Raw genomic sequence first — 56316 nt, 5'->3', positions numbered from 1 at the left:
GGTAGACGTCGAGCATCTAGAAGCCCAGCCGGTCCAGCTTCTTCGGATCGCGCTGCCACTCGCGCTCGACCGCGACGTGCAGGGCGAGGTGCACCTTCTCGCCCAGCAGCGCCTCGACGCCGCGCCGCGCGGTCGTGCCGATGTGCTTGAGCCGCGACCCCTTGAACCCGATGACGATGCCCTTCTGGCTGTCGCGCTCGAGGTGGATGGTCGCGAAGACCTCCTGCAACCCCGACTCGCGGCGGCGGATCTCGTCGATGGTGACCGCGATCGAGTGCGGGAGCTCGTCGTGCACGCCCTCGAGCGCGGCCTCGCGCACCAGCTCGGCGATGCGGCTCTCGGTGTCGTTGTCGGTGGTGACGTCGTCGGGGTAGAGCAGCGGCCCCTCGGGCAGGTGCCCGGCCAGCACGCCGGCGAGCAGGTCGATCTGGTCGCCGGCCACCGCGGAGACCGGGACGACGTCGGCGAAGCCGCCGTGCTCGTCGCCGAGCCCCGTGACCGCGAGCAGCTGCTCGGCCACCTGCCGCTTGCTCGCGACGTCGGTCTTGGTGACGACGGCGACCACGGGTGCGCGCAGCGCGGCGAGCTCGGCGGCGATGTAGCGGTCGCCGGGGCCGAGCCGCTCGTTCGCCGGCACGCAGAAGCCGACGACGTCGACCTCGGCGAGGGTGGAGCGGACGACGTCGTTCAGGCGCTCGCCGAGCAGCGTGCGGGGCCGGTGCAGGCCCGGGGTGTCGACGAGCACGAGCTGCGCGTCGTCGCGCGTGACGATGCCGCGCACGGCGTGCCGGGTGGTCTGCGGCTTGTCGCTGGTGATGACGATCTTGCTGCCGACGAGGGCGTTCGTCAGGGTCGACTTGCCGGCGTTGGGACGCCCGACGAGCGAGCAGAAGCCGGAGCGGAAGACCATGACGTCCATCCTCCCACCCGGCGATGACACGATTGCCGGCATGCCGACCCGCCGCGCCTTCCTGGGTGCCGCCGCGCTGGGCGCGCTCGCGGGGTGCACGGGCTCGGGTGCCGGCACGCGCCACACGCCGTCGACGGGGCAGGATGCGGGGGTGACCCCGAAGCGGATCGCCTACGGCGACGACCCGTCCCAGTTCGGCGAGCTCACCCTGCCCGGTGGCGCGCCCCGCGGCGTCGTGGTCGTGATCCACGGCGGGTTCTGGCGGGCGCAGTACGACCTGTCGCTGGGCCGGCCACTGGCCACGGACCTGGCCGCGCACGGGTGGGCGACGTGGAACCTCGAGTACCGCCGGGTCGGCGACGGCGGCGGATGGCCGACCACGCTGCGCGACGTCGCGGCGGGCATCGACAGGCTCGGCGACCTCGACCTCGACCTCGATCTCGACACGGCGGCCGTCGTCGCGGTCGGGCACTCCGCGGGCGGCCAGCTCGCCGTGTGGGCGGCGGGGCGCGCCGGGCTGCGCGCGGACGATCCCGGCGCGCGGCCGGCGGTCACGCTCGCGGGTGTCGTCTCGCAGGCCGGCGTGCTCGACCTCGCGACCGCCGCCCGCACCGGCGTCGGCGACGGCGCCCCGCAGCAGTTCGTCGGCGGCGAGCCCACCGCGGTGCCGGAGCGCTACCGGGTCGCCGACCCGATCACGCAGGTGCCGCTCGCCGCCCCGGTCCTGTGCCTGCACGCGAAGGCCGACGCGAACGTGCCCTACGCGCAGAGCAGGGCGTACGTGGCGGCGGCCCGCGACGCGGGCGGCCACGCCGCCCTGCGGACGACCGAGGGCGACCACTTCACCCTTATCGACACCGCGACCACCGCGTGGGCAGCGGCGCGCGACGCGTTGCCGGCACTGGCCGCCGGGCGCCTGCCCGCCTGATTTTGCGCGACTCCGCGCAGAATCAGCGCAGGGTGCCGTCGGGCCCCGCGCGCAGCACCGCAGCGTCGGCCGAGACGTCGCGCACCGCGGCGGTACCGGCGTCGTCGGCCGGATCCTCGCCGAGCACGACCGCCGCCTCGAGCCCCGGCGCCCCGGACGACACCGCCATCGCCACCGCGACCTGCAGCGCCGACAGCTGCAGCGACGTCAGCGCGACCGACGTCGCGACGTAGGTGCGGCCGTCGGCGTCGCGGACCGCCGCGCCCTGCGCGGCGCCGGTGCGGGCGCGGGCCGAACGGGCGAGGGTCACCAGCTTGGCGTCCTCGGGATCGAGCTCGGTCATGGGCGTCCTCGACTGGCAGGGGCGGCGGTCTCGTGTTCGTCGGTGGTCCGGCCGGTGTCGCCGGCACGGTCGGCGTCGCCGGCGCGGCCGGCGTCCCCGGCGGCGACGGCGGCGACGGCGGCGACGGCGTCCCCGCCGGGTTCGACCACCCGGGTGGCCACGATCGAGTCGACTCGGTTGCGACGGCCACCGATCTCGTCGGCACGCAGCTCCAAGCCGTGGACGACGGCGACCGACCCGGCGATGGGCACACGACCGAGCGCCTCGGCCAGCAGGCCACCCACCGTCTCCACGTCGTCGCGGTGGGGGATCTCGATGTCGAAGAGCTCGGCGAGATCCTCGACGGCGAGGCGGGCGGTGACGCGCGCCGCGGCGACCTCGTGCTCGTCCTCGACGAGCTTCTCGATCGGCGGGCGCTCCACGTCGTACTCGTCGGTGATCTCGCCGACGATCTCCTCGAGGATGTCCTCGATCGTGATCAGCCCGGCGGTGCCGCCGTACTCGTCGATGACGACCGCGATGTGCGAGCGCGCTGCCTGCATCTCGCGCAGCAGCGCGTCGACCCGCTTGGACTCCGGCACGTAAGTGACCGCGCGCATGACCTCCTCGACGGTCGTCCCCCTGGCCCGCTCGGTGTCCTGCGCCCGGCGGGCGAGGTCCTTGAGGTAGACGACGCCGACGACGTCGTCGGCGTTCTCGCCGACGACCGGGACACGCGAGAAGCCGCTGCGCAGGGCCAGCGCGAGCGCCTGGCGCACCGACTTGACCTTCTCGATCCACACGACCTCGGTGCGCGGCACCATGACCTCGCGTGCGATCGTGTTGCCGAGCTCGAACACCGACTGGATCATCTGCCGCTCGTCGGCCTCGACGACACCGCGCTCCTCGGCCATGTCGACGAGTTCGCGCAGCTCAACCTCGGAGGCGAACGGCCCGTCCCGCAGCCCGCGGCCGGGGGTGATGGCGTTGCCGAAGAGGGTCAGCAGGGCGGCGAGCGGGTTGAACATCCGGCCGAGCAGCCGCACCGCCGGCGCGGACGTCAGGGCCACCCGGTTGACGTGCTGCAGGCCGAGCGTGCGGGGGCCGACGCCGATCACCGCGTACGAGATCACGATCATCACGACCACGACGAGCAGCGCCACGGGCCAGCGGGTGCCGAACACCGTGCGCGCGGCGATGGCGACGAGCACCGTCGCGGTGAGCTCGCACGCCACCCGCAGCATGAGCAGCAGGTTGGTGTAGCGCGGGCGGTCAGCGACGATCGCCGCGAGCGCCTTGGCGCCGCCGACCTCCTCGCGCACGAACTCGTCCACCCGGGCCTTGGACACCCGGGCCAGCGCGGAGTCGACGCAGGCGAACAGACCGCCGATCGGGACGAGCAGGATGGCGACCACCAGGGCGATCGCCGCGCCGGCGGTCATCCCGTCCCCCGCACCTCTCCGGCCGTGCCGGGCAGGGGGGCGCGGATCGGTCCGACACCGCTCGTCCGCGTCCAGTCGCGCGTCAGCTGCGCCTGCAGGTCGAACATCTCGCGTTCCTCGTCGGCCTCGCCGTGGTCGTACCCGAGCAGGTGCAGGATGCCGTGGGTGCACAGCAGGTGCAGCTCGGCCTGCGTCGAGTGCCCCGCGGACGCGGCCTGGTCGGCGGCCACCGCCGGGCACAGCACGACGTCGCCGAGCATCGTCTCGCGCGGGTTCTCGTCGGTGCCGGGCGGTGCGGACGGATCGACGCGTTCGACGATGCCGCCGGCCCCGCCGTCCGCGGCGTCCATGGGGAACGCCATGACGTCGGTGGGACCGGGGAGGTCCATCCACTGCTGGTGCAGGGCCGCCATGGTGTCGGTGTCGACGAGCAGCACGGACAGGTCCGCGAGCGGGTCGATGCCGAGCGCGTCGAGGACGAAGCGGCCGAGCTCGGCGAGCGCGTGCTCGTCGGCCTCGGCGCCGGACTCGTTGCTGACCTCGACCGACATCAGCGTCGGGAGCTCGGTGCGCTGTTCGACGTGCGGGAGGTGCGCTCGCTGCGCGCGTCGAAGCGCTCGTAGGCGTCGACGATCTCACCCACCAGGCGGTGCCGCACGACGTCGGTAGAGGTCAGGTTGGCGAAGTGGACGTCCTCGACCTCGCCGAGGATGTCGCGCACGACCTTGAGCCCGCTGCGGGTGTTGCCGGGCAGGTCGACCTGCGTGACGTCGCCGGTGACGACGACCTTGGAGCCGAAACCGAGGCGGGTGAGGAACATCTTCATCTGCTCGGGGGTCGTGTTCTGCGCCTCGTCGAGGATGATGAACGCGTCGTTCAACGTCCGGCCCCGCATATAGGCCAGCGGCGCGATCTCGATGGTCCCCGCCTGCATGAGGCGCGGCAGCGAGTCGGGATCGAGCATGTCGTGCAGGGCGTCGAAGAGCGGCCGCAGGTACGGGTCGATCTTGTCGAACAGCGTGCCGGGCAGGAAGCCGAGCCGCTCGCCCGCCTCGACCGCGGGCCGCGTCAGGATGATGCGGGTGACCTCCTTGGCCAGCAGCGCCTGCACCGCCTTGGCCACCGCGAGGTAGGTCTTGCCCGTGCCCGCCGGGCCGATGCCGAAGACGACGGTGTGCTTGTCGATGGCGTCGACGTACCGCTTCTGGTTCAACGTCTTCGGACGGATGTTCTTGCCGCGCCGCGACAGGATGTTGAGGCTGAGCACCTCGGCCGGCCGCTCGGCGGAGTCGGCGGTGAGGATGCCGAAGACGCGCGTGACGGAGTCGGGCGTGAGGTTCTGGCCGGACTTGATCAGCGCGAGCAGCTCCTCGAAGAGCCGGACGGCGTTGGCGTTGTCGGCGGGCGCACCGGTGATGGTGATCTCGTTCCCGCGGACGTGGACGTCGCTGTCGAGCTGCCGCTCGATGACCCGCAACAGTTCGTCCCGCGAGCCGAGGAGGGCCACCATGGCCTGCTCACCCGGCACGACGAGCGTCGTGGACACGCGATCCGCGGTCGGCGCGGCATCGGTTCTGTCGGTCAACGTGAGCTTTCTGGTCGGCGAAGCTGGGCGCCTCCACTGTACCGGCGTCGCCACCCGTTTCGCCCGTCTCGGCCGGGTCAGCCGGGCGGCCACCCCAGGGGGCGGCCGGCGAGCAGGTGCGCGTGCACGTGGAACACGCTCTGCCCGACCTCGGCCCCGGTGTTGAAGACCGTCCGGAAGTGCTCGACCCCGAGTGACGCCGCGGTGCCGCGGATGCCGGCGAGCAGACCCGCGGCGACCGCCGGGTCGGCCCCGGCGGCCACGATGTCGGGCACGTGCGTGCGCGGCACGACGAGCACGTGGGTCGGCGCCTGCGGGTTGACGTCCTCGAACGCGAACGTGTGCTCGTCCTCGTAGACCTTGGCGGACGGGACGTCACCGGCCACGATCGAGCAGAACAGACAGTCCTCGGCCATGGCGCGAGGGTAGCGACCGAACGGAGACCCGGCATGACCCCGCCCGTCGGCAGCCTGCACCACCTCGAGCTGTGGGTCCCGGACGTCGTCCGCGCCACGCGGGAGTGGGGCTGGCTGCTCACCGAGCTCGGCCACGAGCCGTTCCAGGAATGGCCCGACGGGCGCAGCTGGCGCCTCGGCGACACCTACGTCGTGCTCGAACGGTCCCCCGCGCTGGCCGCGGAGCATCACGACCGGCACCGGCCCGGCCTGAACCACGTGGCGTTCCACGCCGGCGACCGGGCCCGCGTCGACGACCTCGCCGCCGCCGCGGCCAAGCATGGCTGGACGCTGCTGTTCGCCGACCGGCACCCGTTCGCCGGTGGCCCGGACCACTACGCCGCCTACCTCGTCAACACCGACGGCTACGAGGTCGAGCTCGTCGCCGCGCCGCTCGCGCCCACCTGACGCCAATGCCCGCGCGGGTTGGCCCCATGCCCGCGCGGTCAGTCGATCTCCGCGACCGCGCGGGCATGGGGCCAACCGGACGCCCGACCGCGCCCGGATGGGGCCGAACCGTCGCGTCGGCGTCAGTCGACGGTGAGCACGAGCTTGCCGCGCACCTGGCCGGCCTCGCCGTGACGGTGCGCCGCGGCGACGTCGGCGAGCGGGAACGTGCGCACCGGGGGCAGTCGGAACGCGCCGGACTCGATCAGCGCGCCGATCCCGGCGAGCGCGTGCAACGCGCGGCCGCTGTCGCCCCGGCTGAAGGTCACGCCGTGCTCCTGCGCCCCCGCGAAGTCGGCGACCGTCACGACGTGCTCGGGGCCGCCCGCGAGCTCGACGAGCTCGGGCAGCACCCCGCTGCCGGCGACGTCGAGCGCCCGGTCGACACCGTCGGGCGCGAGCTCGAGCACGCGGTCGCGCAGCCCCGGCCCGTAGGCGATCGGTCCGGCGCCGAGGGCGCGGACGTAGTCGTGATTGGCGGGGCCGGCGGTGCCGATCACCCGGGCACCGCGCGCGACGGCGAGCTGGACGGCGGCGCTGCCGACGCTGCCGGAGGCGCCGTTGACCAGCAGCGTGCCGCCGTCGACGCCGAGCTGGTCGAGCGCGCGCGTCGCGGTCTCGACGGCGGCCGGCAGCGCCGCCACGTCGGCGAAGTCGAGTGCCGGCGGGATCGGCGCGTAGTGCGACAGCACCGCGAGCTCGGCCTGGGCCGCGCCGTCGGCGGAGAAGCCGAAGACCCGGTCGCCGACGGCCACGTCGGCCACGCCGTCACCGAGCTCGTCGACGACACCCGCCGCCTCGTACCCCAGGGTCTGCGGCAGCTGCTCGTCCATCAGCCCGGCGCGCTTCTTCCAGTCGCTCGCGTTGACCCCGGCCGCGCGGACCGCGATCCGGACCTCGCCGGGACCGGGGTGCGGATCGGGCAGGTCCACGATCTCGAGGACCTCGGGTCCGCCGAACCGGCTGAAACGAGCTGCCCGCATGAGCGTGCCCCTCTCCCGAGGTCGGGTCGCGTGCCTCGGCCCTACGCACGCGCGGTCGGTCGATCCCTACCACCGCGCTCGCGTGGGGCCAACCGTGACGACCGCGTGTCAGCTCCAGCGACCGAGCCGCGGGGACAGCGCCGCCACCGCGGCCGCGCCGGCGGTCGATGTCCGCAGGACGGTCGGCCCGAGCCGGACGGTGCGGGCACCGGCCGCCGCGAACGCGTCGAGCTCCTCGGGGGCGACCCCGCCCTCCGGTCCGACGACGAGCACGAGCTCCCCGACCAGCGGCACCGCCATCGTGGCGACGGCGTCGACGGCGTCCTCGTGCAGGACGGCGGCGCACGCCGCGCGCGCCAGCCGCGCCGCGACGTCGGCCGACGACGCGAGCGCACCGAGGGCCGGGGTGCGCGGCCGGCGGCTCTGCTTGGCGGCCTCGGCCGCGGTGCGTCGCCACCGGGCGAGCGCCTTCTCGCCCCGGGCACCGTGCCACTGCGTGACGCAGCGCGACGCCGCCCACGGCACGATCTCGTCGACGCCGAGCTCGGTCATGATCTCGACCGCGAGCTCGGCGCGCTCCCCCTTCGGCAGCGCCTGGACGACGACCAGGCGCGGCTGCCCCTCGGCGACGAGCTCGCGGCTCGTGACCGCCAGCAGCACGCCGTCGGGCAGCACCGTGCGCACGGTGCAGCGCAGCAGGGTGCCGCGGCCGTCCGCGACCAGCACCGCCTCGCCCGCCCGGACCCGCTTCACCTTCGCCGCGTGATGCCCCTCGTCGCCGCTGAGGTGGACGACACCGCCGTCGGGGATGTCGTCGAGCAGGAACAGCGGCGGCGTCATCGACCCGTCCGCTACTGCCGGAACGCGTCGCGCATCTTGCCGAACAGCCCGGCGTTGCGCGACGAGACCGAGACGTCCTCGGAGCGCAGGTCGGCGAGCTGGCGCAGCAGCCGCTCCTGCTCCTCGTCCAGCCGGGTCGGCGTGCGGACCTCGACGTGCACGTAGAGGTCGCCGCGCACCGAGCTGCGCAGCTTCGGCACGCCCTTCCCGCGCAGGTGCAGGACGGCGCCGCTCTGGCTGCCGGCCCGGATCTCGATCTTCTCCTCGCCGTCCAGCGTGGTCAGCACGAGGTCGCTGCCGAGCGCGGCCGAGGTCATCGGCACGCCGATGGTGCAGTGCAGGTCGGCGCCCTCGCGCGTGAACGTGTCGTGCGGCTGCTCGGAGATCTCGATGTACAGGTCACCGGCGGGGCCACCGCCGGGGCCGACCTCGCCCTGCCCGGCGAGCCGGATGCGCATCCCGTGCTCGATGCCGGCCGGGACGTCGACGGTCTTGGTGCGCCGCGCGCGCACCCGTCCCTCGGTGCCGCAGGTCGGGCACGGCGACGGGATCTGCTCGCCGGTGCCGCCGCAGGCCGAGCAGGCCCGCGTCGTCATGACCTGACCGAGGAAGGAACGCTGCACGCTCTGGATCTCGCCCGCGCCGCCGCAGGTGGCGCAGGTGCGCGGTGACGTCCCGGGCGCGCAGCCCTGGCCGTGGCACGTGTCGCAGAGCACGGCGGTCTCCACCGCGAGCTCGCGTCGGACGCCGAAGGCGGTCTCGTCGAGCGTCAGCGACAGCTGCAGCAGCGCGTCGGCACCCGGTCGCACCCGACTGCGCCGCCCCCGGCCACCGCCCATCGGGCCGCCGTTGCCGAAGAAGGCCTCGAAGACGTCGCCGAACCCACCGAAGCCGCCGAAGCCGCCCGCGGCCCCACCGCCGGCCGCGCCCTGCGAGAGCGGGTCGCCGCCCAGGTCGACGACGCGACGCTTCTCGGGGTCGGAGAGGACCTCGTAGGCGGCGGTGACCTCCTTGAAGCGGTCGGCCGCCGCCGGATCGGGGTTGACGTCCGGGTGCAGCTCGCGGGCGAGCTTGCGGTACGCGCGCTTGAGTTCCTCGGGGGTCGCGTCCTTGCGGACGCCGAGCAGCCCGTAGTAGTCGCGGGGAGCGTCAGCCACCAGTCAGTTTCCGTCCTCGAGAGCGGTCTTGGCACTCGACGATGCCGAGTGCCAGTGTACGGCTCAGCGCTCCTCGAGCAGCGTGCCGACGTAGCGGGCGACCGCCGCCACCCGCGCCATGGTGTACGCGTAGTCCATGCGGCGCGGCCCGAGCACGCCGACCGCGGCCACCGCGGCGCCGTGCAGCCCGTAGCCGCTGGAGACCACCGAGGCCCCGACCAGGCCCTCGTGCTCGTTCTCGTTGCCGATGTGCACGAGCACGTTGGGCGAGGACGAGACCGACTGGTCGAGCAGGCGCAGCAGCACCACCTGCTCCTCCAGCGCCTCGAGCACCGGCCGGATCGCCGGGAAGTCGAGTGTCTGATTGTTCAGGTTGGCCGTGCCGCCCAGCACGATGCGGTCGCTGGAGGGCTCGACCAGCACCTCCAGCAGCACCGACGTGAGCGTGGCGAGCAGGCCCCGCAGCGACGGCTCGACCTGGGTCGGCAGCTCGCCCACGATCTCGGGGGTCTCGGCCAGCGTGCGGTCGCGCAGGCGCGCGTTCAGCGTGGCCCGCAGCTCGTACACCGCGCTCTCGGCGGTCGGTGCGGGCAGGTCGACGAGTCGCTGCTCGACCCGGCCGGTGTCGGTGATCAGCACGAGCATCAGCCGCGTCGTGGAGATCATGACGAGCTCGAGGTGGCGCACCTTGCTGCGCGAGAGCGTCGGGTACTGGACGACGGCGACGTTACGGGTGAGCTGCGCGAGGGCGCGCACCGCCCGGTGCAGGACGTCGTCGAGGTCGACGGCGCCGTCGAGGAACGTCGCGATCGCCCGCCGCTCGGCGCTGGACAGCGGCTTGATCTCGGTCAGCCGGTCGACGAAGAGCCGATACCCCGCGTCGGTGGGGACGCGACCGGCGCTCGTGTGGGGCTGGACGATCAGGCCCTCCTCCTCGAGCGCCGCCATGTCGTTGCGGATCGTGGCCGACGAGACCCCGAGGTTGTGCCGGTCGACCAGGCCCTTGCTGCCGACCGGCTCGCTCGTCGCGATGTAGTCCGCGACGATCGCGCGCAGCACCTCGAGCTTGCGCTCCTCGACTCCCACGCCGCCCAGTCTACGAAGCCGGACCCGGGGACGAGGCGTGACGTAGGGTGCTGTCCGTGATTTTCAAGGCCGTGCGCGAGGGGCGCCCCTACCCCGACCACGGCCTGTCCGCCCGCGACTGGGCCAACGTCGCGCCGCGCACCGTCCGGTTGGACGACCTCACCACGACGAAGCGGCAGCTCGAGCTCGACCACCTGCTCGACGAGGACTCGACGTACTACGGGGACCTGTTCCCCCACGCCGTCCTGTGGCACGGCGAGACCTACCTCGAGGACGGCCTGCACCGCGCGCTGCGCGCCGCCCTGCAGGGCCGCAACACGCTGCACGTGCGGATCCTCGACCTCGACGCGTTCCGCGCCGGCACCCCGCTCGGGCCGCCGTCCCCCTGACGTCGCCGGTCAGGCGACGAGCAGCTCCTTGACCACGGCGTCGGCCATGAGCCGGCCGCGCTGGGTGAGCACGATGCGCCCGCCGTCCATCCCGAACCGGTCGACGAGCCCCCAGCTCGCCAGCTGCGGGACGACCGCGCGGGACCGCTCCGGCAGCGACAGGACGGAGAGCCCCTCGCGGCGTCGCACGCCGAGCATCACGCGTTCGAGCAGCTGCGACTCGTCGTCGAGGGTCTCGCGTCCGGCGGCGGGGCTCTGCCCGGCGTCGATCAGCGCGCTGTAGCGGACCGGGTGCTTGACGTTCCACCACCGCACACCGCCGACGTGGCTGTGCGCGCCGGGGCCGAGGCCCCACCAGTTCGAGCCCGTCCAGTAGAGGTCGTTGTGGCGGCAGCGCGCGTCGTCCCCGCGGGCCCAGTTCGAGATCTCGTACCAGTCGTACCCGGCCGCCCGCAGCGCCTCGTCGGCCATGACGTAGCGGTCGGCGAGGACGTCGTCGTCCGGCGCCGGGACGATCCCCTGGGCCACCTGCCGCGCGAGCGCGGTGCCCTCCTCGACGACCAGGGCGTAGGCGCTGACGTGGTCGGGCCGGGCGGCGACCGCTGCGGCGAGGGAGGCCTGCCAGTCGGCGTCGGTCTCGTGCGGCGCGCCGTAGATGAGGTCCAGGTTGATGTGCTCGAACCCCGCGGCGCGGGCCTCGGCCACCGCCTCCTCGGGGCGCCCCGCGCGGTGCCGACGGTCCAGGACGGCCAGCACGACCGGCACCGCCGACTGCATGCCCAGCGAGATGCGGGTGAACCCCGCCGCGCGCAGCCGCTCGAGGTAGGCGGGCGTCACGGTCTCGGGGTTCGCCTCGGTCGTCACCTCGACGTCGTCGGTGAGCCCGAAGCGCTCGCCGATCTCGTCGAGGATCGCGCCCAGGTGCTCGGCGGGCAGCAGGGTCGGCGTGCCACCGCCGAAGAACACCGTCGACACCGGCGGCAGCCGGTCCCCGAGCGCGTCACCGTCGGTCAGGACGTCGCCGGCCAGCCGCAGCTCGCGCAGCACGGTGTCGGTGTAGCCCAGCCGGCTCACCCCCGGCCCGAGCTCGGTGGCGGTGTAGGTGTTGAAGTCGCAGTAGCCGCACCTCGCCTGGCAGAACGGCACGTGCACGTAGATGCCGAACGGCACGCCGCGCGCCCGGTCCAGGACGGCGCGCGGCAACCGACCGTTCGACGGCGCGGGGTCACCGGTGGGGAGGGCGGGCACGGGTCCCAGTGTGCGCCGTCGGGGCGACGGTCCCGGACACGACGCGCGGTCAGCGCGTCGAGCTCGCTCCCGACGACGGCGCGGGCGGGCGGGACGGCGTGTCGCCCCCTCCCCCGTCGGAGTCCGCGCCCCGCGCGACGTAGCCGACGACCAGCGCCAGGACGAGCGCCACCAGGGCCACGAGCGGACGGCGGACACCACGGCGCACACGTCGACAGTAGGGCGTGTGTTTCCATCGACGGCATGGGGAACTCGCTGCGCGCGGAGACGATCCGCATCGCCGGTCACGACGGGGACGAGATCGAGGCCTACCTCGCCCGGCCCGACGGCGAGACCCGCCGCGGCGGCGTGGTCGTGATCCACCACATGCCCGGTTACGACCGGGCCACGCTGGAGATCGTCCGGCGCCTCGCCGAGCTGGGATACGACGCGATCTGCCCGAACCTGCACTACCGCGAGGCCCCCGGCGCCGCCGCCGACGACGCCGCGGCCGCGAACCGCGCCGCCGGCGGTGTGCCCGACGAACGGCTCACCGGCGACGTCGCCGCCGCCGCAGAGCAGCTGCGCCGGCTGCCGACCGCGAACGGGAAGGTCGGCGCGATCGGCTTCTGCTCCGGTGGCCGGCAGGCCGTCCTCGCCGGGTGCACCGTCGACCTGCAGGCAGCGATCGACTGCTACGGCGCGTTCGTGACCGAGCCCACGCCGGACGACTTCCCCATCTCGGTGGGCAACCTGATCGATCGGGTGCCACAGCTGCGCTGCCCGCTGCTCGGCCTGTTCGGCAACGAGGACAAGCACCCGTCCCCCGCCGCCGTCGACGAGCTGGAGCGGCTGCTGCGCGAGAACGGCAAGACCTCCGAGTTCCACCGCTACGACGACGCCGGTCACGCCTTCTTCGCCGTCGACCGGCCGAGCTACCGCGTCGCCGCCGCCAACGACGGCTGGGAACGGATCTCCGACTTCCTCGTCCGCTACCTCTAGGGGATCTCTCGCATGTGCACCTACGCCACGGTCCGGACCGGCGTCGACGGCAGCGCCAAGGGCCCGAACGGCTCCTGGTTCCACGTCACCGACGCGTGCGTCTACTTCGACCACCCCGTCCACGCGATGGCCGAGCACACCCTCAACATCGACCTGACCTCGGCCACGAAGGGTCCCTCGGCGCGCGTGGCGGTCGAGCTGACCGCGGCGTCGGCGCGCGAGCTCGTCGCCGCCATCTCGGCCGCGCTCGACAGCGCCCCGGCGGACATGACCGGCTGAGCACCCGTCGCTAGGGTCGGCGTCATGCGCGCCGTCTACGCCGAGTCCTTCCACCCCGACGACCCGCTGCAGGGGCTGGTGGTCGGCGAGCGCCCCGACCCGGAGCCGCCGGCGGGCTGGACCCGCGTCGCCGTGCGCGCCGCGAGCCTGAACCATCACGACCTGTGGACGCTGCGGGGCGTGGGCATCAAGGCCGAGCAGCTGCCGATGATCCTCGGGTGCGACGCGGCGGGCGTCGACGAGTCGACCGGTGACGAGGTCGTCGTCCACGCGGTGATCAACGCCGAGGGGTGGACGGGCGACGACACCGTCGACCCGTTGCGCTCCCTGTTGTCGGAGCGGCACCAGGGCTCGCTCGCCGAGTACGTCATCGTGCCGAAGCGCAACGTCGTGCCCAAGCCGGCCGACCTGTCCTTCGCCGAGGCGGCGTGCCTGTCGACGGCGTGGCTGACCGCCTACCGCATGCTGTTCGTGAAGTCCGGCCTGCGCCCCGGTCAGTCCGTGCTAGTGCAGGGCGCCGGCGGCGGCGTCGCCACCGCCTGCATCACGATGGGCCGGGCCGCCGGGTTCCGCGTGTACGCGACGGCGCGCACCGAGGAGAAGCGCCGCAAGGCGGTGGAGCTGGGCGCGCACGAGGCGTTCGAGTCCGGTGCCCGGCTGCCCGAACGCGTCGACGCCGTCATGGAGACCGTGGGCGAGGCCACATACGCGCATTCGGCGAAGTCGCTGAAGCCCGGCGGGCGCATCGTGATCTCCGGCGCGACGTCGGGGCCGAACCCGCCCGCCGACCTCAACCGGTTCTTCTTCCTGCAGCTGCAGCTCGTCGGCTCGACGATGGGCACGAAGGCCGAGCTCGCCGACATGATCGGCTTCCTCGCCGCCTCCGGCCTGCGGCCGCTCGTCGACCGGACGCTGCCGCTGGAGCGGGCCGCCGACGGCCTCGCCGCGATGGCGTCCGGCGACCTCGTCGGCAAGATCGTCCTGGAGGTCTGAGCGCGGGCCGGGGACACCTCCCCATGCGCCCGCCTCGCCCCGCGCGGCCGGATCGGCCAGGATCGGATCATGGGCGGTAGCGGCGAGACCATCATCCCCGAGGCGTTGATCCAGTTGGCGAACCAGCTCGACGACGCGGTCGGCCCCGAGCTGGACCGGGCCAAGGCGTCCTTCGAGGCGGCCGAGATCTCCGGCGACAAGTTCAGTCAGGCCGGCCTGTCGCTGCAGGTGGTGTATCCGGGCACGCGCGAGTGGGCGATCGCGGACGCGCAGTCCAAGCACGACGAGCTCCGCGCGATCACCGACAAGCTCGCCGCGACCGCCACGCTGTGGGCGCGGGCCGAGTCCGACAACACGATCGTCGAGATCTGACGGGAGGACGTCATGGGTGCAGCAGGGTACGTCGCCGACACCATCGTCGACCGCGCCGTGCAGGCCGCGGGACTGATGCTGATCCCGGCCGACGTCTTCCCGCCGGTGTGGGGCATCAACCTGCTCATGCCCGTCGGCAAGGGCGGCCCCGGGACCATCGCCGAGGGCGCGGCCAGCTGGCTGGACGGCGCCGAGGCGCTCGGCCGCGCGCGGGCGCAGGTCGACTCGCTGTGCGCGTCGCTGGGCCGGGACGCGTGGGACGGCGCCGACCGCGAGCTGTTCGACGTGCGGGCTCGCGAGTTCTCCGCGCAGCTGGACACCGCGAGCACCTTCGCCGAGGTCGTCGGCGCCACCCTCGCCGGGCTCGCGGTGCCGCTCGGCGCGTACGGCGGCGTCTGCCTCGGCATCGGCGGCGTCCTGCTCTCCGAGGCGCTGGCGTTCGAGGCGGCGGTGGCGAGCGTCGTCGGCAACCTAGGCCCGTCCGAGGCCGCGTACGCCGCCGGGTGCGCCACCGCGGCCACCTGCCTGGCCGTCCTCGGCGGGGTCGTCGCCGGCTACGCCGCGTTGCTGCAGACCGCCGCCGCCGTCCTCGGCGTCGGCAGCCTCGTCGACGTCCACGAGCAGGCCGAGCACGGTGACACCTCGGCACTGTCCACGTACGGCAAGGCACAGGTCGACGGTCTCGGCGAGGTCGGCAAGAACCTCGAGGGCTTTGCCGCCGGCGTGGCCACCGACGCGATCGCCAGCAAGCTGCCCGGCACCGGCAACGCCTACGTCGACAACCTCGTCGGCGGCGAGTTCTCCTCGCGGCTCGGCGACGTCAACTCCGCGGTGGTCGACGGCGTCTCCGGCGAGGGGCCGGGTCAGGTGCTGAAGGACCTCAGCGGCTACGGCGACGAGATCGACGCGGTCGAGGACCTGTTCGACGGCGACCAGCCCCCGCCCAACGACCACGACGACGTCCACTACGACCTGCCGCCGACGCCACCGACGTCGCCGCCGAACCCCGTGCAGCCGTTGCCGCCGGCCACCGACGACGGTCCGGGCATCGTGCCCATCCCGCCCGCGGACGAGGACGACTACCAGGTCATCCCCGTCGGGTCCGACATCAACGACGGCTCGTCCGGCGCCGGATCGGAGCAGCAGGCATGACCGGCGCAACGGGCGGGCTGGGCGGCGCCGACGCCGTCGAGCGCTTCCAGCGCACCATCGACGGCCTCGAGCAGGAGCTGTCGGACTCCACGCGACGCATGGAGCGCGCCCGCGACATCGGCAGCATCGTCGCCGACGTCGTCGGTGCCGCGCAGACCGAGGACGGCCACGTGCGCGTCGAGTTCACCGCGCAGGGCGTCCACGACCTCGTCCTCGACCCCAGGGCCATGCGGCTGGGCTCGGCCGATCTCGCCGCCGCCATCAAGGCGACCATCGCCGACGCCGCCGCGGACTACCAGCAGCGCACCCTCGACGCCATGCGCGAGGCCGGGCTGGTGCCCTCGGCCGAGGAGCAGCAGCGCCGCCTCGACGAGGCCGTCGCCCAGCTCGGTGACGCGCAGCGGCAGTTCACCACGTCGCTGCGCTCGGCGGCCGAGGTGATGGGCCGGGCCGCGCAGGCCCGCCCGCCTCGGCCCTGAGGCGCGTCTGCCGGGCGGCCACCGTCCCCCGTGGCGTCGAGGTCTTCCGCGAGTGTCACACGGCGCGTATGCGGCCCGTATACGGGGCGTATACGGGCCGTGCGACAACGGCGAGACCACCACAGCGCGGCACGACGACGACCGCCGGACGAGCGCGGCGCGTCACCCCACCAGCACGACGGCCAGGGCGACGAGCACGGCGAGCATCACCGCGCCGCCGACCAGCAGCCCGACGAGCAGGGCACGCTGCGAGCGCGCGGTCGCCGCGGGCACGGCCGCGACGGTCGCGCGCGCCCGCTCGACGACGTACCGCTCGCCGCGGGCGCTCACGACGAGGCAGTCGGCGGGCGTGGCGCGCAGCACCGGCGCGCCCATGTCCCCGGCCACGGCGCCGGCGACGAACACCTCGGCACCTTCTTCGAGGATCCACTCGCGGCGCAGCGTGTAGGTCGTGACGCGAAACTCGCCCTCCGCGCCGTCGACGGGGACGACCGGCGTGTCCACGTCGGCGCGGGCCGGGTCGACGAGCACGGCGCCCCCGCCGCCCACCACCGCGAACGGCTCGCCCGACTCGTGGTCGGTCGCCTCCGCGGCGGGGAAGCCGACGTCGGAACCGACCACCGGCGGGATGGCCGGTGTCGGCACCACGCCCACACCCAGCGTCTGCCAGGCGGGGTGACGGGCCTCGAGTACGCGGAACCACACGCACGGCTGGCCCGAGAGCGGCGCGGTCAGCAGGCCGCCGGGCCCCGCCGCGGCCGTCCCCACGGTCCGGACGACGGTTCCGGGGCGCGCCGCGCCCGGCGCGACGGGGGTCGAACGGCCGAGGGTCGCGAGGACGGCGGCGTGGTCGGGCAGCAGCTGACCGGGGTTGCGCACCCCGGCACGCTATGACACCCCGCCGGCGCGGGGAGTCGCGGTGTCAGTGCAGTGCGACGTCGGCGAGCAGCGCGCGGTGATCGGAGTTGGGCAGGTCCAGGGTGCGGGCCGCGGTACCGGTCGCGTCGCGCAGCAGCACGTGGTCGATGCCGATCACCGGCCCGTACCAGCGGTCGGCCGGGTAGCTCGGCAGGTACCCCTCCCCCGCCTGCTGCGCGGCGTCGCCGTACCCGTCGGCGAGCAACCCACGGAACTGGGCGTGGTCGACGGTGGCGTTGTAGTCCCCCGCCGCGAGCACCGGGCCGTCGACGGGCTGGGCCCGCAGCAGCGTCCGCAGGCGTGGCACCTCGGCCAGCCACCGGCGTTCGGGGAACGGCCACGGCGGGGTCAGGTGCACCGCGAGGAAGGTGAGCGGGCCGCCGGGTGCCGCCACCCGCGCCCGGACGGTCCCCAGCCAGAAGCCGGGGACGTCCTGCGTTCCCGAGAGCGGCCAGCGGCTCCAGATACCCGAGCCGCTGCCGCCGTCGGGCAGCGGCCGCAGGTAGTGGTAGGGCAGCGAACGCGACAGGCCGGCGGCGACCAGTCGCCGGGCCTCGGCCGTCGTCAGCTCCTCGGTCGCGAGCAGGTCGGCGCGCTGCTCGCGGACGAGACGAACCAGCCCGGCGGGGTCGGCGTGCCCGACGCGCAGGTTGGCCTGCAGCACGCGCACCGTCCGCCCCCGTGGTGCCGTGTCGGCGATCGTCGGCGGGAGCTGGACCGTCAGGACCAGCACCGTCGCGAGCACGGCGAGGGCGGTGAGCAGCCACCGGCGGACGAGCACGGCGAGCACCAGGGCGACCGGCGCCGCCCACATCGCGAAGTGGGCGAGCGCGGCGGCGATCAGCAGCCACTGCGGCGTCCAGCCGTAGGCGTGCAGCACCAGCGTGCCCCACGCCACGACGGTCGTCCCGAGCGCGAGCAGGGTGAGCACGACCCGGGCCGGGCCGTCCCCGGCGCGCCGCAGTCGCAGCGCGTCCCGCATCGGGCGCATTCGGGCGGTGCTACTTCTTGGCCGGCTCGGCGTCCGAGGTGGAGAGCGCTGCGATGAAGGCCTCCTGCGGCACCTCGACACGGCCGACCATCTTCATCCGCTTCTTGCCTTCCTTCTGCTTCTCCAGCAGCTTGCGCTTGCGGGTGATGTCACCGCCGTAGCACTTGGCCAGGACGTCCTTGCGGATCGCGCGGATGTTCTCGCGGGCGATGACGCGCGACCCGACCGCGGCCTGGATCGGGACCTCGAACTGCTGGCGCGGGATGAGCTTGCGCAGCTTGACGGTCATCGACGTGCCGTAGCCGTAGGCCTTGTCCTTGTGGACGATGGCGCTGAACGCGTCGACCGGCTCGCCCTGCAGCAGGATGTCGACCTTGACGAGGTCGGAGACCTGCTCGCCGGCGAGCTCGTAGTCGAGGCTGGCGTAACCGCGGGTGCGCGACTTGAGCTGGTCGAAGAAGTCGAAGATGATCTCGGCCAGCGGCAGCGTGTAGCGCAGCTCGACGCGCGTCTCGGACAGGTAGTCCATGCCGCCGAGGGTGCCGCGGCGGTCCTGGCACAGCTCCATGATCGCGCCGATGTACTCGCTCGGGGCGATGATCATCGCCTTGACGATCGGCTCGTGCGTCTCGGCGATCTTCTTGCCCGCCGGCCAGTCGGACGGGTTGGTGACCACGTGCTCGGTGCCGTCCTCGAGCAGGACGCGGTAGACGACGTTGGGCGCGGTGCTGATGAGGTCGAGGTCGAACTCGCGCTCGAGACGGTCGCGGGTGATCTCGAGGTGCAACAGGCCGAGGAAGCCGCAGCGGAAGCCGAAGCCGAGCGCGGCGCTCGACTCGGGCTCGTAGGTGAGCGCGGCGTCGTTGAGGCGCAGCTTGTCGAGCGCGTCGCGTAGCAGCGGGTAGTCCGACCCGTCGATCGGATACAGCCCGGAGTAGACCATCGGCTGCGGGTCGCGGTAGCCGCCGAGGCTGTCCTGCGCCGGCTTCGCCGCGTCGGTGACGGTGTCGCCCACCCGGCTCTGCCGGACGTCCTTCACGCCGGTGATGAGATAGCCGACCTCGCCGACCGACAGGCCGTCCGTCGGCACCGCCTCGGGCGAGATGACCCCGATCTCGAGCAATTCGTGCGTGGCCGCCGTCGACATCATCTTGATGCGCTCGCGGGGCGTGAAGTGACCGTCGACCACGCGGATGTAGGTGATGACGCCGCGGTAGATGTCGTAGACGGAGTCGAAGATCATCGCCCGGCCAGGGACGTCGGGGTCGCCCACGGGGGCGGGGACGTCGCGGCAGATGACGTCGAGGAGCGCCTCGACGCCCTCGCCGGTCTTGGCGCTCACCCGCAGGACGTCGTCGGGCTCGCAGCCGATGATGTGGGCGAGCTCCTCGGCGTAGTAGTCGGGCTGCGCGGCGGGGAGGTCGATCTTGTTCAGGACCGGGACGATCTGCAGGTCGTTCTCGAGCGCGAGGTAGAGGTTGGCGAGCGTCTGCGCCTCGATGCCCTGCGCGGCGTCGACGAGCAGCACCGCGCCCTCGCACGCGGCCAGGCTGCGGCTGACCTCGTAGGTGAAGTCGACGTGGCCGGGGGTGTCGATCATGTGCAGCACGTGCTCGACGCCGGTCTCGCGGCTCGTCCACGGCATCCGGACGTTCTGCGCCTTGATGGTGATGCCGCGCTCGCGCTCGATGTCCATCCGGTCGAGGTACTGCGCGCGGGCCTGCCGCTCGGTGACGACGCCGGTGAGGCCGAGCATGCGGTCGGCGAGCGTCGACTTGCCGTGGTCGATGTGGGCGATGATGCAGAAGTTGCGGATGATCGCCGGGTCGGTGCGTCCGGCCTCAGTCATGCGTCCAGTGTTCCATGGGGGGCGGCGCCCCCTGGGAATGCCCGGGACCGCCAGCACGTTACGGTTGAGACTTCAACTACTACCGAGGGGACCTCAGCATGCGCATCGCGGTGTACGGCGGGACGGGCCAGGCCGGGACGGAGATCGTGGCCGAGGCGGCGCGTCGCGGCCACGAGGTGACGGCACTGAGCCGGCGCGAACCCACCGCCGAGCTGCCCGCCGGCGTCACGTGGCGCCACGGCGAGCTCACCGACACCGCGGACGTCGCGGCGGTCGCCGGCGGTGCCGACGTGGTCGTCACCGCGTTCGGACCGTCGCGCGAGCCGGGCGGGAACCCCGGCGCGTTCGCCTCGCAGCTCGTCCCGTTCCTGCACGCCCTGAACGGCACCCCGGTCCTCGTGGTCGGCGGCGCCGGCAGCCTGGTCGACGCCGACGGCGTGCGTCTCGTCGACGGCCCCGAGTTCCCCGACGCCTACAAGGCCGAGGCACTCGCCGCCGCGGACGCGCTCGCGGCCGTGCGCGACCTCGGCGACGAGGTCGCGTGGACGTTCCTCTCGCCCGCGCCGGTCATCCAGCCCGGCGAGCGCACCGGCTCGTACCGCTCCGGCGCAGACAGCCCGGTGGGGACGTCCATCTCGTTCGCCGACTTCGCCATCGCCGTCGTGGACGAGGTCGAGCGGCCGACGCACCGCCGGCAGCGCTGGACCGTCGCGACCGACTGACCCGCGGCGCGGGGGGATAGCCTGCACCCCATGCGCGAGATCGTGGTGTTCTCGGGAAGCGCCCACGTGCCCCTCGCCCGCAGCATCTGCGACGCGCTGGGCGTGCCGCTGTCCCCGGTCGAGATCCGCCGCTTCAGCAACGACTGCCTGTACGTGCAGCTGCAGGAGAACTGCCGGCAGCGCGACGTGTTCGTGGTGCAGCCGCTCGTGCCTCCCACGCAGGAGCACCTGATGGAGCTGCTGTTGATGCTCGACGCCGCCCGCGGCGCGTCGGCCTCGCAGGTGACCGCGGTGATCCCGCACTACGCGTACGCGCGCTCGGACAAGAAGGACGCGTCGCGCATCTCGATCGCCGGCCGCCTGGTCGCCGACATGCTGACGACCGCGGGCGCCGACCGGGTGCTCACGATGACCCTGCACGCGCCGCAGGTGCACGGCTTCTTCTCGGTGCCCGTCGACCACCTCACCGCGATCGGCGAGCTGGCCGACCACTTCCGCGGCCGCGACCTCAGCGACACCGTCGTGGTGTCCCCCGACCTCGGCAATGCCAAGACCGCGACCCAGTTCGCCCGGCTGCTGGGGCTGCCGGTGGCCGCGGGCTCCAAGCAGCGGGTCGCCGACGACCGCGTGGTCATCGACGCCATCGTCGGCGACGTGCGCGGCAAGCGCGTCATCGTGCTCGACGACGAGATCGCGACCGGCGGCTCGATCGTGGAGCTGCTGGGCAAGCTGACCGAGGAGGGCTGTCCGGACGCCGCGGTCGCGTGCACGCACGGACTGTTCGCGGGCAAGGCGGTGCCCCGGCTGCGCGACCATCCGCTCGTGAGCGAGGTCGTCACCACCGACACGGTGCCGCCGCCGGCCGAGGACTGGCCCGCGCTCACCGTCCGCTCGGTCGCGCCGCTGTTCGCCGAGGCCATCACCCGCATCCACGGCGGGGAGTCGATCAGCAGCCTGTTCGACGGCGTCGACCCCACGCACGGGCCGCCGCAGCCGCAGCTGCCGTTCGCGGTCCCCGGCTGAGGGCCACGCGCCGGGTCTCGTCCCGGGACGCGGCGCGGTCGGGCAGGATGTCGGCCATGACCGACCCACGAGCCGTTGTCGAGATCCGGGTGCCCGCCGTCGAGCTGAAGAAGGGCGACCTGGTGAACACGCAGCCGGGCGAGGACGACTGGCAGGAGGTGCTCGGCGTCTACCGCACCGCCACCGACGCCCGCAGCACCGAGATCCAGTCGCTCGTGAACTCCCTCGGCGGTCGCTACGTCGTCGTGCAGCTGACCGACCTGCTGCCGGTCGACGGCGGGGTGTACTTCGCCGACGACGGCACGCCGATGGTCTACGGCGACGAGGAGGACGGCGACCGGGCCGTGGCCGAGTCGGTCAGCGAGAGCAACGGGGTGCGCACGTACCTGTTCACCCGCTTCGAGCTCGTCAGCGTCCGCGCCACATCCTGATCCCACCGCCCAGGGGGATTTGGGGCACCCGCGTGGCCGCTGATACTCTGGCGCGGTTGTCTGCTCGCCGGAACGAGGTTCGAGACCGCGGGCATCGCCGAGCGAACGATCACCAGAACGAGGCTTTCCTTCCGTGGCAAACATCAAGTCCCAGATCAAGCGCATCCGGACCAACGAGGTCGCGCGCCTGCGCAACAAGAGCGTCAAGTCCGAGCTCAAGACCGCGATCCGGCGTTTCCGCGAGGCCGCCGACGCCGGGAACAAGGACGAGGCGCTCACCGCGCTCGCCAAGGCGTCCCGCGACCTGGACAAGGCCGCCAGCAAGGGCGTCATCCACGCCAACCAGGCCGCGAACAAGAAGTCGGCCATGGCGCAGCGCGCCAACTCGCTGTAACCACCCACCAGCACCGCCGAGCCGCGTGACCCTCCGGGGTGACGCGGCTCGGTGTCGTCACGGACCCGCGTCGAGCGTCGGGCCGCCCGCGTCGCGGAGCCGCGTTGTGGCGTCGTGGAGCCGCGTTGTGGCGTCGTGGAGCCGCGTCGTGGCGTCGTGGAGCCGCGTCGTGGGTCGCCGCGGTGGGCGGCCGTCTCGGAACCGTGCCGGTCAGTGGCCAGCGGTCATCGGTCGGCGCGCGCCGCGCCGATCCGGCGCACGGCGTGCTCCAGCGCGTACGCGGGGTCGACCGCCTGCCCCTTCACGTCGGCGTTCAACGTGGCGACGACACCGAGGGCCTGCCGCAGCCCGGTCTCGGACCAGTCGCGGCCCTGGCTGCGCGCGCGCTTGACCTTCCACGGCGGCATGCCGAGGCGCTTGGCCAGGTCGTACTCGCTGCCGCGGCCCGCCGACCACACGCGCGCCACCGAGCGGACCCCGTCGGCCAGCGCGTCGGCGATGACCACGTACGGCACCCCGATCGCGAGCGCGTGCCGTAGCGCCTCCAACGCCGGCCCGCTGCGGCCGACGACCGCGAGGTCGGAGACGGCGAACCCGCTGACCTCGGCCTTGCCCTTGTGGAACCGGCGGACCAGGTCGAGGCCGACCTCTCCCCCGCCGGCGTCGCTGACGAGCTGACCGGCCACGCCGGCGAGCTCGCGCAGGTCGCTGCCCACGGCGTCCATCAACACGCTCAACGCCTCGCCCCCGATGCGGCCACCTGCCCGGCGTATCTCGTGGCGCACGAAGTCGGCACGGTCGTCGGCGCGGGTGAGCTTGGCGCAGCCGATCTCCAGGGCCTTGGCCTTGCGGGCGGTCTCGAGCAGCGCCTTGCCCTTGGCGCCGCCGGCGTGCTGCAGCACCACGATCGTGCCCTCGGCCGCCTGCTGGACGTAGGGCGTGAGCACGGCCGCGCCCGCTACCCGCACGTCCTGCGCCGCGCGCACGATCAGCAGCCGCGAGTCGCCGAACAGCGACGGACCCAGCAGCTCGTGCAGCTCGGAACCCTCGATCTCGCCGCCGGTGCGCTCGGTGACCACCGTGTCGGCATCGGCGCGGACCGCAGCGGCGGTGATCGCGCCGATGGCGCGGTCGACGAGGAGGTCCTCGTCGCCGACGAGCAGGAGTACCGGCGGCAGCGGCTCGGGCAGATCGTCGGTTCCGACCGGGCGTGCAGGCATGGCGCCATCCTCGCACCGGCCGCCGACGCCGTCAGGGGGCGGTCGGACGGCCTCGGCACCGCGCCGGCCGCCGTCCGCTCACTCGCCGCGATGCCGTGCACGACGGTGCTCACACCCCCGTCGGCCGACACCACGGCGACGTCGCCGTCGCGGTCGGTGCGCAGCAGCGGGACGCCGAGGCGGGCGAGCTCGCCCAGCAGCACCGGGCTGGGGTGGCCGTAGTCGTTGTGCAGGCCGACCGAGACGATCGCCACCCGCGCGTGTGCCGCGGCGAGGAAGGCCGGGTCGGAGTAGGCGCTGCCGTGGTGCGGCACCTTGAGCACGTCGGCGCGCAGGTCGACGCCGGAGCGCTCGAGCGTCCGCTGTGCCTCGATCTCGGCGTCGCCGGGCAGCAGGATGCGCACGCCCGCGACGGTCGCCCGCAGCACCAACGAGGAGTTGTTCGGGTCCGAGCGCGTGCCGTGATAGGCCGCGCGCGGGCCGAGCACCTCGATCGTCACGGCACCCACCCGCAACCGGGTGCCCGGCGCCGGCGTGCGCAGGATGCGGTGGCGCTGCTCGCTCGCCCGCAGCGCCAGCTGCAGGCCGGTGGCCGGATCGGGCAGCGGGCCGGTGAGCACCTGCCCGACCGGCCGCCCGCGCACCGCTCCGGCCAGGCCGCCCACGTGGTCGAGGTGCAGGTGGGTGAGGACGACGAGCGGCAGCGACGTCACCCCGAGCTCGTGCAGGCACCGGTCCACCGGCACCGGATCGGGGCCGGCGTCGACGAGCACGCCGGCGTGACCGCCCGCGTCGAGGACCAACGCGTCGCCCTGGCCGACGTCGCAGGCCGCGAACACCCACCCTGTGGGCGGCCAGCCCGACGTCAGCGCGCGCACCGGCAGCAACACCACGGCCACGGTGACCAGGGCCGCGGCCAGGGCGTAGCGGAACCCGGCGCGCAACGCGAGGACGCCCAGCACGGCCAGCACCCCGAGCAGCGCGAGCGCGCCGGTGCTGCCGCCGAGCCAGGGCAGCGTCGCGCCGGGCAGGCCGCCGAACAGGTCGGCGACCCCGGTGAGCCAGCGGCACGGCCAGCCCGCCAGCCAGGCGAACAGCTGGCCGGCCGCGAGCCAGCCCGGCGCGACCACGGCCGCGGCGAAACCGAGGACGGTCGTCACCGCCACCACGGGCTCGGCCAGCACGTTGGCGACCACCGCCACGACGCTGATGCGCCCGGACAGCCCGGCGACGACGGGTGCGGTGACCAGGTGGGCGGCCGCGGCCACCGCGACCGACTCGGCCAGCCCGGCGGGCACGCCCCGCGCCCGCAGCGCGCGGGCCCACCCCGGCGCCAGGACGAGCAGCCCCGCCGTGGCCAGCACCGACATCGCGAACGACGCGCTCGTGGCGAGCGTCGGATCCCACACGAGCAGGGCGAGCGCCACCGCCGCGAGCGCCGGCAGCGCGGCGCGGGGCCGCCCGGCGGCCAGCGAGACAAGCGCGATCGAGGCCATCGCGGCCGCCCGCAGGACGCTCGGCGACGGTCGCGCGACGACGACGAACGTCAGCAGCACCAGACCGCCGAGGACGGCGCACACCCACGGCCGCACCCGCAGCCGGCGCAGCACGAGCAGCACCGCGCCCACCACGATCGAGCAGTTGGTGCCGCTTACCGCGACCAGGTGGGTGAGACCGGCGGCCCGGAAGTGCTCGGCCAGCACCGGGTCGAGGTTCGCGGTGTCGCCGTCGACCAGCCCGGGCAGCAGGCCGCGTTCCTGGTCCGGCAGCACCACGACCGCCCGGCGCAGCGAGGCCCGCACCGTGCCCGCCGCGCGCTGCCACCACGGCGGCTGCCCGAGCAGCCGTGGCGGGTCGCGGCCGAACAGGGTCACCGACAGCACCCCGCCGTCGAGGTCGGGCTGCAGCGCCCCACGCAGCCGCACCCGCTGGCCGGGCAGCACGTCGCGCCAGTCGTCCGCGTCGCCCAGGACCAGCACGTCGCCGTCGACGACGGCCGGCGGCTGCCGCTCCGACACGCTGACCTCGAGCGCGGCGGTCTCGACCGCGACGCGCGGCGCACCGGCGGGGCCCTTGGCCGCCAGCACCCTGGGGTCGGCGGTCACCGACGCCTCGAGCACCACGGTGGCGTGCTGCCGGGCGAGCTGCTGCAGCGGCGCGGCCCGCGCGTGGGCCAGCCGGGCCGCGAGGGGAAGCAGCACCAGTGCCGTGCAGCAGCACGCGAGCGCGGCCGCCCGCAGCAGGCCGGCCGAACGCATTCCCGCCCCGGACGTCCGGCCGCGGGTCGCGACCAGCAGCAAGGCGGCCACGCCCGCGGTCAGCGCGGTGGTCACGAGTGCCGCCGCGGGGGTAGCGGAGTCCACCAGCAGGAAGGTGGCGAGCCACGCCGCCCCCGCACCCACCGCGAGCCGGGCGTCGAGCGGCTCGACCGCGCGGTCGCGATCCGCCCGAGGTGGTGTCACACCGTCACCAGCGGCTTGAGTCGCGTGAAGGTGACCGTGCCGATGCCCGACACGTCGTCGAGCTGGTCGACGCTTGCGAACGACCCGTGCTCGGTGCGGTAGTCCAGGATGCGCTGCCCCAGCGCGGGGCCGATGCCGGGCAAGGTCTCCAGCTGATCGAGGGTGGCGGTGTTGAGGTCGACGAGCCCGCCCGACGCGCCGCCGCCACTCGACGGCGAGGCACCGGCCGGGGACGGCCCGCCCGGAGCCGGGGCGGCCGCGCCGGGGCGGCCGACCGCGATCTGCTGCCCGTCGACCAGCCTGGCGGCCAGGTTCAGGCTGCTCAGGTCGACGCCGCGACGCGCGCCCCCGGCGGCCTTCAGCGCGTCGTCGACGCGGGCGCCGGCGGGCAAGCGGTACAGGCCTGGCCGGCGCACCTTGCCCGCGACATCGACCACCACGAGCGCCCCGCCGGCCGCGCCGGAGGAGCTCGACACCGCCCCGGAGGGGTGCACCCCGCTCGGCTGCACACCGCTCGGGATGGCTCCGCCGGCCGACGGCACGAGCGCGGACGCGCCCGGCACGGTCGGCTCCGGCTCGGCCACCGGCATGCTGCGCGGCCGGGAGGAGAGCACCCACAGCCCGGTGAGCACCGCCGCCACCACGACGACGACTCCGACGGCCACGACCGAGCGGCGCCCCGGGTCGATCCGCACCCCGAACCGGCTCGGCCGCGGCTCGCCCGGCGTGGCCCGACCCGACACGTCGTCGGTGCCGACGTCGCGCGGCCCGGCTTCGTCGCCGACCACGGCGCGCACCCGCGCGGCGACGCGTTCCGCCTCGCCCCGCAGCCCATGCCGTCCCTCTCGCACGCGCCGAACGCTAGGTCGCGCCACGACCGGTCGGCCGCCGCCGCGACCGGCTGTGGACGGCGTCGAGGGGTGTGTACGAGCGGAGCCGGAATCGTCGTCGCGGTGTGCTAGCGGGGCGGACCCCGACTCAGCCCGTCCGGGCCGGCACCCGGGCGGCTCAGTCGTTCAGCGACGACTCCTCGTACTCGCAGCCGTCGACCGCCTCGTCGCGGTCGAACGGACTCGGCCGCCCGCCGGCGCGGTCGACGAGGGCGCCGCAGTCGAGTCCGGCGGTGTGCGGGTCGTTCGAGCCGTAGGCCTGTTCGAGCACGCGTTCGCCGTAGCGGAACGACGGGTTGTGATCCTCGCTCGCGTTCGCGAACGGCCGCAGCACCAGGTAGGCGCAGCCCACCAGCACTGTCCCCAGCGCGAGGACACCGAGCGCGAGACCGATCAGGAACACCAGCAGTGGTTGCCACCAGCCGCGGCGCGGCGCTACCCGGTCGGTCACGCCCGGCACCGTAGCGAGCCGTGGCTGAAGGACCCCCGTCGGCGACTCAGCGACGCACCAGGACGGTCCCGAGCACCCCCGGCCCGAGATGCGCGCCGATCACCGCCCCCAGCTCGGCGACGTGGCACTCCCGCACGTCGGGGACGGACTCGCGCAGCTGGCCGGCGAGCGCCTCGGCCCGCTGCGCGGCCGCGAGGTGGTGCACCGCGAGGTCGACCGGTCCCCCCGCGGCGGCCCGCGTGGTGAGCTCGACCAGCCGCGCCACCGCCCGCGCCGACGTCCGGACCTTCTCCAGCGGGACGATCTGGCCCTCGACCATCTGCAGCAGCGGCTTCACCGACAGAGACGTCGCGAACAGCGCCGCGGCCGTGCCGACGCGGCCCCCGCGCCGCAGGTACTCCAGCGTGTCGACGTAGAACATCGTGCGGGTGGCGTCGACGGTCTCGATGGCTGCCCCCTGCACGGCGGCCGCGCTGCCACCGGCGGCGGCACACTCGGCCGCGGCGAGCACCGCGAAGCCGAGCCCCATCGCGGTCGCCCGCGAGTCGACGACGCGCACCATGCCGTGCGGGAAGTCCTGGGCGGCCAGCGTGGCCGACTCCCACGTGCCCGACAGCGCCGCCGACAGGTGCACCGAGACGACGTGCGTGGCCCCGGCGTCGAGCACGGCGCGGAACGCCGCGGCGAACTCGGCCGGCGCCGGCCGCGACGTGCGCACCGGGAACTTCTCGCGCAGCGCGCGGGTGACGTCGGCCGGGGTGGCGTCGACCCCGTCGTCGACCGCCGTCCGCTGCCCCAGCGTCACCCGAAGCGGGACGACGGTGACGCCGTGCCGTTCGATCAGCTCGGCGGGCAGGCAGGACGTCGAGTCGGTGACGACACCGACGCGCACCCCCGCCGCCCCGCTCACACCACGAAGTTGACGAGGCGGCCGGGGACGGCGATCACGCGACGGACCTCGCGCCCTTCGAGCTCGGCGGCGATCTTGCCGTCGGCGCGCGCGGCGGCCTCCATCGCGTCGGCGTCGGCGTCGGCCGGCACGGCCACCACCGCGCGGACCTTGCCCTTGATCTGCACCGGGATCTGCACCGTGTCGTCGACCAGCAGCGCCTCGTCGGCGACCGGGAACTGCGCCCACGCCAGCGACGACCCGTGCCCGAGCTTCGCCCACAGCTCCTCGGCGACGTGCGGCGCCAGCGGCGCCGTCATCAGCACCAGCGCCTCGGCCACCGCGCGCGGCGCGCCACCGTCGGGGTAGGCGACGGTGATCGCGTTGTTCAGCTCGGTGATACGCGCGATCGAGGTGTTGAAGCGCAGCGTCTCGTAACCCTCGCGGACGGCACGGATCGTCTTGTGCAGCAGCCGGTCCAGCTCGTCGGGCACCGCGACGTCGGCCACGTGCACCGCACCGGAGTCCTCGTCCACGACGACGCGCCACAACCGCTGCAGCAGCCGGAACGGCCCGACGATCGCCTTGGCGTCCCACGGCCGGGACTGCTCCAACGGGCCCGAGAACATCTCGAACAGCCGGAACGTGTCGGCGCCGTACTCCGCGACGAACTGGTCGGGGTTGACGACGTTCTTCAACGACTTGCCGATCTTGCCGAACTCCTGCCGCACCTCGACGCCGTCGTGGCGGAAGGCGCCGTCCTCCTCGACGACCTCGGCGGCGGGGACGTAGAAGCCGTCGGCGTTGGTGTACGCCGGCAGCTGCAGCATCCCCTGGTTCACCAGGCGGTGGAACGGCTCCGACGAGCTCAGGTGCCCCAGGTCGAAGAGCACCTTGTGCCAGAACCGGGCGTACAGCAGGTGCAGCACCGCGTGCTCCACGCCGCCGACGTACAGGTCGACGCCACCGAGCGGACGGTCGGCGTTGGGCCCCATCCAGTACCGCTCGATGGCGGGGTCGACGAGCCGCTCGGCGTTGGTCGGGTCCAGGTAGCGCAGCTCGTACCAGCACGAGCCGGCCCAGTTGGGCATCGTGTTGGTCTCGCGGCGGTACTTCTTCGGCCCGTCGCCGAGGTCCAGCTCGACCTCGACCCAGTCGGCCAGACGCCCCAGCGGCGGCTCGGGCGTCGACTCCACGTCGTCGGGGGCGAACGCCTTGGGTGAGAAGTCGTCGGTCTCGGGCAGCACGACCGGCAGCATCGAATCCGGGACGGCCACCGGCAGCCCGGTCTCGTCGTAGACGATCGGGAACGGCTCACCCCAGTAGCGCTGCCGGCTGAACAGCCAGTCCCGCAGCCGGTACGTGACCGCGCCGCGGCCGCGCCCCTCGGCCTCGAGCCACGCGATGGTCGTCGCCTTGGCCTCGGCGATGCCCAGGCCGTCCAGCGAGATCGAGTCGTTGGTGGAGTTGATGGCCGGCCCGTCGCCGGTGAAGGCCTTGCCGCCGGCCTCCTCGAAGCCGTCGCTCGGGCGCACCGTGCGCACGATCGGCAGCTCGTAGGCCTCGGCGAACTCCCAGTCGCGCTCGTCCTGACCCGGGACGGCCATGATCGCGCCGGTGCCGTAGCCCATCAGGACGTAGTCGGCGACGAAGACGGGGACCGTCCCGCCGGTGACGGGGTTGACCGCGAACGACCCGGTGAAGACGCCGGTCTTGGCCTTGTCGCCGGCCTGCCGGTCGAGCTCGGACCGGCGCGAGGCGGCGAGCCGGTAGGCGGCGACCGCCTCGGTCGGCGTCGCCGCGCCGCCGGTCCACGCATCGCGCGTGCCCTCGGGCCACGACTCGGTCGTCAGTGCGCCCACCATCGGGTGCTCGGGCGCCAGCACCATGTACGTCGTTCCGAACAGCGTGTCGGGGCGCGTCGTGAAGATCTCGATGTCCCCCGCGTGCGCGGTGGCGAACCGCACGTGCGCGCCGGTGGAGCGACCGATCCAGTTGCGCTGCATGGTGCGCACCTTCTCGGGCCAGTCGATGTGGTCGAGGTCGCGGACGAGCCGGTCGGCGTAGGCGGTGATGCGCATCATCCACTGCGGCAGCGGGCGACGGAAGACGGGGAAGTTCCCGCGCTCGGAGCGGCCGTCGGCGGTGACCTCCTCGTTGGACAGCACGGTGCCGAGCCCCGGTGCCCAGTTGACCATCGACTCGGTGCGGTAGGCCAACCGGTGGTTGTCGACGACCTCGCGTCGCTCGAGCGTGGACAGCTCGGCCCAGTCGCGCCCGAAGGGGTTCGTCCCCTCGTTCGGACGGCGCTCGCCGGCGTCGAGCTCGGCGATCAGGTCGGCGACGGGCCGCGCCTTGTCCTGGTCGACGTCGTACCAGGCGTTGAAGATCTGCAGGAAGATCCACTGCGTCCAGCGGTAGTAGTCGGGGTCGATCGTCGCGAACCGGCGCCGCTCGTCGTGCCCCAGGCCCAGCCGGCGCAGCTGCCGCAGGTAGGTGCGCATGTTGGCCTCGGTCGTGACGCGGGGGTGCTGTCCGGTCTCGACCGCGAACTGCTCGGCGGGCAGGCCGAAGGCGTCGAAGCCCATGGTGTGCAGGACGTTGTCGCCGCGCATGCGGCGGTACCGCGAGTAGACGTCGGTGCCGATGAAGCCGAGTGGGTGGCCGACGTGCAGTCCCGCACCAGAGGGGTAGGGGAACATGTCCATCACGAAGGCCTGCGGCCGGATGGCCACACGGTCGAAGCCCTCGGCGAGCGGCCCGGTCGGGTTCGGGGCGTCGAACGTGCCCTCGTCGGCCCACCGCTGCTGCCACGCGACCTCGATGTCGTTGGCGCGGGCGCCGGTGTAGCGGTGCGGCGGGACGTCGGACTGCTGCGCCCCGGTGCGGGGTGTGTCGCCGTGGTCTGCGGCGGTGGTCATCGTGCGCTCCTTCGGTACGAGGGGGTCGGCGGCCCGGACAGCACAAGAGCCCCTGCCCGCCATGGGCAGAGGCTCGCCGCGCCGCGGATCGGACGATCCGTCAGCGCGGCCCGGTAAGGAGCAGCTGACCCCTACTCATGCAGCGAGCCTACCGCGCGGCCCTCGGCCGTCCCGCGCGATGCCCGGGTGAGAGCCGTCCGCATCGCCGCGGTGGTGGTGCGCGCCCCGCGCCCGCCGTCCGTCGCCGCCGGGCGCGGGGGCACCTGGTGGAGAGACTAGGACCGCGACGGGGTCCGTCCCGCAGCGGCACGCTGTGTCGTCGGTCACCAACGCGTTAGGTGGCCGGACGAACCTGGACCAATACGGGGCAGCCCGACGCATCGGTGTCCGCGATGCACAGCGCGGCCGCGTCGGTCCTGCCACAATTCGCGGGTGGGCCTCCCGGGCGGGACACAGCTGCGCCGGCCGCGCGTGTCGCGGTTGCTGGACGCGCTGGCCGACCGCAGGCTCGTGGCCGTCGTCGCCGACGCGGGGTCCGGCAAGACCGTCGCGGTTCGCGACTGGTTGGCCGAGACGGGTCGGCCCGTCGGCTGGCTGACCCTCACCGCCGAGCACGCCGAGCCGACGCGGCTGCTGGCCGACCTGGTGGCGGTCACGGCGGCGCACTGTCCCGGCCTCGCCGACGGGCTGGCCCCCGAGCTGGCGGCACGGGCGGCCACCGACCGCGCGGCGGCGCTGCCACCGGCCGTCACCCGGGCCGCCGATCCCGGCACGCCGGCCGCCGCCCTCGCCGAGGCGCTCGCCGCGGCGTGGGGCGAGACGCTCGCGACGCCCTTCCGGCTCGTGCTCGACGATCTGCACGCCGTCGCCGGCACGGCCGGCACGACCTTCCTGGCCGACCTCGTCCGCCTCTACCCGCGGGCGGTGCAGCTGACCGTGATCGACCGCACCCCGCCGCCCTTCGGTGTGGAGCGACTGCGCGCGTCGGGCGAGTACGGCGAGCTCGGCCAGCGTGCCCTGCTCTTCGACCCCGCCGAGACTGTCGCGCTGTTCGCGGCGTTCGACGTGCCGATCGACGAGCCCGCGGCCGCCACGGTGACGGCGGCGTGCGCCGGATGGGCGACCGCCGTCCGTCTCGCGGTCGAGTCGGCGCTGAGCGTCGGCACCGACCGGTTGCGCGAGTACGTCGCGTCCCCCGCCGCGGCGGCGGAGCGCCTCACGGCGGCGGTGCTGACGCCGTTGCCGGCCGGGGTGCGCCGGGTGCTGCGGGCGATGGCCGTGCTCGGCGGCGTCCCCCGGGAGGTCGTGGCCGACGAGGCCGGCGAGCTGCGCGACCTGGACGCGCTCGCCGAGCGTGGCCTGCTCGTCACCGCCGTGGACCGGGTCCTCTCGCTCACCGTGCTCGCGCGCTACGCCCTCGACCTGGCCGATCCCGTCGACGAGGTGCAGCGTGCCGACGTGCTGCGGTCCGCGGTCGACGCGGCACGCGCCGTCGGGCTCGCCGACCCCGCGGTGCGGTGGGCGGTCCGCCTCGGCGACGTGGACGTGGTCGCCGACGTGGTGGGCCGGTTCGGCACGCAGCTGCTCGATCGCGGGGTGACCGTCCCGCTGGTCGAGGCGGCCGACCTGCTCGCCGACGCCGCCACCCGCGACGAACGCCTCGACGCGCTGTTCGCGCAGCTGTTCGCGCGACGCGGCGCCGTGCACCGCGCCCTGGACCACCTCGACCGGCTCGATCCGGACGCTGCCCTGCCGAGCCCGGTCGCGTGGCGGGTGGCCGGCGCGCTGTACCTGCAGGGCGAGTCCGCGCACGCGGCGGCCGTGCTCGCCCGCGGCGCGCCGGACGGTGCCGCCGCCGACCAGGCCCTCGTCGCCGCCACCCGCGCCACGCTCGCGTGGGGTCGGGGGGACGGCGCGGCCGGGCAGCGGCACGCGGACGAGGCCCTGCGTCTCGCCGAACGGTCGGGTGACGACACCGCCCTCGCCGGGGCGTGGGTCGCCCAGGCGCTGGTGGCGGTCCTCACCGGCGACATGGACCGCAACCGGCGGGCCTACGAGACCGGGTTGCGGCACGCGCAGGCCGCCGGCGACGTGGTCAGCGAGGTCCGCATCCGCTGCAATGTCGGTTCCCAGCACAACGAGACCGGCCGCTACCGGGAGGCGCTCGTGACGCTCGCCGACGCGGTCCGGCTCGGCGAGGCCACCGGCCAGCGCACGCTCGTCGCGCTCTCGCGCTGCAACCAGGGCGACGCGCGACTCGGCCTGGGTCAGCTCGAGGAGGCGCTGCAGGCCTACGACGACGCGCTGGCCGTTTGGACCGACGTCGACTCGCCGATGGCCGCGCACGCGCACCAGGGGCGCGGCGACTGCCTGGCACGGCGCGGCGACACCGCCCGCGCGGCGGCGGCCTACCGGCGGGCCGTCGCCGTCGGCGAGGCGCACCAGGACGCGCAGGTGCTGGTGCCGGCGCTGGCCGGGCTCGCGCGCGTCGAGCTCGCCGAGGACCCGGCCGTGGCGGCCGACCTCGCCCGGCGGGCGGTCGCCCTGCCCGCCGCCGTGGGCTCGCTGCCGGCCCAGCTCGCCGCGGGCTGGGTCGCCCTGTGCACCGGGGACCGGACCGGCGCCGCGCAGTGGGCCCGGCGCGCGGTCACCGACGCCGGTCGCCGCAACGCCCCGGCCGCGCTCGCCCAGGCGCTGCTGCTCGCAGTGCTCGCCGACCCGCGTGCCCGGGCCGGCGACGGCCGGCTCACCGAGGCCGCCGACCTGCTGCGTGAGCTGGACGACCCGATCGGGTGCTGCGAGATCGCCCTGGCCGAGGCACGCCTCGCCGCCGACGACCGGTCGGCGGCCGCGGCACGGGCCCGGTTGCGCGGCCTCGGGGTCCGCGACAGCGCGGCCCGGACGGCAGGACCGCTGGCGGTGCTGGCCGACGAGCGCGCCGCCGCCGTCGTCGTCCGCACGCTCGGCTCGTTCGTCGTCCTCCGCGCGGGGACGGCCGTCCCGGCGTCGGCGTGGCAGTCGCGCAAGGCCCGCGATCTCGTGAAGATCCTGGCCGCCCGGCGAGGCCGGGCGATCAGCCGCGAGGCCCTCGCCGAGTGGCTGTGGCCGGGCAGCGACGGGACGGGCAACCGCCTCTCGGTCGCGCTGTCGACGGCGCGGACCGTCCTGGACCCCGAGAAGACGTTCCCGCCCGAGCGCTACCTCGTCGCCGACCGCGGCTCGGTCCGGCTCGACCTGACCACCGTCGACCTCGACACCGAGGACTTCGCACGCCGCGCGGAGGTCGCGCTGGCCGCGGCCGACACCGGTCGTGCCGACGCCGTCGCGCTGCTCGAGGCGGCGGTCGCCGCCTACCCCGGCGACTTCTGCGAGGAGGACCCGTACGAGGGCTGGGCGGCCCAGCCCCGCGACGAGCTGCGGGCCCGCCAGCACCGGGTGCTGCGGACGCTGGCCGAGCTGCTCGCGACCTCGCCGCGACCGGACGCCGCCGTCCCGTGGCTCATCACGCTGCTCGGCACCGACCCCTACGACGAGCCGACGCACCTGAGCCTCGTGCGCACCCTCGTGCGGTGCGGACGTCACGGCGAGGCGCGCCGCGCCTACCGCGGTTACACCGAACGGATGGCCGAGATCGAGGTGGAGCCGGCCGCGTTCCCGCAGCCGCGTCCGCGCGACGGCGCCGGGCGACCCTGACGGCCCGCGTCGCCCGGGACCGCTCAGGCGTCGGCGTCGGTGGTGCCGTCGGCGCTCACCGGGTGCGTCGGCAGCGGGACGACCGCCCCGGGCGCGCCGAGGTTGTGCCCGCGTACCCGCCACCGCGGCGGCCGCCCCGCGGGCACCGGCTCGGCGACCAGCTCGGTCCAGTGACAGTTGGCCAGCGGCGCGAGCGGATGCGTGCGCTGCGCGATGCCCAGCAGCGCGTTGGCGGTCGACATCGCCGTCGCCCCGTGGGTCACCACGACGGTGAGGGGCACCTCGGGCAGCTCGGCGAGCGCGGCCAGCGATCGGTGCGCAACCTCGTCGCGGGTCTCGCCGCCGCGCCGCTCGACGTCCTGACCGGCGGCCCACTCGCCGTACTCCTCGGGGTAGGCGGCGGCGACCTCGTCGAGGGTGTGCCCCTCCCAGTGCCCCAGGCCGCGCTCGCGGAAGCGGACGTCGGTCGTGAACGGCAACCCGGCGACGTCGGCGACGATGCCGGCGGTCTGCACGGCGCGCGACAGGGTCGAGCTCACCATGAGGTCGGGTCGCATGGCGGCGACGAGCGCACCGACCTCGTAGGCCTGCGCGCGTCCCACCTCGTCCAGCGGCGGGTCGAGGTGCCCCTGGAAGCGCCGTTCGGCGTTCCACGCGGTCCGGCCGTGACGCAGCAGGACGAGCCGGCGACCCGTCACTCGCCGCGCTCGGCGGCGTGGGCGGCCGCGGCGGCGTCGGTGAACTCGAGGAACGGACAGTCCTTCCAGAGCCGCTCGAGCTGGTAGAAGGCGCGCTCCTCGCCGTGCTGCACGTGCACGACGATGTCGCCGTAGTCGATGAGGACCCAGCGGCCGTCGCGCTGTCCCTCGCGGCGGATCGGCTTGTGACCACCGTGGCGCAATCGCTCCTCGACGGCGTCGACGATGGCCTCGACCTGCCGCTCGTTGCCGCCGGTCGCGATCACGAAGACGTCGGTGATGGCGAGCCGCTCGCTGACGTCGATGAGCACGATGTCGGTGGCGAGCTTGTCGGCCGCGGCCTGGGCGGCGTCGCGGGAGAGCGCGATGGCCTCGTCGGTGGCAGTCATGAGGATGTCGAGGATACCGGGCGGTACAGGTGGTGCTTGTTGATGTACTGCACGACGCCGTCGGGCACGAGGTACCACACGGGCCGGCCGTCGGCGACGCGTTCGCGACAGGCGCTGGACGAGATCGCCATGGCCGGGACGTCGAGCAGCGTCACCGTGTCGTCGGGCAGGTGGGAGTTCGTCAGCTCGTAGCCGGGCCGGGTCACGCCGACGAAGTGCGCGAGCTCCAGGACGCTCGCGGCGTCCTTCCACGACAGGATCTGCGACAGCGCGTCGGCCCCGGTGATGAAGAACAGCTCCGCGCCCGGACGCTGGGCGGCGACGTCGCGGATCGTGTCGACGGAGTAGGTCGGCCCGCTGCGGTCGATGTCGACCCGGCTGACCCAGAAACGCGGGTTGGACGCGGTGGCGATGACGGCCATCAGGTAGCGGTGCTCGGCGGGGCTGACCTGCCGGGCGGCCTTCTGCCACGGCTCGCCGGTCGGGACGAAGACGACCTCGTCCAGGTCGTAGAGGGACGCCACCTCGCTGGCCGCGACGAGGTGGCCGTGGTGGATCGGGTCGAAGGTGCCGCCCATGATCCCGAGTCGTTCCCGCCGCTCGGGGCGCGCCGGGGACGGTGACGCCGCCGTGGTCATGACCGGCATCCTACGAACACCGGCGGCCGTCGGCGGCTGGTGTCGTGACCCGGAGCGGGTGCGCCGCCTCGCGTCGCCGAGCCTCGGGCGCCTGCGCCGGCTTCGCCCCGGGCGCGAGGGCAGGGCTCCGAGCGACAGTTGTCCACAGGCTGCGTTCGACGATTGTCGGGTGTCGGTCCCGACAGTAGAATCGAACACGTGAGCAGCGTTGTCGACGACCTGGTGCCGGTCGATGTGGCGCGCTGCGACGACGACGTCCTGCTCGCGTCGTGGCGGGAGCTGGAGCGCACGCGCAACCGGCTCGCCGCCGTGGAGCACCGATTGATCGCCGAGGCCGAGCGGCGGGGGTTGCCGTTCACCCACGGGGCGCGGAACACGGCGGGGTTCGTGCGGGCGTTGCTGCGAGTCCATCCACGGGAGGCGGTGGGCCGGGTACGCGCCGCCGATGCGGCGGCGGGTCGGACGACGCTGACCGGCGAGGTGGTACCGGCGCCGTTCCCGGCCGTGGCGGCGGCGCAGGCCGCGGGCACGATCTCACCCCGCCATGCGCAGGTGATCGTCGCCGCGGTGGAACGGCTGCCCGACGTGCTGCGGGTCGAGCACGGCGCCCGCGTCGAGGCCGACCTCGTCCACTACGCCGAGCAGTTCGACCCGCACCAGTTGGGGACGCTGGCGTTGCGGGTGACGACGCTGATGGATCAGGACGGCACGCTGGCCGACGTCGAGCACCGCGACCGGCACCGGGACCTGACCATCCGGCAACGCCCCGACGGGTCCGCGGCGATCAGCGGGGAGGCGACCGCCGAGCTCGCCGAACGGCTGCTGACCGTGCTGGACGCGCTGGCCGCGCCGAAACCCGCCGAAGGCGGGGTGCGGGATCCGCGTACCGCGGGGCAGCGCCGCCACGACGGACTGATGGACGCGCTCGACCTCGTCCAACGCGCCGAACTAGTCCCGTCGGTGGCCGGGATCAGCACCACCGTCCTGCTCACCACCACCGCGGCCAACTGGTCCAGCGGTGACGGTGTCGCGACCACCGGGCACGGCGCGATCCTGCCCACCCGTGAGGCGGTCCGCCTCGCCGGCGGCGACACCCGCACCATGACCATCACCCTCGATCGACACGGCGGCGTGGTCGGTCACACCGACGCGCGCAGACTGTTCACCGAGACCCAGCGGCTCGCCATGATCGCCCGCGACGGCGGCTGCACCTTCCCCGGCTGCGACGTCCCCCCGGCCTGGACCCAAGCCCACCACGTGATCGACCACGCCCGAGGCGGCCCGACGACCATCGCCAACGGCACCCTCGTCTGCGGCCACCACCACCGACAACACCAACGACAAGGCTGGCAATCCGTCATGAGCGACGGCCGCCCCGCCTGGCTCCCCCCACCCTGGCTCGACCCCCACCGACGCCCCCGCAGCAACCCCCGCACCCGCCCCGGCTGACGATCCGAGCGCGGGGGCGGATCGCCGGGGCCGCGACGGCTGCGGCGTGACCGTCGCCGTGGGGTGGCTCGTCAGGTCGGTTGACCCGCTGACTCGCCGGGGTCGGCGCCACGGAAGACGGTTCGTCCGAAGCCCTCGTTGCTAGGACGCCACCGCGCGCTCGGCGTCCTCGAGCTCCTGGTTCCACTCGCGCTTGACCGCCCGCCAGCCCTCGTCGTCGACGCCGAGGCGCCAGTAGCCGCTGATGGACAGCTGCGACATCGGCACGCCGAGCTCGAGACGCAGGTACCGGCGCAGCGCCTTGACCACGCCGGCCTCGCCGTGCACGAACCACTGCCCCTCCCCCGCGGGCGGCTCCCACTCGGTGACGGCCTCGACCAGCCGGCTGCCGACCGCGCCCGTACCGCGGTGCAGCCAGCTGACCGTCGTGCCGGCGCCGGTGGCCAGCTCGATCTCGTCACCCGGGCCGTGGACCTCGACGAACGCGTGCGCGACGGCGCCCTCGGGCAGCCGCTCGAGCGCGGCCGCGATCGCGGGCAGGGCGCTCTCGTCGCCGGCGAGCAGGTGCCAGTCGGCCTCGGCCGAGGGCGAGTAGCCGCCCCCGGGGCCGAGCAGCCGCACCTCGTCACCGACCTGCGCCGCGGCGGCCCACGGGCCGGCGAGCCCGCTGTCGCCGTGGACGACGAAGTCCAGCGTCAGCTCGCGCGCCGCCGGGTCGAACGTGCGGACGGTGTAGGTGCGCATGCGGGGCCGACCGGCACCGTCAGCGTTCTCGGTGCCGCCGTCGAAGCAGACCTTGACGTAGGAGTCGGCGTGGATCGGGTCGAAGTCGGCCAGCGAGTCGCCGCCGACGACGAGCCGGACGAGCGACTCGCTGAGCCGTTGCGTGCGCAGCACGGTGACGGTCTTGGGCGTGGGACGCCGATCGGACATCGTCCACCTCCGAAAGTTAGGGTTGCCTAACTACACGGTAGCGGGTCAGATGCGCAGCGCCACCGCGGTCGGCTCGACCGGGGCGGGCAGCGCGGTCTGGCCGACCAGGAACTCGTCGACGTGCGCCGCGGCGGCGCGCCCCTCCGCGATCGCCCAGACGATGAGCGACTGGCCGCGACCCATGTCGCCGGCGACGAACACGCCGGGGACCGTGGTCTCGTAGTTGGCCGCGCGGGCGACGTTGCCCCGCTGGTCGAACTCGACGCCGAGCTCGGCGAGCAGGCCCTCGCGCTGCGCGCCGGTGAAGCCCATCGCCAGGAACACCAGGTCGGCGTCGAGCTCGAACTCGGTGTCCGGCACGGGCACGAACTTCCCGTCCGCGAACTCGACCTCGTAGGCCGCGAGCGCGGTGACGTGGCCGTCGGCCCCGCGGAACTTGTCGGTGTTCACGGCGAAGACGCGCTCGCCACCCTCCTCGTGCGCCGAGCTCACGCGGAACATCAGCGGGTAGGTCGGCCACGGCGTCGAGGTGGCCCGCTCCTCGGGCGGCCGCGCCATGATCTCGAACTGGTGGACGGTCTCGGCGCCCTGCCGGTGCGCGGTGCCCAGGCAGTCGGCGCCGGTGTCGCCGCCGCCGATGATGACGACGCGCTTGCCCTTGGCGTCGATCGGACTCTGCTCCAGATCACCCTGCTGCACCCGGTTGGCCCAGGGCAGGTACTCCATCGCCTGGTGGATGCCCGCGAACTCGCGGCCCTCGATCGGGAGGTCGCGGGCGACGGTGGCGCCGCCGGCGAGCACGACGGCGTCGAAGTCCGCCCGCAGCTGCTCGACCGTGACGTCGACGCCGACGTCCACCCCGGCCCGGAAGGTGGTGCCCTCGGCCTTCATCTGCTCGAGGCGGCGATCGATGTGGCGTTTCTCCATCTTGAACTCGGGGATGCCGTAGCGCAGCAGGCCGCCGATGCGGTCGTCGCGCTCGAACACGGTGACGGCGTGCCCGGCGCGGGTCAGCTGCTGGGCGGCGGCCAGGCCGGCGGGGCCGGAGCCGACGACCGCGACCTTCTGCCCGGTGTGCGCGTGCGGCCGCATCGGCTGCACCCAGCCCTGCGCGAAGGCGTGGTCGACGATCTGGACCTCGACCTGCTTGATGGTGACCGGGTCCTGACTGATGCCGAGCACGCACGCGGCCTCGCAGGGGGCGGGGCACAGCCGCCCGGTGAACTCCGGGAAGTTGTTGGTGGCGTGCAGCCGCTCGATCGCCTTGCGCCAGTCGTCCTTGTAGACGAGGTGGTTCCACTCGGGGATGAGGTTGCCGAGCGGGCAGCCGCCGTGGCAGAAGGCGATCCCGCAGTCCATGCAGCGGCTGGCCTGGTCCTGGAGGGTGCTCTCGGGGAACTCCTCGTAGACCTCGCGCCAGTCCTTGATCCGGACGCTGACCGGCCGCCGCTTCGGCAGCTCGCGCGTCCTGTGCTTGAGGAAGCCCTGCGGGTCACCCACGAGCAACCGCCCTTCGTGTCGAACGTGCGTCTCGAAAGACCAGGCTCGACCGCGCCGTCGACCCGAACCACGACATCCTAGAGGGGCGACGCGCGGTGCCGCGCACGTCACTGCGGACGGGGTCTCGCTTCCCTACGATGACGGGCAATCACGGCGGCCCCGTGCCGCCGACTGCCGAGGGTCCGGGGGGACGAGACGTGGCGCAGCCGAGCGGAATCCGGACGCGTCACCCCCGCCCGGTCGCGGTGTTCGCGGCGCGGACGGCGAGCCGGGCCCGCCGCTCCCTCGTCGGGCTGCTCATGCGGCTGCCCGGCGACTCCCAGGCGACGGACCCGGGCGCGCTCCTGCGCCGCTTCCCGGAGGCCTCGCTGCTCCCGCTGCGGCGCCACGGCCTGGACCCCGTGCCCGAACTGGCCGAGCGGCGGGCGGCCGCCCCCGTCAGCCGGCTGCGGATGCCGCTGGGCCTGCGCGGTTGGCTCGTGACCGGTCATCCCGAGACGCGCGAGGTGCTGGCCGCGCCCGCCCAGCGGTTCAGCAACGACTTCGGTCACATGGTCGGCAAGGTCGGCATCGCCGCCGAGGACGACCCGGGTGGTCTCGGCTTCGCCGACCCGCCCGGCCACACCCGGCTGCGCCGGATGCTGCAACCGCACTTCACCGCCCGCGCGCTCACCCAGCAGGAGCCGCGCGTGCGTCGCGCCGTCGACGACGCGATCGCGGCCGTCGCAGCGGCGGGCGCCGGCGGCGCGGTCGTCGACCTGCAGCAGCTGTTCGCGCTGCAGATCCCGTCCCGCGTCATCATGGAGCTGCTCGGCATCGACGACACCGACCGCGAGGAGTTCCACCGGTTGAGCTCGGTGCGCTTCGACTTCGCCGACGGCGCCACCTCGTCGTTCGACGCCATCGCGCAGTCCATCTCGCTGCTGCGGACCGTCGTGGCCAAGCAGCGGGTCGAACCCGGCCCCGGACTGATTGGCGCGATCCTGCGCGAATTCGGTGACGACGTCGACGACGTCGAGCTGGCCGGGCTCGCCGACGGCGTGCTCGTCGGCGGGCTCGAGACGACCGTGAGCATGCTCGCACTCGGTGCCGTCGTGCTGCTGCGCGACCGGACCGCCTGGGACTGCCTGCGCGAGCGCGACGACCACGTCGGCACCACCGTGGAGGAGCTGCTGCGCTACCTGTCCGTGGTGCAGGTCGGCTTCCCCCGCTTCGCCGCCGCCGACGCCGCCGTCGGGGACACGTTCATGCTCGCCGGCGACGCCGTCTTCCCGTCGCTCGTAGCCGCGAACCGCGACCCGCGGCTCACTACCGCCGACGGCGCCACGACCGTCGCCGATCTCGAGACCTTCGACCACACCCGTCCCCCGACGGCACACGTCGCGTTCGGCCACGGCCTGCACCGCTGCGTCGGCGCCGAGCTCGCCCGTCTCGAACTGCGCATCGCGTACCCGGCGCTGATCCGTGCGTTCCCGGACATGCGGTTGGCCGTGCCGGCCGAGGAGCTGCGCTACCGGCAGGTGTCGATCGTCCACGGCCTCGAGTCGCTGCCCGTCGTCCTCGGCTGACCGCGCCGGGGCCGAGTCGGCGCTGTCGGTGGTGGCCGCGAGAATCGACCCATGACCGGCACGGAGCTCGCGGCGCTGACGGCGTTGCGCGACGCCGCGCTCACCCTGCTCGCCGCCGAGTCCGACACCGCCCGCGACGACGCCGACCTGGTCGGGCTGCGCAGCACGGCGGCCGAGCGCTACGCCGACTACGTCGTCCGCTTCGGCCCGCTCAACCGCGGTGAGCTGCGCGAGCGCGACGGCGGTCGACCCGATCCGCAGACCGGGGAGCCGGCGCTCGTGTGGCGCCGTCCCGGGCTGGGCGGCTTCCGGGACGACCCGCACTACCTGACCGTCATGGCGCTCGAGGTCTACGACCCCGACACCGGCGCCGCCGAACCCGCACCGATCCTGCGGCACCGCGTGCACGGCCGGGCGGCGCCGGCCAGGGTGGCGAACGTGTACGAGGCGCTGATCGCCTGCGGCGGCCCGACGGTCGACCTCGCCGAGGTGGCACGGCTCGCCGGACTGCCCGACGCCGCGAGCGCTGCGGCCGAGCTCGGCGACGAGGTCTTCCGCGATCCGGAGCTCGACGGGGCGTGGATGCTCGCCCGCGACTACCTCGCCGGCGACGTCCGCGCCCGGCGCGAGCTCGCCGCCCAGGCGGCGGACCACGACGAGCACTACCGCCGCAACGTCGCCGCGCTCGACGACGCGACGCCGGCCGACCTCGGCCCGCTCGACATCGGGGTCGCTCTCGGGGCACCGTGGATCGCCGCGGCCGACGTCGAGGCGTTCGTTCGCGAGGTGCTGGGCGGCCAGGTGAAGGTGTGGCACCTCCCCTCGGCCGCCAACTGGCGTGTCGTGCCCACCGGCCGCATCCCGGTCACCCGCTACCGGACGGCCCGGCTCGGCCCCTACGAGCTGCTCGCCGCCGGCCTCAACGGTCGGTCGCCGGTGGTCTTCGACACCGTCGAGGTCCCCGGCCGCCGGTTGCGGGTGCGCAACACCGAGGACAGCATCGCCGCGCACGAGATGCTGACCGCGCTGCAGGAGCGGTTCCGCACGTGGTTGTGGGAGGACGAGGAGCGCACGGTGCGGCTGTGCCGCGAGTACAACCGCACCGTCAACACGCACGTGCTGCGCCGTCACGACGGGTCACGGCTGACGTTTCCCGGCCTCGCCGTCGACGTCGAGCTCTGGCCGTGGCAGCGCGACGTCGTCGCGCAGGTCGTGTCGTCGCCGGCCACGCTGTGCGCGCACGCCGTCGGCGCGGGCAAGACCCGCGCCATGGTCTGCTCCGCGGTGACGGCCCGCCGCCTCGGCGCGGCCGCGAAGCCGCTGATCGCGGTGCCCGCCCACCTCGTCGAGCAGACCGCGCGCGAGGCCCGGCAGGCCTACCCCGACGGCCGCTTCCTCGTGGCCGACGACCTGCCGCGTGGCGAGGTCGCGGCCCGCTGCGCGACCGGCGAGTGGGACGCCGTCGTGGTCTCGCACGGCACCCTCTCGGCGCTACCCGTCGCCCCCGCCGCCGAGACGGCCTGGCTCGACGGCCGCATCGCCGATCTCGAGCGGCAGGTGGCAGCGGGCAAGGGCGGCCGGCACGGCCGCAGCGTCCTGCGCCGCCAGATCACCGGTCTCGTGGCGCGCCGCGAGCGCATCGAGCAGCAGCCTCGGCCGGGCATCACCTTCGACGACCTCGGCGTCGACCTGCTGATCGTCGACGAGGCGCACTACTTCAAGCGGCTGCCCATCGTCTCGCGGGCCGAGGGCGTCTCGCTCGGGTCGTCGCGGCGCGCGGCCGACCTGCTGCTCAAGGCACAGCTGCTCCGTGCGCGCCGCGGCCGACGGCCGAGCCTCGCCCTGTTCACCGGCACGCCGTGGTCCAACACCGTCGCCGAGACGTTCGTGTGGCAGACCTTCGTCCAACCCGACGTGCTGGCCGCCGCGGGCATCGAGCAGTTCGACGCGTGGGCGGCCACCTTCGTCGAGTACGAGACGGTCGTCGAGGTCTCCCCCGACTCGTCGGGCATCAGGTTGGCGCAGCGGCCGTCGCGCATCCGCAACGTCCCCGAGCTGCGGCGCATGCTGGCCTGGTCGGCCGACGTCCTGCGCCCGGAGGACCTCGGGCTCGACCGCCCGCCCCACACCGAGCGGACGGTCGTGTGCGACCCCACCCCGGGGCAGGTCGAGTACGTCGGCAGTCTCGGCGCCCGCGTCGACAAGATCCGCCGCGAGCAGGTCCGCGGCGAACCGGGCGGCGACAACATGCTCGCCGTCTGCGGCGACGGCCGCCGGGCCGCGCTCGACCCGCGCCTGGTCGGCGTCGCCGAGGACTCTGCCAAGGTGACGGCCGTCGCCGACGCCGTCGCCACGCTCCACCACGAGCACGCCGAGGCCTCCTTCGCCGGCAGCGACGTCCGCGGGGTGCTGCAGCTCGTGTTCTGTGACCAGGGCACGCCCGGCACCGACGGTCCGCAGACCTACGGCCGGCTGCGTCGCGCCCTCGCCGAGCGCGGGGTGCCCGCCGAGCGGATTCGGTGGGTGCACGAGGCCCGGACCTCGACGGAGCGGGCGGCACTGTTCGCCGCCTGCCGGGAGGGCGCGGTCTCGGTGCTGCTGGGATCCACCGACAAGCTCGGCGTCGGCACGAACGTGCAGACACGGTTGCGCGCGGTCCACCATGTCGACGCGCCGTGGCGGCCGTCGGACATCGAGCAGCGCGAGGGCCGCGCGCTGCGCCCCGGCAACCTGTGCCCCGTCGTCGAGGTCGTCCGCTACGTCACGCGGGGCACGTTCGACGCGTACATGTGGCAGACGCTGCAGCGCAAGGCCGGTTTCATCGAGCAGCTCTATCGCACCGACCCCGGCACCCCCGGCGACCGCACCATCGGCGACGTCGGCGACGTCGTCCTCACCTTCGCCGAGGTCAAGGCCCTCGCCACCGGCAACGAGCTGCTGCTCGAACAGGCCGAGGCCGCCGCCGCGGTGTCGCGGCTACGCATCCTGCGCGCGCTGGACGCGCACACCCTGACCGCCGCGCGCCGCCGGCTCGCCGGCGCGACACAGGAGCGCTATCGGCACCTGCAGCGGGAGAAGATGCTGCGCGCGGCGGCCCTGCACCTCGACGGCACCGCCGCGGACGGTACGAGTGCCGCGGTCGCGGCGCTCCGCGCCCGGCTGCGCTCACCCGACACCGACGGCGATCCCGCGCCGGTGCGCGCGCCGTGGCGGGGCCTGGGTGCGGAGCTCATCCCGGCCGGTGGCTGGCGCGCCCCGACCGGCGACGCCGTCGAGCTGCGCATCACCCTGGGCCACCGCCGCGTCGACGAGCTCTCGCTCTCGCTGCCGCTGGTCCGCCGCAGCGCCGCCGCCGCGGCGCGGGCCGTCACCACGCACCTGGACCGGTGGGCCGACACCCTCGACGAGCGCGTCACCGAGGTCGCGCGGGCAGCGGCCGAGGCCGACGACGCGGCCGCCGAGGCTCAGCACGTCCTGGACACGCACCGCTTCGAGCGCGGCGACGAGCTCGCGGCGGCCGAGACCCGGCTCGCCCGCATCACCACCGCGCTCGAGGCGGCCGTCGGTGGCCACCGCCCCAGCGCGGCCTGATGATGGGGGCATGAGCGACGAGCCGAGCCCGCCCGGCGACATCGTCGAGTGCACTCCCGACGAGGTCGACTTCAGCCTGAGCTGGCGGCACGACGGCGATGGCGCGCTGGCCGGCGAGCTGGTCGCACGCAACACCGGGCCCCGGGCCTGGCGCCTCACCGGCAAGCCGGGTCTCGTGCTCACCGACGCCGACGGCCGCGACCTCGCCGCCGACCACGTCGTCACGCTGGAGCTACGGCTGCCCGGGTACGCGGTCGTCGCGCCCGGCGGCGTCGCGCGCGCCGCCGTCTCGCTCGGACGCTGGGACGGGACGCCGCTGGGCCCGGTCGTCGGTGTCACCTGGGAGGGCGGCCGGGCGGACGTGCGCCCCGACGGCCCACCGGCGCCGACCGCCGCGTCCGGTCCCACCACGACATCGTCCTCGTGGTTCACGACCGGCTGAGCCGCGGTCAGGGACGGGCGGTGTGCGGTGCCCCGTCCGCCGACGCGACGGCGAGCGCGAGGGGGTCCTCGCCGGTCAGCTCCACCTGCTCGGCGACGTCACGCACCTTGACATGGGTGCGTTGCGACGCGACGCGGATGCGGTCGAACGCGTCCTGTTCGCCGATGCGGAACCGCTCCATGAGGATGCCGACGGCCCGGGCGACCTGGCCGCGGCTCTCCAACGCGATGCGCAGGTTGTGCTCCATGAGCACGGCGTCGAGTGCGGCGCCCAGCCCGCGCGAGACGGCGACCAGCAGGTCCTCGTCCTCGTCGTCGAACGCGGCGGGCCGCTCGGCGTAGGCGGTCAGCACGCCGACGAGACCGCGCCGACCCACGAGCGGCAGCGCGAGGACGGACGCGCCGGTGAAGACGTCACGGGCTTCGGCCCACGCCGTCCACCTCACGTCCCGGCGACGGTCGGTCGAGCGGATGACCGTGCGCGTCTTGGCACAGTCGAGCCAGGCCCCCTCACGGAGGTGGTGCTGCTCGCGATTGGTGGCAGCGGTGCGAGAACAGTCGGCGCAGGACGTGTCGGCGCGTCCCCCGCCCGCGATGTGCACGACGCCGACGGCGTCGGCCTGCGGGAACAGCGCGGCGCCGCCGCCGAGCAGCGCGCCACCGACGTGTAGCCGATCGCTGCCGACGACGCCGGCGACGGCGTGCAGCGCCGTGACCGCCCTCGACATGGTCCCGGGGGGCCCGGCTGCGGGCGAGCCAACTCCCGGCGATGCGACTGCGGTCGTCTCGAGTACGGTCATCTCAGCCCCCGGCCGGGAGTCCCGGCGTCCAGGCACACGTCACCCGAGTCGGTCACGCGTTCGCGACTGTGCTCCCAGCTTGAGCAACGTACCTCGGCTACCTACCCGCATACCGACTCGTTCGCACGCCGCAGCGCCGGTCCTGCGCGGATCGACCGCTCCGTTCGTTTCGCGTCCAGCTCGGTGGACGGGTGACACCTGCTGCTCGCGCCCGAGCAGCAGGCCCACGATCCCCTCGTCAGTACCAGTGCTTGCGACCACCGACCTCGCGACCGGCGAATCCCAGGATGGCCAGGATGGCGCCGATGACGATCGCGATGATGCCGAGCGTCCAGATGATGCTGACCTTGGCGATGAAGCCGATGATCAGCAGGATGACTCCGAGAAGGATCATGTGCGTCTCCCTTGACGAGGAAAAGCCGCCCCCGGCAGGACGGCCCGACAGGTGTCTACCTGCCGGGCCGTCCTTCCTAACTGCCGACGCCGATCAGTGGCGCGCGCGCACCTTCACGCGGTGCAGGGTCGCGCCGACCTTCACACCGAGGTTCCAGTAGGTGTGGGTGCGCATGATGCGGTCCATCGTCACGCCGAGGGTCCAGCGTCCCTTGCCTGCCTTGTGGAAGGCGCTGTCGCGCTTGAACGGCTTCTTCGGGTAGACGGCCGCGTCGTAGTAGCGCGGGCGGCTGTTCGCGTAGACGACGATCGTGTACGTCTTGCCGGGCTTGACGTCCCACGCGCCCTTCGTGAACCGGGTACCGGCGAGCACGATGCCGCTGGTGCGGTAGCTGCCGGTGACGGTGCGGGTGTTGCCCGCCTTGTCGGTGACGGTGGCGCGGTAGCGGGTGGTGACGCCCGACGTCCGCTTCGTGAGCCGGCAGGACGCGACGCCGGACAGGCCGTCCTTGCCGACGCAGCGGGCCGTGGGTGCGGCGCCGTAGTAGGTGGCGCCGTTGCGGACCCCGCTGACTCGCACCGCCGGAGCGGACCGGTCGATGTCGATACCGCGCACGGTGACGGTGGCCATGCCGCCGTCGGCCGCCGCGATCGTGCGGGTCACCGACTGCGCCGCGGCGCTGCGCGACAGCGTCACCGACTTCGGGCAGGACCCGACCAGCGGCGACCCGTTCGTGGTGCAGCGGAACGACACCGTGACCGGGGTGCGGTACCAGCCGAACCGGGTCGGCTTGGTCCGCGAGCTCACCGTGGCGGTGATCCTCGGGTCGCGACGCGCCACCGAGTCCGACGAGCCGGTGAACCGCTCGTCGCCGCCGTACTGCGCCGCGACCTGGCGGGCCTGGCCCGCGGGCACCCGGTAGTCCAGCGTGGCGACGCCGTCGGTCACCGGCGCGGAGCCGACCTTGGCCCCGGCCACCGAGAACACCACGTCACCGCTCGGGGCACCCGCGCCCGGCGCCACCGGCGCCACCGTGGCCGACAGTTGCGTGTCGGTCACCGCGAGCTTCGTGGTGGTGGCGGCCTGGTTCACGACCTGCGTGATCCCGGCGCCGGAGACCGCGTAGGTGGTCGGGTCGGCCGGCGTGAAGTCCGCCCGCACCGCGTACGACCCCGGCACCAACGCGTCACCGTGCGTGTCGGTCAGCGCGACACTGTCGGCCGCACCCGCACCGTCCACCGGCACCGGGTCGCCGAGCTTGTCGCCGGCCACCGAGAACTGCACCGTGCCCTTCGGGAACTGCGAGCCCGCCGCGACCACCGCGTGCAGCCGCACCGGCTGCCCGTAGACGCTGGAGGCCTGCGAGGACGACACCGTCGTGGTGGTGGCGATGGCCGCGATGTCGAAGTCGTCGGACACCGTCGGCGCCGCCGCATATGTGCCGTTCCCGCCCTGCGTGTAGTCGATGCGGCAGTGACCCACGTGCTGCAGCAGCACCCGGCCACCGTCGGAGATCGCGCACGCCTGGCCCGTCGTGCCGTAGCCCGACGTCGCGCCGTCCACCGTGAAGGCGACAGGAAGGCCGGAGTCGGCGGTGGCCGCCAACGCGTAGCTGCCGCCCACCACAGGGCTGTCCGGGACCGTCGAGGTCACCGTGATCGCCTGCGCCTTCTTCGCGACGACGAGCGTGAACGACTGCACGTCGTCCGCGCCGACGCCGTTGGCGGCGGTCAGGGTCACCGGGTAGGTGCCCTGCGTGTCGGCGTCGGGCGTGCCCGCGAGCGTGCCGGTGCCGTCGCCGTTGTCGACGAACGTCACGCCGGCCGGCAGCGCACCGGTCTCGGTGAGCGCCGCCGTCGGGTAGCCGACGGTGGTCACGGTCTGGCTGCCGGCCGCGCCGATGATGAACGTCGCCGTGGCGGGCGAGGTGATCACCGGCGGGTCGTTCACGATCAGCGTGAGCGTCTGCGTGTCCGCCGGCGCCACGCCGTTGTCGGCGGTGACCGTCACCGGGAAGCGACCGCCGCCGTGCGGGCCGGTGTTGCCGGCGATCCCGGCGGTGCCGTCGCCGTTGTCGACGAAGGCGAACCCTCGCGGCAGGGCCCCGTCGATCGAGATGGTCGTGCGGGCCGGGGTGCCGGCCGCGGTCGTGATGGTGAAGAAGCTGTCCTGGTCGGCCCGGAAGGTCGCGGTGTCCGGGCTGGTGATGGTCGGCGGGCCTGCGACGGTGAGCGTGAACGACTGCGTCGCGTCCGGCTGCACACCGTTGCTCGCCGTGATGGTGACGCCGAAGACGCCGCTCTCGGTGGGCGTGCCGGCGATCGTCGCGGTGCCGTCGCCGTTGTCGCTGAAGGAGAGGCCGCGCGGCAGCGCGCCCGTTTCGCTCAGTGTCACGGTCGACGGCTGGCCGCCCGCGGTCGTGACCGTGAACGTGCTCGCGGTGCCCTTGGTGAAGTCGGCGTGGTCGGCCGAGGTGATGCGCGCCGACTCGTTCACCGTCAGCGTGAAGGTCTGCGTCGCGTCGGTCGAGTGGCCGTTGCCCGCGGTGACGACCATCGTGTAGACGCCGCCGGTGCCCGCCCTCGGGGTGCCGTCGAGCGTCGCGGTGCCGTCACCGTTGTCGGTGAAGGTCAGCCCGCCGGGCAGGGTGCCGGTCTCGGTCAGCGCCGGCGGTGCCGGGTACCCGTTGTCGGCGGTGACCGTGAACGACCCGGCCGTGCCGACCGCGAAGATGGCGTGGTCCGGGCTCGTGATGGCCGGGGACTCGTTCACCGTCAGCGTGAAGGACTGCGTCGTCGCCGGCGCGGTGCCGGCGTTGTCGGCCGTGATCGTCACGGGGTACGTGCCGCCGGTGCCGGGGGCCGGGTTGCCCGCCAGCGTGGCGGTGCCGTTTCCGTTGTCGACGAAGGTGACGCCGCTGGGCAGCGCGCCGGTCCGCGTCACCCGCGTCGCGGTGGGGTAGCCCGCGGTCGTGGTGACCGCGAACGAACCGGCGCTGCCGACGGTGAAGGTGGCGTGGTCGGTGCTCGTGATGACCGGCGACTCGTCGACGAAGAGCGTGAAGTTCTGCGACGCCGACGGGCTGAACCCGTTGGCCGCCTTGAGAGTGAAGGTGTACGCACCGCCCGACCCGGCCGGCGGGGTGCCGGTCAGCGTGCCCGTGCCGTCACCGTTGTCGGTCAACGTCAGCCAGGACGGGAAGCCGCTGCCCGTGCGCGACAGCGTCGCGTTCGGCACGCCGCTGGTGGTGACGGTGAACGACCCGGCCCTGCCGGCGCCGAAGCGGGTGTAGTCGGCGCTCGTGAAGGCCGGTGCGGTGCCCACGTTCAACGTGGCCGCGGTGGTCGTGGCCGTGCCGGCCGCGTTGGTGAACACGGCCCGGTAGAGGTAGCCGTTCTCGGCTGCGGTGGCGGTGTGCGTGTAGGTGGTGGCGGTGGCACCGGCGAGGTTGGCGAAGCTCGTCCCGCCGTCGGTCGAACGCTGCCACTGCACCGACGGCGTCGGCACACCCGACGCGGCGGCGCTGAAGCTGACCGACGTGCCCGGCTGCACCGTCTGGTCCGCCGGGTTGCTCGTGACGGCCGGGGCCTGGTTCACCTGGACGGTCAACGCCTGCGTGCCGTTGGGCGACACCCCGTTGGTCGCGGTCAGCGTCACCGGGTACGTGTTGCCCGTGCCCGTCGGCGTGCCCGCGATGGTCGCGGTGCCGTCGCCGTTGTCGGTGAAGGTCAGCCCGCTCGGCAGCGTGCCCGACTCCGTGATCGTCGAGACCGTCGGCACACCCGACGTGGTCACCGTGAAGCTGCCCGCGGTGCCGATCTTGAAGGTGGCCGTCGCCGGACTGGTGAACGCCGGGGGCTGCCCCACCGACAGCGTGAGGGTCTGCGTCGCGTTCGGGCTGATCCCGTTGTTCGCGGTCAGGTTCAGCGGGTACGTGCCGCCCGACCCGGTCGGCGTGCCCGCGATGGTCGCGGTGCCGTCGCCGTTGTCGGTGAAGGTCAGTCCACTCGGCAGCGAGCCGGTCTCGGTGATCGCCGGGCTCGGGTAACCCGTGGTGGTGACGGTGAAGCTGCCGGCCTGGCCGATCGCGAACGTCGTGCTGTTGGCGCTGGTGATGGCCGGCGCCTGGTCGACCTCCACCGGCACGTTCACGATGGCGTTGTCGAAGGCCAACGTCGTCGCGACGTTGCCCGCCGTCGTGTTCGAGTGGAAGTCGATGCTCGCGCTGCCCGAGCCGAAGGGCTTGGTGTGCGAACCGGCCGACGTCGTCACCGTCGCGTCGCCCGGCGGGTCGGAGAACGTCACCGGCAGGGTCTCGAAGACGTCCAGGTTGGACGTGACGACGTTCGTGCCCGCCGAGTCCGAGACGAACGACGCCGTGATCGTCGACGTCGCGTTCGGGCCGGTGACCTTGGCCGGGCTCGCCGAGCCGCTCAGCACCAGCCGCGGCGCCGCGGTGACGGTGCCGCCACTCGTGGTGTCGCACCCGGTGGTGTTGGGGCCGGTGTTGCAGCCCCACCAGTTGTCGGTGGCGTTGACGCTGCCGCTGGCGTACAGACCGCTGCCGGCGCTGGCGATGTTGCCGACCACCCGGTTGTAGTGCATCGTCAGCGTGCCGCCGGTGGCTGCGATGGCGCCACCGGAGGGGGTGCCGGTGCCGCCCGAGACGGAGTTGCCGGTGAACGTGCTCTCGGTGACGGTCAGGTTGCCGCTCTGCTGCCAGATGCCCGCCCCGACCGGGCTGGTGGTGCCGCTGTTGGACGTGACCGAGTTGTTGATGAATCGCGAGTTCGCGATGGAGAAGTTGCTGCCGCTCGTGCCGAACATCTCCAGTGCGCCGCCGACCTTCGTGCCGGCGGAGGTGTCGGCGTTGGTGCCGGAGTTGCCGGTGAACGTGGTGCCGGTGACGGTGAGCCCCTCGGGCGAGGCGTCGCCGTTCGCGCCGTAGGCGACACCCGAGCCGTAGCTGCTGCCGGCCGAGTTGTTGCGGATCACCGAGTTCGTGATGGTCAGCTGGCCGCCGAAGAACTGCACGGCTCCGCCGGGCCGATTGGTCACCGTCGGCGACGCGGCGTTGGCGTGGTTGTCGGTGAGCACCACGCCGGTGAGCGTGAGCGCGTCGGCCGAGGAGTTGAGGTTGGAACCGCCGATGATGCCGGCGCCGCCGTAGGTCTCGTCGGCACCGTTGCGGATGGTGAGCCCGCTGATGTTGGTGGTGACCCCGCCGGTCAGGTTGAAGTCAAGGTCGAGCACCCGGCTGTTCCCGCCGGCGTCGATGATGGTGGACGCGGACCCTGCCCCGACGATCGATGCGTTCTGGCCGGCGGCGCTGCCGAGCTGCAGCTCCCCGTTGCTGAGGTTGTACGTGCCGGCCGGCACGTCGATGGTGACCGAACCCCCGATGTTGTTGGCGAGGCAGGTGGCCTCGCGCAGGCTCAGCGGCGACGGCGCCGTGGTCACGCTGCTGTTGCCGCACGCGCCGGCGTTGGCGGCGATGTCGGCCGTCGTCGTGACGTTGAGCGTCGCGCCGGCGGCCGCCGCCGGCGTCGCGGTCAGCACCGCCGCCGTGGTCAGCGCGAGCGCGCCGACGGCGATGCCGGCGGTGGTCCGACGGCGGGAGGGCAGGGCGATTCGGAACATGGGGGTCCTCGGGACGGGAGGTGGGAGGAGCGCGGGCGACGGTCGAGGTCAGGGACGGGGCGGGAAGATGCCCTGCAGGGCGATGATGAAGGTGACGCAGAGATAGGGCGGCATGTTGTTGTGCGGCTGACCGCTACCCGCCACCTGCGTGCTGAGCGGGTTCATCGCGGTGTTCGGCGTCGCGGTCGAGTAGAGCTTGGCGCCCTGCCGGCCGTTCAGGCTCTGCGCCCAGGTGGCGCCGGCGGGCGAGGAGGTGTTCCCCTGGGCCGCCACACCCATGGCGGTGTGCGTGTGCGCGGGCATCTCCGAGCTGAGCAGGGTGACGCTCTGCTCGCCGCCGGACTCGCCGAGCACGCGCTGGCTGAGGTTCGACCCCTGGCCCTGCTGCATCGGCGAGCTGCCGGTCAGGTTGGGCAGGGCGAACGTCGTTCTGCCGTCGCCGCCGTAGATGTTGCCCAGCAACGAGTACAGCGCCGTGTTCTGCGAGATGGGCATGAGCTGGCCGTTGCACAGCGCCCATCCGGTCGGGGGGTAGTTGCCGGCGAACATGCGTATCTCGGCGAGGAAGGGATCGGTCATATCGGTTCCTAGGATCGACTCGGGTAGACGCCCTGGAGGCTGATGATGAAGTTGAGGACCAGGTAGGGCGGCCGGTTCTCGTGCGGCTGGTTGCTGCCGTAGTCGCTCACCGCACCGGGCGCCATGAGCGCGTTCGGCGCCGGGGCGTAGCCGGCCTCGGCCGCGGTGGCCCACACCGAGCCGGCGGGCGACGCCCCCGGAGTGCTCGCCGTCGACTGCGCCATCGCCGGATGGACGTGCGCCGGCATCTCGTTGTTCGTCAGCACGTGCCCCGCCTCACCGCCGGCGTTGCCGACGACGAACCCCCTGCCCTGGTGGACCGGGATGCGCCCCTGCAGGTTGGGCAGCCGGAACGTGGTGACGCCGTCACCGCCGTACTGGATGCCGAGCACGGCGAACAGCGCCTGGTTCTGGTTGATGGGCAACGTCTGGCCGTTGCACAGGGCCCAGCCCGAGGGTGCGAAGTTGAACGAGACCGTCTTGATCTCGCCGATGTAGGGATCGCTCACGGGGGCTCCTCAGGACGGCGACGGGTAGATGCCGAACACGCTGATGATGAAGTTGACGGCCAGGTAGGGCGACATGTTGTCGTGCGGCTGGCTGCCCCCGGCCGGGATCAGGGCCGCACCCGACATGGCCGTCGCGGGCGTACCCGTCGAGTACCACGGCGTGGGCGACGCGGCCCAGACCGCGCCGGACGGGCTCGTCGTCGTCCCGGCGGCGCTCGATGCCGACGCGCGGTGCGTGTGCTGCGGGAGCTGCGCCCCGGAAAGCGTCACCGTCTCCTGCCCGCCCATGGCCGCGAGCGGGTAGCCCGAACCCTGATGCAGCGGGATCCGACTCTGCAGGTTCGGCAGCGCGAAGTTGTTCTGCCCGTCGCCGCCGTAGGTCGTCCCGATCAGGGCGAAGAGCGTGTCGTAGTCGTCGATGGACACGAGCTGGCCCTGACAGAACAGCCAGCCCTGGGGCGCGAAGTTGCCGGAGAACATCCGGATCTCGCCGACGTACGGGTTGGACATCAGACACTCCCCTGTCGTGGTCGGCGCATGGCCAGGTGACCGGCGTCCGCATCGGTTGCGTACTCGAAGCCGAGACGCTCGTAGAGCCGGCGCGCGCCGGCGTTGTCGGACCAGACGTGCAGCCGCACCTCGCGACCGGTGGCGTCGGCCTCGGCCGCGACGCCGGCCAGGGCGGCCGAGCCGAGCCCGTGGCCACGGCGGGCCGGCGCCAGCACGATGTCCAGCACGTACAGGGCGTCGTCGTCACGGTCGGTGACCAGGACCCCGCAGTCGGTCCGGTCCCCCGCCTCGTCGACGCCCACGAGGACCTCGCGACGGGCGGCCGGGTGGTCGGCCTCCTGCTGGCCGCGCTGGGCGCGGCGCTGCAGGTCGACGAGCTCGTCACGGATGGGGGCGGGCAGCACCGCCAGCTCGGGCCGGCCGGCGAGGAACAGCTCGCGCAGCAGGTCGTCGTCGGCGGCACGGACGGCCCGGCGCGCGACGACCGGAGCGACGGCGGTCATCGCTGCGCGCGATTCACGACCGCCTGCAGCAGTCCGTCGGTGCCCAGGGCGTGCAGCAGCAGGGTGTGGTTGCGGACGCCGCGGCGGTGCAGGGAGTAGATGCCCTCGCGCACCCGTCCGCCCACGGGTTCGAACACGAGGGTGAAGCTCAGGTTCGGATCGGCCGACGTGCCGAGCGAGTCCTCGATGCGCCGCAGCGTCACCCGGCGCGTCGCAGTACCGGTGACGGCGCTGAACTGATGCCCCACGTGCCGCGCGTAGTCCGCACGGGTCGGACCGCCGTCAGCCGCCGGTGACGCGCCGGCCGGTGCCGCGCCGGCCCGGGTGGGCTCCAGCGTGCTGGCCAGCGCCAGCGCGAGCGAGCTGACACCGGTGCCGAGCACCAGGCGCCGCGAGACGTCGGTCATGGGATCCCTTGCGACAGTTAAGACGTTGTTAGGCCAGCCGGGAGCCTAAACTAACGAAAACCTGACATGGAAGGGATTGCCGCACACGAGGGCCGAACTCGGGACCTTGGACCCGATAGCGCGTCAGCGGACCTCCACCCGGTCGAGCGCCTCGAGGTCCGCCCGCGAGGCGCCGCGCATGGCCGCGAGGATGCGGGCCTGCAGCGGGTCGATGCGCTGGTCCAGGACGGCCACCAGCGGGTAGGCGATCGCCCCCGCCCGGCGCACCGCCGCGACGTCCAGGCGTGGCGCGCGCACCGAGGTCACCGCCACCGCGTTCACCGCGCCGTCGGGGTCGAGCGCGACCCCGGCGGTGTAGGTCTCCCGTGGATCGGCCGCGGGATCGGCATGCCGGTCGCGCAGGTGCAGCAGCAGCCGGTGGGTCCGGCGCACCTGTTCCGGGTCGCCGCGCCCCTCTGCCGCGGTCACGACGTCGTCCTCGGTCAACGGGGCGCCGGTCCGGCCGGTCGCGAACAGCCGGCCGTAGGCCAGCACCGCGAACGTCCACAGCGCCTCCACGTCGACGCCGTCGGGCTCGCTGCCGTCGGGCTCGCTGCCGTCGGGCTCGCTGCCGTCGGGCTCGCTGCCGTCGGGTGCCAGCCGGGCGACCAGCTCCTCGCAGCAGCGCAGCACCGTCTGGGCGTCGTCGTACGCGGCCACGAGGCGGGCCAGCCGCGCACCGTCCTCGCTCGCCAGTCGCCGGATCGATCGGGGCAGGTCCTGCGTGGTCATGATCGACTCCTTCGCGGATGGGGGACGACGCTCAGCCGAGCGCGGTCCGATAGAGCACGTAGCCGTTGAGCACGATCACGACGGTGGCGACGGC

54 protein-coding genes and 1 pseudogene (2 of these 55 running past the window's edge) are annotated in these 56316 nt (G+C 73.8%); 18 read left to right on the top strand and 37 right to left on the bottom strand.

Annotation, left to right across the window (positions count from 1 at the left end):
• Nucleotides 1–16 carry the beginning of an MFS transporter gene (locus BUE29_RS10615; RefSeq protein WP_073389897.1) on the bottom strand. 1241 nt of this gene lie to the left of the window's left edge, so only the first 16 of its 1257 coding nucleotides appear in the window; the start codon lies at nucleotides 14–16; the stop codon falls past the left edge of the window.
• Nucleotides 17–919 carry a GTPase Era gene (gene era / locus BUE29_RS10610; protein WP_073389894.1) on the bottom strand — a complete coding sequence of 301 codons (903 nt, stop codon included), beginning with the start codon at nucleotides 917–919 and terminating at the stop codon, nucleotides 17–19. It abuts the gene before it with no gap.
• A 31-nt stretch (nucleotides 920–950) separates the two neighbouring features.
• Here era and BUE29_RS10605 point away from each other — a divergent pair, with 31 nt between their 5' ends.
• A complete protein-coding gene (locus BUE29_RS10605) occupies nucleotides 951–1838 on the top strand; it encodes an alpha/beta hydrolase family protein (protein WP_084180954.1) in 888 nt (295 codons plus the stop codon).
• A 22-nt stretch (nucleotides 1839–1860) separates the two neighbouring features.
• Here BUE29_RS10605 and BUE29_RS10600 read toward each other — a convergent pair whose 3' ends face one another.
• The 5 genes from BUE29_RS10600 to BUE29_RS10580 form a co-directional block, all read right to left on the bottom strand.
• Nucleotides 1861–2181, bottom strand: a complete 321-nt coding sequence (locus BUE29_RS10600) for a cytidine deaminase (RefSeq protein WP_073389891.1) — start codon at nucleotides 2179–2181, stop codon at nucleotides 1861–1863.
• Nucleotides 2178–3602: a hemolysin family protein gene (locus tag BUE29_RS10595; protein WP_073389888.1), complete on the bottom strand. Its 1425-nt coding sequence runs from the start codon at nucleotides 3600–3602 to the stop codon at nucleotides 2178–2180. The genes BUE29_RS10600 and BUE29_RS10595 overlap by 4 nt, the downstream gene beginning before the upstream one ends.
• Entirely contained in the window at nucleotides 3599–4153 is a 555-nt protein-coding gene (gene ybeY, locus BUE29_RS10590; RefSeq protein WP_073389885.1) for an rRNA maturation RNase YbeY, read from the bottom strand. Before ybeY ends, BUE29_RS10595 begins: the two co-directional genes overlap by 4 nt.
• Nucleotides 4153–5148 carry a PhoH family protein gene (locus BUE29_RS10585; RefSeq protein WP_234971418.1) on the bottom strand — a complete coding sequence of 332 codons (996 nt, stop codon included), beginning with the start codon at nucleotides 5146–5148 and terminating at the stop codon, nucleotides 4153–4155. The genes ybeY and BUE29_RS10585 overlap by 1 nt, the downstream gene beginning before the upstream one ends.
• A gap of 116 nt (nucleotides 5149–5264) precedes the next feature.
• Nucleotides 5265–5603 carry an HIT domain-containing protein gene (locus BUE29_RS10580; protein WP_073389880.1) on the bottom strand — a complete coding sequence of 113 codons (339 nt, stop codon included), beginning with the start codon at nucleotides 5601–5603 and terminating at the stop codon, nucleotides 5265–5267.
• Nucleotides 5604–5636: 33 nt separating this feature from the next.
• Between BUE29_RS10580 and BUE29_RS10575 the strand changes: the two genes are divergently transcribed.
• Nucleotides 5637–6050, top strand: coding sequence for a VOC family protein (locus BUE29_RS10575; protein ID WP_073389878.1), 414 nt, complete (start codon nucleotides 5637–5639; stop codon nucleotides 6048–6050).
• A gap of 122 nt (nucleotides 6051–6172) precedes the next feature.
• Here the strand turns inward: BUE29_RS10575 and BUE29_RS10570 are convergent, their stop codons facing one another.
• The 4 genes from BUE29_RS10570 to hrcA form a co-directional block, all read right to left on the bottom strand.
• Complete coding sequence (locus tag BUE29_RS10570; RefSeq protein ID WP_073389875.1) at nucleotides 6173–7072, bottom strand: NADP-dependent oxidoreductase; 900 nt, start codon at nucleotides 7070–7072, stop codon at nucleotides 6173–6175.
• Between the two features lie 108 nt (nucleotides 7073–7180).
• On the bottom strand, nucleotides 7181–7912 hold the full coding sequence (locus BUE29_RS10565) for a 16S rRNA (uracil(1498)-N(3))-methyltransferase (protein ID WP_073389872.1): 732 nt from the start codon (nucleotides 7910–7912) through the stop codon (nucleotides 7181–7183).
• 11 nt (nucleotides 7913–7923) lie between these two features.
• Nucleotides 7924–9069 carry a molecular chaperone DnaJ gene (gene dnaJ, locus BUE29_RS10560; RefSeq protein WP_073389869.1) on the bottom strand — a complete coding sequence of 382 codons (1146 nt, stop codon included), beginning with the start codon at nucleotides 9067–9069 and terminating at the stop codon, nucleotides 7924–7926.
• Nucleotides 9070–9132: 63 nt separating this feature from the next.
• Entirely contained in the window at nucleotides 9133–10155 is a 1023-nt protein-coding gene (gene hrcA / locus BUE29_RS10555; protein ID WP_073389866.1) for a heat-inducible transcriptional repressor HrcA, read from the bottom strand.
• Nucleotides 10156–10211: 56 nt separating this feature from the next.
• Here hrcA and BUE29_RS10550 point away from each other — a divergent pair, with 56 nt between their 5' ends.
• Nucleotides 10212–10544 (top strand): type II toxin-antitoxin system VapB family antitoxin, encoded by a 333-nt coding sequence (locus tag BUE29_RS10550; RefSeq protein ID WP_073391050.1) that lies wholly within the window; start codon nucleotides 10212–10214, stop codon nucleotides 10542–10544.
• A gap of 9 nt (nucleotides 10545–10553) precedes the next feature.
• Here the strand turns inward: BUE29_RS10550 and hemW are convergent, their stop codons facing one another.
• Entirely contained in the window at nucleotides 10554–11801 is a 1248-nt protein-coding gene (gene hemW / locus BUE29_RS10545) for a radical SAM family heme chaperone HemW (protein ID WP_407657327.1), read from the bottom strand.
• Between the two features lie 40 nt (nucleotides 11802–11841).
• A complete protein-coding gene (locus tag BUE29_RS22485; RefSeq protein WP_159440862.1) occupies nucleotides 11842–12000 on the bottom strand; it encodes a hypothetical protein in 159 nt (52 codons plus the stop codon).
• A 35-nt stretch (nucleotides 12001–12035) separates the two neighbouring features.
• On the opposite strand from BUE29_RS22485, the gene BUE29_RS10540 reads away from it, so the two are divergent.
• The 6 genes from BUE29_RS10540 to BUE29_RS10515 all read left to right on the top strand — a co-directional run bounded on the left by BUE29_RS10540 (nucleotide 12036) and on the right by BUE29_RS10515 (nucleotide 16048).
• A complete protein-coding gene (locus BUE29_RS10540) occupies nucleotides 12036–12773 on the top strand; it encodes a dienelactone hydrolase family protein (RefSeq protein ID WP_073389861.1) in 738 nt (245 codons plus the stop codon).
• A 12-nt stretch (nucleotides 12774–12785) separates the two neighbouring features.
• Nucleotides 12786–13052, top strand: a complete 267-nt coding sequence (locus tag BUE29_RS10535) for a DUF6295 family protein (RefSeq protein ID WP_073389858.1) — start codon at nucleotides 12786–12788, stop codon at nucleotides 13050–13052.
• A 24-nt stretch (nucleotides 13053–13076) separates the two neighbouring features.
• Nucleotides 13077–14045, top strand: a complete 969-nt coding sequence (locus tag BUE29_RS10530) for a zinc-binding dehydrogenase (protein ID WP_073389855.1) — start codon at nucleotides 13077–13079, stop codon at nucleotides 14043–14045.
• 69 nt (nucleotides 14046–14114) lie between these two features.
• Nucleotides 14115–14417 (top strand): hypothetical protein, encoded by a 303-nt coding sequence (locus tag BUE29_RS10525; protein WP_073389852.1) that lies wholly within the window; start codon nucleotides 14115–14117, stop codon nucleotides 14415–14417.
• A gap of 12 nt (nucleotides 14418–14429) precedes the next feature.
• Nucleotides 14430–15569 (top strand): hypothetical protein, encoded by a 1140-nt coding sequence (locus BUE29_RS10520; protein WP_073389849.1) that lies wholly within the window; start codon nucleotides 14430–14432, stop codon nucleotides 15567–15569.
• Nucleotides 15566–16048, top strand: a complete 483-nt coding sequence (locus tag BUE29_RS10515) for a hypothetical protein (protein WP_073389847.1) — start codon at nucleotides 15566–15568, stop codon at nucleotides 16046–16048. Before BUE29_RS10520 ends, BUE29_RS10515 begins: the two co-directional genes overlap by 4 nt.
• A gap of 162 nt (nucleotides 16049–16210) precedes the next feature.
• Here BUE29_RS10515 and BUE29_RS10510 read toward each other — a convergent pair whose 3' ends face one another.
• The 3 genes from BUE29_RS10510 to lepA are packed head-to-tail and all read right to left on the bottom strand — an operon-like array spanning nucleotide 16211 to nucleotide 19806.
• Complete coding sequence (locus BUE29_RS10510) at nucleotides 16211–16927, bottom strand: GIDE domain-containing protein (RefSeq protein WP_073389844.1); 717 nt, start codon at nucleotides 16925–16927, stop codon at nucleotides 16211–16213.
• A 43-nt stretch (nucleotides 16928–16970) separates the two neighbouring features.
• Nucleotides 16971–17957, bottom strand: coding sequence for an endonuclease/exonuclease/phosphatase family protein (locus BUE29_RS10505; protein ID WP_084180953.1), 987 nt, complete (start codon nucleotides 17955–17957; stop codon nucleotides 16971–16973).
• A 10-nt stretch (nucleotides 17958–17967) separates the two neighbouring features.
• Complete coding sequence (lepA, locus tag BUE29_RS10500; RefSeq protein WP_073389841.1) at nucleotides 17968–19806, bottom strand: translation elongation factor 4; 1839 nt, start codon at nucleotides 19804–19806, stop codon at nucleotides 17968–17970.
• Between the two features lie 98 nt (nucleotides 19807–19904).
• Between lepA and BUE29_RS10495 the strand changes: the two genes are divergently transcribed.
• From BUE29_RS10495 to rpsT, 4 genes are all read left to right on the top strand, one after another.
• A complete protein-coding gene (locus tag BUE29_RS10495; protein ID WP_073389838.1) occupies nucleotides 19905–20528 on the top strand; it encodes an NAD(P)-dependent oxidoreductase in 624 nt (207 codons plus the stop codon).
• Between the two features lie 30 nt (nucleotides 20529–20558).
• Nucleotides 20559–21551, top strand: a complete 993-nt coding sequence (locus tag BUE29_RS10490; protein ID WP_073389835.1) for a ribose-phosphate diphosphokinase — start codon at nucleotides 20559–20561, stop codon at nucleotides 21549–21551.
• A gap of 56 nt (nucleotides 21552–21607) precedes the next feature.
• On the top strand, nucleotides 21608–21982 hold the full coding sequence (locus BUE29_RS10485; protein ID WP_143168122.1) for an E3 UFM1-protein ligase 1 family protein: 375 nt from the start codon (nucleotides 21608–21610) through the stop codon (nucleotides 21980–21982).
• A 133-nt stretch (nucleotides 21983–22115) separates the two neighbouring features.
• Nucleotides 22116–22376: a 30S ribosomal protein S20 gene (gene rpsT, locus BUE29_RS10480; RefSeq protein ID WP_073389828.1), complete on the top strand. Its 261-nt coding sequence runs from the start codon at nucleotides 22116–22118 to the stop codon at nucleotides 22374–22376.
• A gap of 224 nt (nucleotides 22377–22600) precedes the next feature.
• Here the strand turns inward: rpsT and holA are convergent, their stop codons facing one another.
• From holA to leuS, 6 genes and pseudogenes are all read right to left on the bottom strand, one after another.
• On the bottom strand, nucleotides 22601–23596 hold the full coding sequence (gene holA / locus BUE29_RS10475) for a DNA polymerase III subunit delta (protein WP_073389822.1): 996 nt from the start codon (nucleotides 23594–23596) through the stop codon (nucleotides 22601–22603).
• Nucleotides 23597–23895: 299 nt separating this feature from the next.
• Nucleotides 23896–25854: pseudogene (locus BUE29_RS10470) on the bottom strand (ComEC/Rec2 family competence protein); the annotation flags it as partial.
• A 200-nt stretch (nucleotides 25855–26054) separates the two neighbouring features.
• A complete protein-coding gene (locus BUE29_RS10465; protein ID WP_200800148.1) occupies nucleotides 26055–26909 on the bottom strand; it encodes a ComEA family DNA-binding protein in 855 nt (284 codons plus the stop codon).
• 157 nt (nucleotides 26910–27066) lie between these two features.
• Entirely contained in the window at nucleotides 27067–27399 is a 333-nt protein-coding gene (locus BUE29_RS10460) for a hypothetical protein (protein ID WP_143168121.1), read from the bottom strand.
• 46 nt (nucleotides 27400–27445) lie between these two features.
• A complete protein-coding gene (locus tag BUE29_RS10455; RefSeq protein ID WP_073389814.1) occupies nucleotides 27446–28291 on the bottom strand; it encodes a DegV family protein in 846 nt (281 codons plus the stop codon).
• A gap of 14 nt (nucleotides 28292–28305) precedes the next feature.
• Nucleotides 28306–31209, bottom strand: a complete 2904-nt coding sequence (gene leuS / locus BUE29_RS10450) for a leucine--tRNA ligase (RefSeq protein ID WP_073389812.1) — start codon at nucleotides 31207–31209, stop codon at nucleotides 28306–28308.
• A gap of 432 nt (nucleotides 31210–31641) precedes the next feature.
• Here leuS and BUE29_RS10445 point away from each other — a divergent pair, with 432 nt between their 5' ends.
• Nucleotides 31642–34902, top strand: a complete 3261-nt coding sequence (locus BUE29_RS10445) for a tetratricopeptide repeat protein (protein WP_073389809.1) — start codon at nucleotides 31642–31644, stop codon at nucleotides 34900–34902.
• Between the two features lie 23 nt (nucleotides 34903–34925).
• Here the strand turns inward: BUE29_RS10445 and BUE29_RS10440 are convergent, their stop codons facing one another.
• From BUE29_RS10440 to nadD, 3 genes are read right to left on the bottom strand one after another with little or no spacing between them, the layout of a single operon-like run.
• On the bottom strand, nucleotides 34926–35600 hold the full coding sequence (locus BUE29_RS10440) for a histidine phosphatase family protein (protein ID WP_073389807.1): 675 nt from the start codon (nucleotides 35598–35600) through the stop codon (nucleotides 34926–34928).
• Complete coding sequence (gene rsfS, locus BUE29_RS10435; protein WP_073389804.1) at nucleotides 35597–35989, bottom strand: ribosome silencing factor; 393 nt, start codon at nucleotides 35987–35989, stop codon at nucleotides 35597–35599. Before rsfS ends, BUE29_RS10440 begins: the two co-directional genes overlap by 4 nt.
• A complete protein-coding gene (gene nadD, locus BUE29_RS10430) occupies nucleotides 35986–36627 on the bottom strand; it encodes a nicotinate-nucleotide adenylyltransferase (protein WP_073391044.1) in 642 nt (213 codons plus the stop codon). Before nadD ends, rsfS begins: the two co-directional genes overlap by 4 nt.
• Before the next feature lie 198 nt (nucleotides 36628–36825).
• On the opposite strand from nadD, the gene BUE29_RS10425 reads away from it, so the two are divergent.
• Entirely contained in the window at nucleotides 36826–38076 is a 1251-nt protein-coding gene (locus BUE29_RS10425) for an HNH endonuclease signature motif containing protein (RefSeq protein WP_073389801.1), read from the top strand.
• A 141-nt stretch (nucleotides 38077–38217) separates the two neighbouring features.
• On the opposite strand, the gene BUE29_RS10420 is transcribed toward BUE29_RS10425, so the two are convergent.
• Both BUE29_RS10420 and BUE29_RS10415 read right to left on the bottom strand, forming a co-directional pair.
• Nucleotides 38218–39009, bottom strand: a complete 792-nt coding sequence (locus BUE29_RS10420) for a siderophore-interacting protein (protein WP_073389798.1) — start codon at nucleotides 39007–39009, stop codon at nucleotides 38218–38220.
• 45 nt (nucleotides 39010–39054) lie between these two features.
• The gene (locus BUE29_RS10415; RefSeq protein WP_073389795.1) at nucleotides 39055–40509 is read right to left on the bottom strand and encodes a glutamate synthase subunit beta; all 1455 of its coding nucleotides are present in this window, start codon (nucleotides 40507–40509) and stop codon (nucleotides 39055–39057) included.
• A gap of 197 nt (nucleotides 40510–40706) precedes the next feature.
• Here BUE29_RS10415 and BUE29_RS10410 point away from each other — a divergent pair, with 197 nt between their 5' ends.
• The 3 genes from BUE29_RS10410 to BUE29_RS10400 are packed head-to-tail and all read left to right on the top strand — an operon-like array spanning nucleotide 40707 to nucleotide 46110.
• A complete protein-coding gene (locus tag BUE29_RS10410; protein WP_234971416.1) occupies nucleotides 40707–42077 on the top strand; it encodes a cytochrome P450 in 1371 nt (456 codons plus the stop codon).
• A gap of 51 nt (nucleotides 42078–42128) precedes the next feature.
• The gene (locus BUE29_RS10405; RefSeq protein ID WP_073389791.1) at nucleotides 42129–45668 is read left to right on the top strand and encodes a helicase-related protein; all 3540 of its coding nucleotides are present in this window, start codon (nucleotides 42129–42131) and stop codon (nucleotides 45666–45668) included.
• Nucleotides 45669–45678: 10 nt separating this feature from the next.
• Complete coding sequence (locus tag BUE29_RS10400) at nucleotides 45679–46110, top strand: DUF4232 domain-containing protein (protein WP_073389789.1); 432 nt, start codon at nucleotides 45679–45681, stop codon at nucleotides 46108–46110.
• 7 nt (nucleotides 46111–46117) lie between these two features.
• Here BUE29_RS10400 and BUE29_RS10395 read toward each other — a convergent pair whose 3' ends face one another.
• The 10 genes from BUE29_RS10395 to BUE29_RS10355 form a co-directional block, all read right to left on the bottom strand.
• Nucleotides 46118–46837, bottom strand: coding sequence for a GAF and ANTAR domain-containing protein (locus BUE29_RS10395; protein ID WP_073389786.1), 720 nt, complete (start codon nucleotides 46835–46837; stop codon nucleotides 46118–46120).
• 310 nt (nucleotides 46838–47147) lie between these two features.
• On the bottom strand, nucleotides 47148–47303 hold the full coding sequence (locus BUE29_RS22810; RefSeq protein ID WP_200800147.1) for a hypothetical protein: 156 nt from the start codon (nucleotides 47301–47303) through the stop codon (nucleotides 47148–47150).
• 93 nt (nucleotides 47304–47396) lie between these two features.
• A complete protein-coding gene (locus tag BUE29_RS10390) occupies nucleotides 47397–52943 on the bottom strand; it encodes a beta strand repeat-containing protein (RefSeq protein ID WP_073389783.1) in 5547 nt (1848 codons plus the stop codon).
• A gap of 48 nt (nucleotides 52944–52991) precedes the next feature.
• Complete coding sequence (locus BUE29_RS10385; protein ID WP_073389779.1) at nucleotides 52992–53522, bottom strand: phage tail protein; 531 nt, start codon at nucleotides 53520–53522, stop codon at nucleotides 52992–52994.
• An 8-nt stretch (nucleotides 53523–53530) separates the two neighbouring features.
• Entirely contained in the window at nucleotides 53531–54031 is a 501-nt protein-coding gene (locus BUE29_RS10380; protein WP_073389777.1) for a phage tail protein, read from the bottom strand.
• Between the two features lie 9 nt (nucleotides 54032–54040).
• On the bottom strand, nucleotides 54041–54541 hold the full coding sequence (locus tag BUE29_RS10375) for a phage tail protein (protein ID WP_073389773.1): 501 nt from the start codon (nucleotides 54539–54541) through the stop codon (nucleotides 54041–54043).
• On the bottom strand, nucleotides 54541–55044 hold the full coding sequence (locus BUE29_RS10370; protein WP_073389771.1) for a GNAT family N-acetyltransferase: 504 nt from the start codon (nucleotides 55042–55044) through the stop codon (nucleotides 54541–54543). The genes BUE29_RS10375 and BUE29_RS10370 overlap by 1 nt, the downstream gene beginning before the upstream one ends.
• Nucleotides 55041–55451 carry a DUF6916 family protein gene (locus BUE29_RS10365; protein ID WP_073389768.1) on the bottom strand — a complete coding sequence of 137 codons (411 nt, stop codon included), beginning with the start codon at nucleotides 55449–55451 and terminating at the stop codon, nucleotides 55041–55043. The genes BUE29_RS10370 and BUE29_RS10365 overlap by 4 nt, the downstream gene beginning before the upstream one ends.
• A gap of 123 nt (nucleotides 55452–55574) precedes the next feature.
• Complete coding sequence (locus BUE29_RS10360; RefSeq protein ID WP_084180949.1) at nucleotides 55575–56222, bottom strand: hypothetical protein; 648 nt, start codon at nucleotides 56220–56222, stop codon at nucleotides 55575–55577.
• 31 nt (nucleotides 56223–56253) lie between these two features.
• A protein-coding gene (locus tag BUE29_RS10355) for an Nramp family divalent metal transporter (protein WP_234971415.1) crosses the window boundary here: on the bottom strand, nucleotides 56254–56316 show its end. 1275 nt of this gene lie beyond the right edge of the window; the window shows 63 of its 1338 coding nt (coding positions 1276–1338); its start codon lies off the right edge, out of view; it ends in the stop codon at nucleotides 56254–56256.

Origin of the sequence: Jatrophihabitans endophyticus (assembly GCF_900129455.1) — a bacterium.
GTDB lineage: Bacteria > Actinomycetota > Actinomycetes > Mycobacteriales > Jatrophihabitantaceae > Jatrophihabitans > Jatrophihabitans endophyticus.
This window is presented reverse-complemented; position numbering and strand designations above follow the sequence as displayed.

Coding starts and splice junctions, on each gene's coding strand:
- era (WP_073389894.1), bottom strand. CDS start 919: ATGGACGTCATGGTCTTCCGCTCCGGCTTCTGCTCGCTCGTCGGGCGT.
- BUE29_RS10605 (WP_084180954.1), top strand. CDS start 951: ATGCCGACCCGCCGCGCCTTCCTGGGTGCCGCCGCGCTGGGCGCGCTC.
- BUE29_RS10600 (WP_073389891.1), bottom strand. CDS start 2,181: ATGACCGAGCTCGATCCCGAGGACGCCAAGCTGGTGACCCTCGCCCGT.
- BUE29_RS10595 (WP_073389888.1), bottom strand. CDS start 3,602: ATGACCGCCGGCGCGGCGATCGCCCTGGTGGTCGCCATCCTGCTCGTC.
- ybeY (WP_073389885.1), bottom strand. CDS start 4,153: ATGTCGGTCGAGGTCAGCAACGAGTCCGGCGCCGAGGCCGACGAGCAC.
- BUE29_RS10580 (WP_073389880.1), bottom strand. CDS start 5,603: ATGGCCGAGGACTGTCTGTTCTGCTCGATCGTGGCCGGTGACGTCCCG.
- BUE29_RS10575 (WP_073389878.1), top strand. CDS start 5,637: ATGACCCCGCCCGTCGGCAGCCTGCACCACCTCGAGCTGTGGGTCCCG.
- BUE29_RS10570 (WP_073389875.1), bottom strand. CDS start 7,072: ATGCGGGCAGCTCGTTTCAGCCGGTTCGGCGGACCCGAGGTCCTCGAG.
- BUE29_RS10565 (WP_073389872.1), bottom strand. CDS start 7,912: ATGACGCCGCCGCTGTTCCTGCTCGACGACATCCCCGACGGCGGTGTC.
- BUE29_RS10540 (WP_073389861.1), top strand. CDS start 12,036: ATGGGGAACTCGCTGCGCGCGGAGACGATCCGCATCGCCGGTCACGAC.
- BUE29_RS10535 (WP_073389858.1), top strand. CDS start 12,786: ATGTGCACCTACGCCACGGTCCGGACCGGCGTCGACGGCAGCGCCAAG.
- BUE29_RS10530 (WP_073389855.1), top strand. CDS start 13,077: ATGCGCGCCGTCTACGCCGAGTCCTTCCACCCCGACGACCCGCTGCAG.
- BUE29_RS10525 (WP_073389852.1), top strand. CDS start 14,115: ATGGGCGGTAGCGGCGAGACCATCATCCCCGAGGCGTTGATCCAGTTG.
- BUE29_RS10520 (WP_073389849.1), top strand. CDS start 14,430: ATGGGTGCAGCAGGGTACGTCGCCGACACCATCGTCGACCGCGCCGTG.
- BUE29_RS10515 (WP_073389847.1), top strand. CDS start 15,566: ATGACCGGCGCAACGGGCGGGCTGGGCGGCGCCGACGCCGTCGAGCGC.
- BUE29_RS10505 (WP_084180953.1), bottom strand. CDS start 17,957: ATGCGCCCGATGCGGGACGCGCTGCGACTGCGGCGCGCCGGGGACGGC.
- lepA (WP_073389841.1), bottom strand. CDS start 19,806: ATGACTGAGGCCGGACGCACCGACCCGGCGATCATCCGCAACTTCTGC.
- BUE29_RS10495 (WP_073389838.1), top strand. CDS start 19,905: ATGCGCATCGCGGTGTACGGCGGGACGGGCCAGGCCGGGACGGAGATC.
- BUE29_RS10490 (WP_073389835.1), top strand. CDS start 20,559: ATGCGCGAGATCGTGGTGTTCTCGGGAAGCGCCCACGTGCCCCTCGCC.
- BUE29_RS10485 (WP_143168122.1), top strand. CDS start 21,608: ATGACCGACCCACGAGCCGTTGTCGAGATCCGGGTGCCCGCCGTCGAG.
- holA (WP_073389822.1), bottom strand. CDS start 23,596: ATGCCTGCACGCCCGGTCGGAACCGACGATCTGCCCGAGCCGCTGCCG.
- leuS (WP_073389812.1), bottom strand. CDS start 31,209: ATGACCACCGCCGCAGACCACGGCGACACACCCCGCACCGGGGCGCAG.
- rsfS (WP_073389804.1), bottom strand. CDS start 35,989: ATGACTGCCACCGACGAGGCCATCGCGCTCTCCCGCGACGCCGCCCAG.
- nadD (WP_073391044.1), bottom strand. CDS start 36,627: ATGACCACGGCGGCGTCACCGTCCCCGGCGCGCCCCGAGCGGCGGGAA.
- BUE29_RS10420 (WP_073389798.1), bottom strand. CDS start 39,009: ATGTCCGATCGGCGTCCCACGCCCAAGACCGTCACCGTGCTGCGCACG.
- BUE29_RS10405 (WP_073389791.1), top strand. CDS start 42,129: ATGACCGGCACGGAGCTCGCGGCGCTGACGGCGTTGCGCGACGCCGCG.
- BUE29_RS10400 (WP_073389789.1), top strand. CDS start 45,679: ATGAGCGACGAGCCGAGCCCGCCCGGCGACATCGTCGAGTGCACTCCC.
- BUE29_RS10395 (WP_073389786.1), bottom strand. CDS start 46,837: ATGTCGAGGGCGGTCACGGCGCTGCACGCCGTCGCCGGCGTCGTCGGC.
- BUE29_RS22810 (WP_200800147.1), bottom strand. CDS start 47,303: ATGATCCTTCTCGGAGTCATCCTGCTGATCATCGGCTTCATCGCCAAG.
- BUE29_RS10390 (WP_073389783.1), bottom strand. CDS start 52,943: ATGTTCCGAATCGCCCTGCCCTCCCGCCGTCGGACCACCGCCGGCATC.
- BUE29_RS10385 (WP_073389779.1), bottom strand. CDS start 53,522: ATGACCGATCCCTTCCTCGCCGAGATACGCATGTTCGCCGGCAACTAC.
- BUE29_RS10375 (WP_073389773.1), bottom strand. CDS start 54,541: ATGTCCAACCCGTACGTCGGCGAGATCCGGATGTTCTCCGGCAACTTC.
- BUE29_RS10370 (WP_073389771.1), bottom strand. CDS start 55,044: ATGACCGCCGTCGCTCCGGTCGTCGCGCGCCGGGCCGTCCGTGCCGCC.
- BUE29_RS10365 (WP_073389768.1), bottom strand. CDS start 55,451: ATGACCGACGTCTCGCGGCGCCTGGTGCTCGGCACCGGTGTCAGCTCG.
- BUE29_RS10360 (WP_084180949.1), bottom strand. CDS start 56,222: ATGACCACGCAGGACCTGCCCCGATCGATCCGGCGACTGGCGAGCGAG.